Source organism: Actinosynnema sp. NPDC050801 (assembly GCF_040673975.1).
Classification (GTDB): Bacteria; Actinomycetota; Actinomycetes; order Mycobacteriales; family Pseudonocardiaceae; genus Actinosynnema.
This window is the reverse complement of record NZ_JBFAQZ010000032.1, coordinates 1-55,802: the sequence shown is the minus strand read 5'-3', so window position 1 is coordinate 55,802 and position 55,802 is coordinate 1. Positions and strand designations below refer to the sequence as shown.

Below are 55,802 nucleotides of genomic sequence, written 5' to 3'. Positions count from 1 at the left end.
GAAGTTCAGCGACGTGAAGCCGAGCAGCGACGCCCGCAAGGTGCTCGACCAGCTGGCCGAGTGGGCGGTGCAGCAGCCCGAGCAGCAGGGCGGCCAGGCCGCCGAGGGCTCCACGCCGCTGTCGCTCAACGCCGACAACCTGAAGGCCGCCCGCGACATCGAGTGCTGACCCGCAACCGCGCGAGTCGAACGCCCGGCGCCCGCGTGTCGAACGTTCAGGACCCTCGAATTCCACGTTCGGGACGTTCGGTTCAGGGGTCCTGGAGGTTCGACTCGCGGGACGCGAAGGTTCGACTCGCGGGGTCTGGAGGTTCGACTCGCCGGTCAGACCTTGGCGAAGCCGGCTTCCAGCAGGGCGGTGAACAGGGCGTCGGCGATGCCGGGGGCGGCGGCGAAGGTGGCGTCCGCGCCCAGTTCCGGAGCTTCACCCGGTAGGTGGACGACCGCGCCCGCCTCGCCCGCCAGCAGCGCCCCGGCCGCCCAGTCCCACCGGCCGAGGGTGTGCTCGGCGTAGGCGTCCAGCCGGCCCGCGGCGACGGCGCACAGGTCCAGCGACGCGGCACCGGCCCGCCGCATGTCCCGGACCTTGGTCGCCAGGCCCGCCCACGCGTCGGCCTGCCGCTGCCGCCGCTCCGGCCGGTAGGCGAAGCCGTAACCCAAAAGGGACAAGTCCAATCGGGTGGCGTCGGAAACCCGGAGCCGCCGCCCGTCCAGCCACGCCCCACCGCCGCGCGCCGCCGTCCACACCCGGCCGCTGACGGGTTCCACCACCGCGCCCGCCACCGACGCACCGTCGACCTGCGCGGCCACCGACACGGCGTAGTGCGGGATGCCGTACAGGTAGTTCACCGTGCCGTCGATCGGGTCGACGACCCAGGTCAGGCCCTCGACGGCGGCACTGCCGCCCTCTTCCTCCCCGATCACCGGCTCACCGGGCCGCAACTCGGCGAGCCGTCGCCGGACCAGCTGTTCGGACGCGCGGTCGGCCGCGGTGACCACGTCGGTGGTGCTGCTCTTGGTGTCGACATCGGTCACGGCGGCTTCGCGCATGGTCACGGCCAACTCGCCGGCCTCTTGGGCCACGAGCACGGCGACGTCCACCAATGTGCGCGGATCGAAACGCAACTGTTCCTCCTGCGTCACTCTCACGGGACTATCGGAGAACTGCAGGCTAATGTCTGCGGCCACGGTTACTGAATCGAGTAGGAAGGGCCACGGGGATGGGCATGACCCGCGGGTTCGGCGTGGACATCGGCGGTTCCGGCATCAAGGGCGGGCTCGTGGACCTCGAAGCGGGGGCGCTGGACGGTGAGCGCCTGCGCATCACCACACCCACGCCGTCGACGCCGGACGCGGTCGCCGACGTGGTCGCCGAGATCGTCGAGAAGTTCAACTGGGACGGTCCCGTGGGCGTCACCCTGCCGTGTGTGGTGAAGCACGGCGTCGCGCACTCCGCGGCCAACGTGGACAAGGCGTGGATCGGCACGGACGCCGCCGCCCTGTTCGCCGAGCGCCTCGGCAGGCCGACCGACCAGGTCGTCGTGCTCAACGACGCCGACGCCGCCGGCATCGCCGAGATGCGGTTCGGTTCCGGTGTCGACCGGGACGGCTTGGTGGTGCTGCTCACGTTCGGCACCGGCATCGGCAGCGCCCTGTTCCTGGACGGCAAGCTCGTGCCCAACACCGAGTTCGGCCACCTGGAGGTCGACGGTCACGACGCGGAGAAGCGCGCGGCGGCCTCGGTGAAGGAGGACAAGGGTCTGACCTGGGCCGAGTGGACGCCTCGCGTGTCGCGGTACATCAACGTGCTGGAGAACCTCATCTGGCCGGACCTGGTCATCGCGGGCGGCGGTGTCAGCAAGAAGGCGGAGAAGTGGCTCCCGCTGCTGGAGGTGCGCACCGAGGTGGTGGCCGCCGCGCTGAAGAACGACGCGGGCATCGTCGGGGCGGCCGTGGCCGCCGCGCAAGGTCTCCGGCACTGATTTACGCAGCGTTCCACCTGCGAGAACGCGTGCCGGACCACCTCGGATGACGCCGTGGCGCAACGGCACGCGATTCTCGTCGTTACAATGGAACGGTGCCCCGCTGACGAACGATCCGGCGGGGGATCCCCCGTACTCAGGCGACCGAGGTTCGCGCCCTTCGGTCGGCCTTGATCGACAGTCGCGAAAGGGCGTACGTGGCAGCCGCGAAGACTACTCAGGCAGCTCAGGCTGACGCCGAGGAGACGCCCAAGGCCACCTCGGCGAGGAAGGCCCCGGCGAAGAAGCCGGCGGCGAAGACCGCCGCGGCGGGTAAGACGGCCACGCGGGCGCCGCGCAAGACGGCCGCCAAGGCCGCCGCTGCCGCGCCTGGCAAGGTGAAGAAGGACGGCGAGGAGCCCGAAGACCTCGAGGGCGCCCCAGACGCCGAAGACCTCGTCGACGACGTCGAGCTGATCGACGAGCCGGTCGAGGAGGAGCCCGCCGAGGAGGAGGCCAAGCCCGGCGAGGGCGACTTCGTCTGGGACGAGGAGGAGTCGGAGGCCCTGCGGCAGGCCCGCAAGGACGCCGAGCTCACCGCCTCGGCCGACTCGGTCCGCGCCTACCTCAAGCAGATCGGCAAGGTCGCCCTGCTCAACGCGGAGGAGGAGGTCGAACTCGCCAAGCGCATCGAGGCCGGCCTCTACGCCGCCGAGCGGGTGCGCCGCGCCGAGGACGAGCAGGAGAAGCTGACCCCGCAGATGCGCCGCGACCTGCGGTGGATCGTGCGGGACGGCGAGCGGGCCAAGAACCACCTGTTGGAGGCGAACCTCCGCCTGGTGGTGTCGCTGGCCAAGCGCTACACCGGTCGTGGCATGGCGTTCCTGGACCTGATCCAGGAGGGCAACCTCGGTCTGATCCGCGCGGTGGAGAAGTTCGACTACACCAAGGGCTACAAGTTCTCCACGTACGCGACGTGGTGGATCCGCCAGGCGATCACCCGCGCGATGGCCGACCAGGCCCGCACCATCCGCATCCCGGTGCACATGGTCGAGGTCATCAACAAGCTGGGTCGCATCCAGCGCGAACTGCTCCAGGACCTGGGCCGCGAGCCCACCCCGGAGGAGTTGGCCAAGGAGATGGACATCACCCCGGAGAAGGTGCTGGAGATCCAGCAGTACGCCCGGGAGCCCATCTCGCTGGACCAGACGATCGGCGACGAGGGCGACAGCCAGCTCGGTGACTTCATCGAGGACTCCGAGGCCGTGGTGGCGGTGGACGCGGTGTCGTTCACGCTGCTGCAGGACCAGCTGCAGTCGGTGCTGGCCACGTTGTCCGAGCGCGAGGCGGGTGTGGTGCGGCTGCGGTTCGGCCTCACCGACGGCCAGCCGCGCACGCTGGACGAGATCGGCCAGGTCTACGGCGTGACGCGCGAGCGGATCCGGCAGATCGAGTCGAAGACGATGTCGAAGCTCCGGCACCCGTCGCGGTCGCAGGTGCTGCGCGACTACCTGGACTGATACCCGGCCCGAAGATCACTCTGAGCAAGGCCCCTCGGCCGTTCGGTCGAGGGGCCTTGCTCTTTTCACTCGCTTCATCACCCGTTCGGACGCTGCACGCACTCACGCTCCGTGCTGTTCTGGACTGGGCGCAGCCGCCGGGGGGCGGCACAGGGGAACGCGCCGACCCAGGGGGAAGCAACCATGAGTGAACGTCGCACTGAAGCACGCCTCTCGCGCCTGGCCTCGGCCGACGCGCTGGACCGGCAGCCGTGGCCGGAGCACGTCAACAACGGCGAGGAGGGCGACTACCCGCACGTCGCCAACTACAGCAAGGGCCTGCCGCACGACGAGGTCGGCGAGGTGCGCCCCGAGGCCTACAACACGCTGCTGAGGGCCCTGGCCACCGGTCGGTCGGAGGACTTCGAGCGCGTCCCGCTCGGCGGGAGCGTCAAGCTCACCAACCCGCAGGCCGGGCTGGCGTTCGACCTGGAGGGCCCGGACCCGCAGTCGTTGGCGGTGCCGCCCGCGCCGCGCATCGACAGCCCGCGCAACTCCGCCGAAGCGGTCGAGCTCTACTGGATGGCGTTGACCAGGGACGTGCCGTTCACCGCGTACGGCGAGCACCCGGTGATCGCGCAGGCGGCGGCCGAGCTGTCGAGGTTGAGCGACTACCGGGCGCCGAAGGTCGACGGCCGGGTCACGCCCGGCACGATCTTCCGCGGCAGCACGCGTGGTGACCTGCGCGGACCGTTCCTGTCGCAGTTCCTGCTGCGCGACATCCAGTACGGCACGCTGCGCATCCCGCAGCTGCACGACACGGTGCGACCGGGCCGTGACTTCCTGACCGACTTCGACGCGTGGCGGGTGGTGCAGTCGGGCGCGACGGTGAAGCCCGTCAAACGCGACCAGGTCAACCGCCGGTACCTGCGCACGGCCCGTGACCTCGCCAACTACGTGCACTTCGACGCGTTGTACGAGGCGTACCTCAACGCGGCGCTGATCCTGCTGGACCTGGGCGCGCCGGTCGACGCGGGCAACCCGTACCGGCACTCGGCCAACCAGTTCGGGTTCGGCACCTACGGCGGGCCGCACCTGCTGTCGCTGGTGACCGAGGTGGCGACGAGGGCGTTGAAGGCGGTCTGGTTCCAGAAGTGGTTCGTGCACCGCAGGCTGCGGCCGGAGGCGTTCGGCGGTCGGGTCCACGCGCACCTGTCCGGTCTGCGGGACTACGACATGATCGACCGCGAGGTGCTGGACTCGGAGGCGGTCAAGCTCGCCTACGAGAAGCACGGCTCCTACCTGCTGCCGCAGGCGTTCCCGGAGGGCTCGCCGACGCACCCGTCGTACGGCTCGGGTCACGCCACCGTCGCGGGCGCGTGCGTCACGGTGCTGAAGGCGTGGTTCGACGAGTCGTGGGCGCTGCCGGACCCGGTGGTGCCCAACGCCGACGGCACCGCCCTCGTGCCCCACACCGGTGGCGACGTGCTCACCGTGGGCGGGGAGTTGGACAAGGTGGCGGCGAACATCGCGACCGGCCGGAACATGGCGGGCGTGCACTGGCGGTCCGACTTCACCGAGTCCGTGCTGCTGGGCGAGGCGGTCGGGATCGGGGTGCTGCGCGACCACGTCCGGGTCAACCACGAGGACGCGTCGTTCGGCCTGACCCGGTTCGACGGGCGTCGGCTGACGATCTGAACGGGCCGTCGAACGGTTCGTGAACCGGACGGATCACGTCCGGATGGTGGAACCGGGGGCCGTGTTCGCTCTGGGCTGACCAAAGTGTTACCGATCACAGCGGCCGTTGCCCGGAACCCACCTTCTGGAGCAACGACCGTGCGTCGAACGCCGTATTCGCAGGTAGGGAAACCGTTGCGGCGACAGCGGAACGTGAGCACGGGCGGATCGATCGGTGGGAATTCCCTGGTTCCGACCACCCGGGCGCCGGGTAAATGACGAGTGACGCGGGTCGCCACGATCCAGGGAACACTGACTTACGCCCGTGCGTCTGCAAGAGTAGAAGCAGCGAACACGGCGCACCCGCCAGATGCGAGGTGGTCGCAGCTAGGTGTGAGGGCACCGATCCCCGGTGCCGGGACGGAGGGAGATTTCCATGACTACGACGCTCACCCGCCCCGCGTTGACCGCTGCCGACCGCTGCGACCGCTGCGGGGCTGCTGCCCAGGTTCGCGCCGTGCTCCCCTCCGGGGGCGAGTTGCTGTTCTGCGGGCACCACGCCCGTGAGCACAGCACCAAGCTGCGTGAGCTCGCTGCCGAGTTGCAGCAGGGCTGAACACCACGAGTCCCGGCAAGGGGCTCGTAGCACCCTAGCCGTCCGGGGCGGGGATCCGAGAGGATCCCCGCCCCCCTCATATTGCGGCCCCCTTCCCGCCGCCTCGGCGATACTCGACGTGACGGAAGGGGTGCTGGTGATCGAGTCGGTGGATCTCGTGGTGGCGGCGTTGGCTGCGGGCGCGACGGCGGGTGTGACGGACACCGCTTCGACCGCGGTGAAGGACGCGTACCAGGGTCTGAAGTCGCTGACGCGGCGCGCGTTGCGCCGTGGTGGGGTCGAGGAAGAGCCGACCGATCCCGAGCAGCTCAAGGCGGCTCTGACCGCCGCGGACGCCGGGGCCGACGCCGAGCTGGTCGCGGCGGCACGCCGGGTGTTGGAGTTGGCGGACCCCGAAGGCGCGGCCAAGTACCGCGTCGACGTGCACGACAACCAAGGCGTGCAGATCGGCGACGGCAACACGATGACGTTGAACTTCGGCAAGTAGCTCCGCCGTGGAGGTCCACGACAACTTCGGTGTGCAGGTGGGTGACGGGAACACCCAGCACATCCACCTGCCCCCGGCGCCACCGGTGGCGTGGCCCGTGCGGGTCGGGGTGCTGCCGCCCGTCGCGGACCGGTACCAGCACCGCCAGGTCGAGGCGGAGCTGGTCGGGAAGTCCGCGGTGCTGTCCGGTTTGGGCGGTGTGGGCAAGTCCCAGGTGGCGGCACTGCACGCGCACACCGTGTGGCGGGACGCGTCGGTCGACCTCGTGATCTGGATCAGCGCGGTGACGCGAGCCGCGGTGGTCAGCGGCTACGCCGATGCGGCCGACCGGGTGCTGCGCAATCCCGGGAGCAGCTCGGAGGACTCGGCGGCGGCCTTCCGGTCGTGGCTCGGCTCCACCGACCGAACGTGGCTGATCGTCCTGGACGACGTGCAGGACCCCGCGGACCTCAGGGGTCTGTGGCCCCCGACCACCGCGGCGGGCCGGGTCGTGGTGACGACGCGCCGACGTGACGCCGCGCTGTTCCGCGACGATCGCCGGTTGGTCGAGGTCGGTGTGTTCACCGAGGCGGAGTCCCTGGCGTACCTGACCGCGAAGCTGCCCACCCACGAACAGCTCCGGGAGCTGGCCGAAGACCTGGGCCACCTACCGCTGGCGTTGGCACAGGCAGCGGCGTTCATCGCGGACAAGCCGCTGCTCACCACCGCCGACTACCGCAAGCGCTTGGCAGACCGCCGGCGGACGCTGGCCCAGGTGATGCCGGCGGAGGAGGAGCTGCCCGACGAGCACCGGGACACCGTCGCGGCGACTTGGTCCCTGTCGATCGAGCGCGCCGACAGCCTTCGCCCGCACGGTCTCGCCCGGCCGTTGTTGGAGATCGTCAGCCTCCTCGACCCGGCGGGCACCCCCGTCCCGGTGTTCACGCGGCTCAACGTGCTGGTGCACCTGGAGGTGGACGCCGAGGCCGTCGGCGACGCACTGGCCTGCCTGCACCGGCTCAGCCTCGTCACCCTCGACGCCGAGGCGGTCCGGGCGCACGCACTGCTGCAACGTGCCGTCCGCGACACCATCGAGCCGGAGCGGCTCACTCCCCTGGCGCACCTCGCGGCGGACGCGCTCCTGCTGGCCTGGCCCGCGCACGAGACCGACAGCGCACTGGCCGGCGCGCTTCGATCCGCCGCGAACGCCCTGCACGCCCACACGACACCGGCCCTCTGGACTCCCAGGGCACACGCCGTCCTCTTCCACGCCGGGAAATCGCTCGGTGAGGCGGGCTTGATGGGCGACGCCGTCGACCACTTCCGCGATTTGTGGCAACAGGCGGAGTTCCACTTCGGGCCCGACCACGCCGACAGCCTCCACGCCCGCCACGAAGTGGCCTTCTGGAGCGGGAGGGCAGGGCGTTACGCCGACGCCATCACCGAGTACGAGAGCCTGGTCCGGGACACCACTCGCAACCTGGGCCCCGACCACCCGGTCACCCTGATCGTCCGGAGCAACCTCGCCACCCGGCGGGCGGAGGCGGGCGACCCGGCGGGCGCGATCACGGAACTCGAACGATTGCTCGCCGCCCAGCTCCGCGTCCTGGGGCCGGACCACCCGGACACCCTGGCCGCGCGGACGAACCTCGCCGGCTGGCGGGCGGTGGCAGGCGACCACGTGGGCGCGATCGCCGAGCTGGAGGGGGTACTCGCGGACCACCTCCGCGCGGTCGGGCGTGATCACCCGAACACCCTTGCCGCCCGCCACAACCTCGCCGGCTGGCGCGGCAAGGCGGGCGATCACGTCCGAGCCGTCGCCGAACTCGAACAGGTGGCGCTCGACCGCCGCCGCGTCCTGGGCCCGGATCACCCCGACACCCTGTTCACCCGCTACGTGCTGGCCTACGACCGCGCGGAGCTCGGCGAGACCCCCGTTGCCCTGACCGAACTGCGCGCCGTGCTCGCCGACCAGCTCCGGGTCCTGGGGCCGGACCACCCGGACGTCGCGCTCACGCGCATGAGCCTGCGGAGACTGTCAGATGTCGCCGAGGACGGGCTCGAAGGCGAGTTCGGCGGCGCCGATGAGCTTGGCGTCACGGCCGAGGGGCGACGAGACGATCCTGGTCCCGCCGACGGCACGTGACACCAGCGACCGCTTCTGCACGGTGCGCCGCAGCTGCTCCACCAACGACTCCGGCAGCGCGGTGAACAGGTCGCCCAGCACCACCAGTTCCGGCCCGAGCATGTTGACCACCGTGATCAGCCCCATGGCCAGCCACTCGGTGAACTCGCCCAGCCGGTGCGCCACGCTGTCCGGCGAACCCGCCAACGACCGCAGCTCCGCCACCACCGTGCCGCGCGGCGAGTCCTCGGGGATCGCCAGGGCACGGCACAGCGCCGCCTCCCCCACCTCGGTCTCCCAGCAGCCCTGGCAGCCGCAGTAGCAGCGCCGGCCGCCGGGGCGCACGACCATGTGCCCGAGCTCCCCCACGTAACCACCGGTGCCGCGCAGCGGTTGGCCGCTGGAGATCACGCCGCCGCCGATGCCGACGTCGGCGGAGATGTAGACCATGTCCGACGAGTCGCGGGCGGCGCCGCGCACGTGTTCGGCCAACGCGCCCAGCTCGGCGTCGTTGCCGACCTGGACGGGGACCTTCAGCACCGACGACAGCCGTTCACCCAGCGACACGTCGGTCCAGTGCAGGTTCGGCGCCTCGTGCACCAGGCCGTCGGAGCGGCGGACCACGCCCGGCACGGACACGCCGACACCGACCGCCTGCACGTCCAGCTCGTCGGCCAGGAGCTTGGCCGAGTCGGCGACGTGCGTGATCACCTCGCCGGGGTCGCGGGACCGGTGGTGCAGGTTCCACGAGTCCCGGCCGAGGATGTCGCCGCCCAGGCCCACCATGGCCATCGCCACCTGCTCGACGCGGATGTCGATGGCCATCACGACGGCCGCGTGCGGCTGCGGCAGCACCAGCAGCGACGGGCGGCCGGCGCCGGAGCGCTGCGCCGGCACCCGTTCGGCCACCACGCCGGACTCGGCCAGGCCGTCCACCAGGGCTTTGATCGTGCTGCGGTTGAGGCCCAGCTCAGCCGCCAGCGAGGCCCTGGTGGAGGGCCCGTCCACGTGCAGTCGGCGCAGCAGCGCCGTTCTGTTGTGTCTTCTTACCTCGTCGGGTCGGGCTCCCGCGGTCGGTGTGCTCACGTCAGCGCGCGGCGGTGGCCGCCCGGCGGCGGGACAGCGCGTCGACGCTCGCGGCGAGCAGCAGGACCAGGCCGGTGACGATGAACACGACCGCGGCGGGCTGGTCGAGCAGGCCCATGCCGTTCTGGATGATCGCGAGCACCGCGCCACCGATGACCGCGTCGCGCAGCTTGCCCTTGCCGCCGAACAGCGACGTGCCGCCGATCACGGCGGCACCGACCGCCATCAGCAGCGTGTTGCCGCCGCCGGCGTTCGGGTCGACCGAGCCGACCTTCGACGAGTAGACGATCGCGCCGACGGCCGCCAGCGAGGAGGCGATCACGAACACGCTCATCCGGATCTGGGCGACGTTGATACCGGCCCGGCGGGCGGCTTCCTGGTTGCCGCCGACGGCGTAGACGTGCCGGCCGTAGCGGGTGCGCTCCAGCACGAACGTGCCGATGACCAGCAGGACGAGCACGATCGGCACCACGAACGGCACACCGGTGATCTCCACGAGGTCGCTCTTGGAGCGGTTGAGCGTCAGGGCGTAGGTGGCCACCGCGCCCAGCAGCAGGACGATGCCGACCTTGGCCAGCACGATCGGGGTGGGCGACGCGACGAGGCCGCGGCGCAGCCTGCTGAAGTGGCGGCCGAGCACGACCGCCGCGTAGCCGCCGGCGGCGATGACGAACAGCGCCCACGAACCCGCGGTGCTCAGGTTGCCGTTGGCGACGTTGAACAGCACGTCGTCGCGCAGGCCGAGCGTGCCGCCCTCACCGATGAACTGGAGGATGACGCCGCCCCAGGCCAGGAACAGTGCGAGGGTCACGACGAACGACGGGATGCCGACGCGGGCCACGAGGAAGCCGGTGATGCAGCCGATCGCGGTGCCGACGCAGACGGCCAGCAGCATCTCGATCCACGGGTTGGCCGGCACGCCGACCAGGGCGATGATCAGCGCCACCGCCGACAAGGCGGTGCCCGCCCAGATCCGCATCACCGCGGCCAGCACGGCGGCCAGCGCCAGCAGGCCGCAGAAGAGGTAGAAGACGGTGTCGCCCATGCCGCCGAGCAGGTTGCCGCCGTTGATCAGGTGCAGCGCCATCACCGAGGCGGTGACGCCGGACGCGGTGCCGGCGGACAGGTCGATCTCGCCCAGGAGCAGGACGAACACCAGGCCCATCGCGATGATCACGACGCTCGCGCCCTGCGCGAGCAGGTTGGCGATGTTGCCCAGCGTCAGGAACGTGTCGGCCAGCGAGCTGAACACGATGAGCAGCACGACGACGCCGAGCAGCGCGGGCAGGGAGCCCAGTTCGCCGCCACGCAGCCGGGCGGCGTAGTCGCGCACCGCCTCGCCGGTGGACTGGGATGTGGTGTCGATGCCGAAGTCGGAGATCGCCGCGCCCTGGGGTGCGTCGGGGGCGGTCTCGCTCGTGGTGTTGGACATGCTGCGTTCCTCGTCGTGGGGAGCTTTGCGCGGCGGCATCAGATGGTCGCGGTTTCGGGTCGGGCGATGCCCAGGTCCCCGGAGCGGCCGGCGGTGATCAGCTCGACCACCTGGCCGTGGGTGACGTCCTTGGTGTTGACCTCGGCCGCCATCCGGCCCAGGTACAGGCAGGCGATGCGGTCCGCGACCTCGAACACGTCGTTCATGTTGTGGCTGATCAGCACGACGCCCAGGCCCTGCTCGGCGAGCCTGCGCACCAGGTCGAGCACCTGGCGGGTCTGCGCGACGCCCAGCGCCGCGGTCGGCTCGTCCAGCAGCACGACCTTGCTGTTCCACAGCACGGCCTTGGCGATCGCCACGGTCTGCCGCTGGCCGCCGGACAGCGACGCGACCTGCGTGCGCACCGACTTGACCGTGCGCACCGACAGCGAGGTCAGCGTCTTGCGGGCGGCCTGCTCCATGTCCGCCTCGTCGAGCATGCCGAGCTTGCCGCGTTCCCGGCCCAGGAACATGTTCTGCACGATGTCGAGGTTGTCGCACAGCGCGAGGTCCTGGTAGACGACCTCGATGCCCAGGTGCGCGGCGTCACGCGGGCCGTGGATGTGCACTTCCTCGCCGTCGAACAGGACCTGACCGGAATCGGTCGGGTGGATGCCCGCGATGCACTTGACCAACGTCGACTTGCCCGCGCCGTTGTCACCGACGAGTGCGGTGACCTGGCCCGGGTGCACGTCGAAGTCGATGTCGTGCAGGACGTGCACGGGACCGAAACTCTTGTTGATGCCGCGCAGTTCGAGGATCGGCTCGCTCACTGGAAATTCCTCCGTCTAACCCGTCTGAAGGGTCTAACCCGTTCTCAGGTGTTCGCCCACGCAACGGTGGGCACGCCGGAGCGGGGTGCGTCTCCCACACCCCGCCCCGGCGCGAGCCTTGACCTACTTGATGCCGAGCTCGGTGCAGACGGCGGCCAGGTCGGCGACGCAGACGTCCGCCGCCTTGACGAAGCCGGCGTCCACGACGACCTTGACCTTGTCCTTGGTGATCAGCTGCGCGGGCAGCAGGACCGACTTGACGTCGCGGTTGCCGGTGGTGTCCTTGGTGACGCCGGTCGCCATCTTGTCGGCGGCGGCCGTGTCGCCCTTGGCCAGCGCGGAGGCCAGCTTGGCGGTGGCCTCGGCCTGCTCGTTGATCGGCTTGAACACGGTCATGAACTGGTCGCCGCGCAGGATGGCCTGGAGGCCCTCCGGGGTGGCGTCCTGGCCGGTGACCGGGACCTTGCCGTTCAGGCCGTACTTCTTCAGCACGGTGATGATCGCGCCCGCGAGGCCGTCGTTGGCGGCGACGACGCCGTCCACCTTCTGGCCGTTGCCGGTCAGGATCTGCTCGAACGTGGTGCCGCCGACCTGGTTGTCCCACTTGTCGATCGGCTTGGACTGGACGAGCTTCAGGTCGCCGGCCTCGTACTTGGGCTTGAGGACCTTCTGCTGGCCGTTGTAGAACAGCGTCGCGTTGTTGTCCGTCGGCGCGCCCTCGATCTCGATGATCTCGGCCGGCTTCTTGCCCGCCGCCAGCGCGGCGAGGCCCTCGACGAGGCCCTGGCCCTGCAGCTCGCCGACCTTCTCGTTGTCGAACGAGACGTAGTACTTCGAGCTGCCGCCCAGGTTCAGCCGGTCGTAGTCGATGACCGGGATGCCCTGCGCCTCGGCCTTCTTGGCGACCGTCGCGCCGATCTCGCTGTTCGGCGTGGCGATGATCAGCACCTTGACCCCGGCGTTGATCATGCCGTCGGCGAGCGTGGAGAACTTCTGCACGTCGCCCTGGGCGTTCTGGATGTCGGCCTGGAGGCCCTCGGCTTCGAGCGCCTTCTTCAGGAGCGGCTTGTCGAAGCCCTCCCAGCGCGCGGAGCTGGCGGTCTCGGGGAGGATGACGCCGACCTTCGCGCCGCCCGAGCCGCTGTTCGTGTTGGTGTCCGAGGCGGGTGTGTTGCCGCCGGACGTGTTCGCGCCACATGCCGTCATGGCCACGGCGAGGCCGGTGCCGAGGGCGATGAGAGCGAGGCTCTTGCTGCGCATTCGCCATCCCTTTCACGCAGAAGCGTAAATGTTGTGGCGCACAACGTATGCCGGGACAGGCGGTGACCGGAAGCACACTTGACCGGTAAAGTAGGCACGATGCGCTAACGACGCGGTAACCGAACAGACACCTGACTACTCCCATTGCAGTAGTCAGTCACATCAGGTCACAACAAAGGTCACCACGAACGCAGAGTAGCGATCCGTTCCTCGAGCTGCTCGATGCTCGCCATCGCGGTCGGCGGGCCGCCGCAGTACTCGCGCAGCTGGTTGTGGATCTTGCCGTGCGGCTTCTTGGTGCGGTGGTGGTGCATGGCCACCAGCGTGTTGAGCTCCTTGCGCAGCTGCGCGAGCCGTTCCTGCACGCTCGCCGAGCGCGTCGGCGCCGGTGGCGGGGGTGCGGCGACCGGGCGCTTGCTGGCCTCGACCAGCTGCTTCTCCTGCCGCTGCCGCAGGAGGGCGCGCACCTGGTCCGGTTCGAGCAGGCCGGGCAGGCCCAGGTACTCCTGCTCCTCGTCGCTGCCCGCGAACGCCGCCGTGCCGAACGACGAGCCGTCGTAGATCACCTGGTCGAGCTCGGCGGAGGCGCCCAGCGCGGTGAACGCCTTCTCCTCCTCGCCCGGCTCGTCGGAGACCTGGTTGGCCTGGGCCAGCAGCTCGTCGTCCCAGCCGTCCTTCTCCCGGTGCGGCTTGCCCAGCACGTGGTCGCGCTGCTGCTCCAGCTCGCTGGCCAGCCCGAGCAGCACCGGCACGCTGGGCAGGAACACGCTGGCCGTCTCGCCCCTGGCGCGGGCCCGCACGAACCGGCCGACGGCCTGGGCGAAGAACAGGGGCGTCGAGGCGCTGGTGGCGTACACGCCGACGGCCAGCCGCGGCACGTCCACGCCCTCCGACACCATCCGGACCGCGATCAGCCAGCGGTCGGTCGACGCGGCGAACTCGGCGATGCGACCGGAGGCCTTCGGGTCGTCGGACAGCACGAGGGTCGCGTCGTGGCCGGTGTGGCGCTTGAGGATCTCGGCGTAGGCCTTGGCCACGGTCTGGTCGGTGGCGATCACCAGGCCGCCCGCGTCCGGCATGCCGCCCTGGCGCAGCTGCGTCAGGCGCATGTCGGCGGCCTTGAGCACCGACGGCATCCACTCGCCGGTCGGGTCCAGCGCCACCCGCCACGCCCGCGCGGTCTGCTCCTGGGTCAGCGGCTCGCCCAGCCGGGCGGAGAACTCCTCGCCCGCGCTCGTGCGCCACTGCGCCTCGCCCGAGTACGCCAGGAAGATCACCGGCCGGACCACGCCGTCGCGCAACGCGTCGGAGTAACCGTAGGAGTGGTCCGAACGGCTGCGCTGCACCCCGTCGGGCCCCGGCTCGTAGCTGACGAACGGGATCGGCGAGTCGTCCGATCGGAACGGCGTGCCGGTCAGGCACAGCCGCCGCACGGCGGGCGTGAACGCCTCGCGGATCGCGTCACCCCACGACTTCGCGTCGCCGCCGTGGTGGATCTCGTCGAGCAGCACCAGCGTCTTGCGGTTCTCGGTGCGCACCCGGTGCAGCGTCGGGTGGGCGGCGACCTGGGCGTACGTGAGCGCGACGCCGTGGTAGTCGCGGGAGGTCACCGCCATGGTGTTGCGGAAGTTCGAGTCGATCGCGATGCCCGCCTCGGCCGCCGCCTGTGCCCACTGGTGCTTGAGGTGCTCGGTGGGGGTGACGATCGTGACGGCCTCGATCGTGCGGTCGGCCAGCAGTTCCGCCGCGACGCGCAGGCCGAACGTCGTCTTGCCCGCGCCGGGCGTGGCCACGGCCAGGAAGTCCTTGGGCTTCGCCGCCAGGTACTTCGTCAGCGCGCGGCGCTGCCAGGCGCGGAGGGGTCGGGTCGTGGCGACTTGCGGTTGCGACAACCTCGAACCCCTTCTGCGCTGATCAGCGGCGGTGCCGCGGAGGTGCGGCGGTGGTGTCGCGGTGGCGGACACGCAAATGCCCTCGGTGCGGGTGACCGTCGAGGGCATCGACAGCCTACCCGCTGCACCCGGGGCGCACGGTCTCCGATGCCGCGAAATCACCCGCCATGCACCATGCTTGATGTTGCGATGGGTTCGCCGAGGGACGACACAGCACGCAGCGCGGGTCGCAAGGGCCCCCTGCGCCTCTTGGCGCGCACGTTGTCCAAGGCCTGGGAAGGCAGCATCTTCTCCGAGGCGGCCGAGGCGGCGTTCTGGCAGATCCTGTCGTTCCCCCCGTTGCTGCTGGGGTTGCTGGGCAGCCTCGGTTACCTCGGTGACTGGTTCGGGCCGGAGGTCGTGAGCTCGGTCAAGGACCGGATCATCTCGACCTGCCGCACGATCTTCAGCCAGGACGTGGTCAACGACGTGATCGTGCCCACCGTCGACCAGATCCTGACCACCGGCAAGGGCGAGATCGTCTCGGTCGGGTTCCTGATCTCGCTGTGGGCCGGGTCGTCGGCGATGTCGTCGTTCGTCGACGCGATCACCGCGGCGCACGACCAGTACGGGGTGCGCAACGAGGTGTGGCAGCGGATCTTCGCGCTGCTGCTCTACATGGCGAGCCTGGTGCTGCTGATCGTCGGCCTGCCGGTGCTGGCGCTGGGGCCGGAACTGCTGACGCAGATCTTCCCGACGTCGTGGCAACCGACGATCGGGTTCTGGCTCAACGCGTTCTACTACCCGGGCATCGGGGTGCTGCTGGTGGTGGCGTTGACCTCGCTGTACAAGCTGTCGCTGCCCAACAAGCTGCCGTGGCACCGGCTCGTGCCGGGTGCCGTGCTGGCGATGGCGGTGTTCCTGCTGTCGTCCATCGGCCTGCGCCTGTACATCCAGTGGATCACGACCACCGGGTACACCTACGGGGCGTTGGCGACGCCGATCGCGTTCCTGCTGTTCGCCTACCTGATCGGGTTGGCGATCACGCTGGGTGCCTACTTCAACAGCGCGTTGCAGGAGATGTGGCCGGCGAAGATGACGCGTCGGCAGCGGCGGCGGTGGCAGCGGCTGGAGATCGAGCGCGCCGCCGAGCGGATCAGGTCGGACGAGGGCAAGCAGGCGTGGCAGGAGCAGGGACCGCCGCCGGACACCGAGCACACCGCGCCGTCACCCGCCGACACGAACCACACCGTGCCGTTGCCGGTGGAGCGGCGGGTCGAGCGGTCGGCGGACAGCGCCGAGGAGCGGGGCACTCGCGAGTCGCACGGCACCTGAGCGTTCGCGTGGTCCGAGCGTCGAGACCGGGGCGTCCGGCCGCCGGGGGCGAAGACCCATTCGGGTACAGCCGCTTCCTCGTCGCCTACTTCACCGCGGGATCCACCCTGGTGCCGGTCTTCGGCGCGAGCCCGTGAGGGCACGGGTCGGGCCCCGGCGGGTCGGTGCCGGGGCCTTCCTGGCGGTCGGACCTACTCGCCGCCGCCCTTGGGCAGGCCTTCGTAGATCTTCTTGCAGTCCGGACAGACGGGGGAGCCTGGCTTGGGCGACTTCGTCACCGGGAACACCTCACCGCACAGCGCCACCACGTGCGTGCCCATCACCGCGCTCTCCGCGATCTTGGCCTTGCGCACGTAGTGGAACATCTTCGGGGTGTCGTCCCCGGTGTGGTCCGTGCCTTCCGGCCGGGTCTCCACCTCGGGCAGAGTCTGCGTGCTCACGCGGACAGCGTACCTGGGATGATGGCCCCTCGTGAGCACGCCGAGCGTCACCGAAGAGGTCCGATCCGCCCTGGCCGAGAACCGGCCGGTGGTCGCGTTGGAGAGCACGATCCTGTCCCACGGGCTACCGCCCGGCCGCAACCGCGAGGTCGCCGAACGGCTCGAAGGCGTGGTGCGCGCCGCGGGCGCGGTGCCGGCCACGATCGCCGTGCTCGGCGGCGTGCCCAAGATCGGGTTGACCCCCGCCGAGCTCGACCACGTCTGCGACCCGGCCAACGACCTGGTGAAGCTGTCGCGACGGGACCTGGGCGCGGCGTACGCGCTCAAGCGTGATGGCGCGACGACCGTGGCCAGCACGGCCGCGCTGGCGCACGCGGCGGGGATCGGGGTGTTCGCCACCGGTGGCCTGGGCGGTGTGCACCGGGGCGCGCGGGAGACCTGGGACGTGTCCGCCGACCTGGACGTGCTGGCCACCACGCCGGTGCTGGTGGTGTGCTCAGGCGTGAAGTCGATCCTCGACATGGGCGCGACGCTGGAGCTGCTGGAGACCCGTTCGGTGCCGGTGCTCGGCTTCGGCACGGACCGCTTCCCCGCGTTCTACCGGCGCGAGTCGGAGTTCGGCGTGCCGTGGCGGGTGGATTCGGCCGCCGAGGCCGCGGCCGTGGTGGCGGCGCACCGCGGGGTGCCCGGTTCGGCGGGCGTGCTGCTGGCCAACCCGATCCCGGTCGACTTCGAGATGGACGCCGACCTGCACGACTGACTGCTGGCGGAGGGCTTGGACCTGCTGCGCGAGCGGGACGTGCACGGCAAGGAGGTCACGCCCGTGCTGCTGGAGCACTTCCACACCGCCAGCGGCGGGGTGAGCCTGGACGCGAACGAGGCGCTGGTCGTGTCGAACGCCTCGCTGGCGGCGGCGGTGGCCGTGGAGCTGGCGGCGTGACCGAGCTCCTGAGGCCACCGACGGGGCACGGCACAGGCGTCGTGGTCGTCGGCGACGCCGGGCTGGACGTGGTGGCCCGGCACGCCGGACCGATCGTGCACGGCGGCGACTCGCGCGCGGCGGTGACCATCGAGCCCGGTGGCGCGGGCGCGAACACGGCGGCGTGGCTGGCCGCGTGCGGCGCGTCGCCGGTGCTGGTGGCACGGGTCGGCGCGGACTCGGCGGGGCGGCAGGTGCACGCCGAGCTGACGTCGGCCGGGGTGCGGTGTGCGTTCGCCGTGGACACCGGCGCGGCGACGTGCTGCGTGGTGGTGCTGGTGGACGAGACCGGTCAGCGCAGCATGTTGCCCGACCGGGGCGCGAACGCCCGGTTCTCCCCCGCCGACCTCGACCCGGGGTTGCTGCGCGACGCCTCGCACCTGCACCTGTCCGGGTACGTGCTGCTGGACCCGTCGTCGCGGCCGGCCGGGTTGGCGGTGCTGCGCGCGGCCCGCGAGGCGGGTCTGACCACGTCGGTCGACCCGCAGTCGTCGGCGTTGATCTACGACGGGTTCCTGGACGACGTGCGCGGGGTCGACGTGCTGCTGCCCAACGCCGAGGAGCTGGTGGCGCTCACCGGGTCCGCGGTGCCCGCGTCGGCCGCCGAGCTGCTGGACGTGGTGGGCGCGGTGGCGTTGACCTCGGGCGCGGCCGGCGCGAGCTGGGTCGACCGGGAGGGCGTGGTGTCGGTGCCCGCCGAGGACGTCGAGTGCGTGGACTCGACCGGCGCGGGTGACGCGTTCGACGCCGGGTTGCTGGCGGCGTGGCTGTCCGGGGCGTCGCGGCGGGACGCGCTGCTCGGTGGTGTGCGCGCGGCGGCGCGGGCGGTGTCGGCCGTGGGCGCCCAGCCGTCGCGGCGGGGTCAGCCCTCGATGACGTGATGCGGGCGCGCCTCGATGGCGCGGTGCTCCTTGACCATGCGGCTGGGCTTCTCCGCCTTGCGGGGCGGCCGGTCGTTCGCGATCAGCACGGCCATCCACGGCAGCGGCACGGAGAGCACGATCAGCGCCAGGGCCAGCCACCAGGTCTGGTAGAAGACCATCGCCAGGATGAGGCACGGGATGCGGGCGCCCATCATGATCGCGTACTTGCGCTTGCGCGCGGCGTGCTGCTCCTCGTACGAGAGAGCCGCCTCGGTGATGAGCACCGGTGTGCCGTCGCGCTCAGGACTGACCATGCACCCATAGTCCCACCGCCCGACCCGGAACGGCACCTCCCGGTCTGCCAATTCACAACCGCCGCGCCCCGGCGGCGGCGACCGTAGGATCCGGCTGTGGTGGCCCTTGATCGGCTCGTGGACGTGCTCGGCAGCCTCGGCACGCACCTGAGCTGCGCGCCCAGGGGCCGGGATGTCGAACTGCGCGGTGTGGCGCTGAACGATCCGGCGGAGCACACGACCGCCGCACCGGACGACGTGCTGCTCGGGTTGGGCGTGCCGTCACCGGCGGCGGCGGCGCGGTTGGTCGGTTCGACCGCCGCGGCGGCGGTCGTGCTGCACGGGTCGCCGCCGTTGGACGAACGGGTGCACGCGGCGGCGAAGCGGTCCGGGGCGGCGGTGCTGCTGGTGGATCCCTCGGTGCCGTGGGGCCAGTTGGCGAACGTCGCGCAGACCCTGGTGCTCGGCGGGCAGGGGTCGGGTGACCTGTTCGCGGTCGCCGACGCGATCGCGGCGGTGGTCGGCGGGCCGGTGACGATCGAGGACCAGCAGTCGCGCGTGCTCGCCTACTCCTACCGGCAGCAGGGCGTCGACCCGGTGCGGGTGCAGACCATCCTGGGCCGGCGGGTGCCGGAGGAGGCCTGGCGGGCGCTGGACGACTACGGCGTGTTCACCCACCTGGCGAGGTCCGACGAGCCGCTGTTCGTGCCGAAGCTGACCGACCAGCTCGGCGGCCGGCTGGTGGCGGCGGTGCGGGCCGGGCGCGAGCTGCTCGGGTCGGTGTGGGTCGAGGTGGACGACCCGGTCGACGCGGTGCGCGAGGCCGCCCTGGTGGACGGTGCGCGGACGGCGGCGCTGCACCTGTTGCGGGCGCGGGCGTCGGCGGATTTGGAGCGCCAGGCCGAGGCGGACCTGGTGATCGAGGCGCTGGAGTCCGGGCTCCCGGCGAACCTGGCCAGGCTCGGCCTGCCGTCGACCGACCTGCGGGTGATCGCCGTGCAGGCGCACGCGGGTGAGGGCGAGCACGGGGCCGCGCTGCTCGCGTTCTCCCGCGCGACGGCGGGTTTCGGCTGGTCACGGCCGGGCCGTTCGGCGTTGTTCGGGAATGTGATCTACACCGTGCTGCCGTGCGGCGAGGACCCGTCCGCGGCGGTGGAGTGGGTGCGGGCGCTGGAGCGCGAGCTGCCGTCGGAGGCCGTCGTGCCGGCCGGGGTCGGTGGTCGGGCGGACGCCGCGTCGCTGTCCGCGTCCCGCAGCGAGGCCGACGAGTGCCTGGCGCTGTCGGGCGGCGAGCCCGTGGTGTACGACCAGGCGTGGGCGCGGGTGCTGCTGCGCCGGTTGGCCGGGGTGGCGGAAGCGGGGCGGTTGCCGTCGCGCGGACCGGTGGCGGACCTGGTGCGGCACGACGCCGAGCACGGGACGCAGTACGCGATGACGTTGCGGGCGTGGTTGGCGGCCCAGGGTGACGCGCGGGAGGCCGCACGGGCGCTGTCGGTGCACCCGAACACGTTGCGGTACCGGATGCAGCGGATGGCCGCGGTGACGTCGTTGCCGTTGGGCGACCCGGAGCAGCGGCTGGCGATGGCGATCGCGTTGGCGATCAACCCGTCCGGCTCGTGAGCCCTCCGAGCAGCAGGTCCAGGCCGAACGCGAACCGCTCGGCGGCGGTCTCGGCGGTGAACAGGTGGCCGGTGGCCTGCATGTTCGCGAACGCGTCCGGTGGCATCGAGTCCAGGTACTCCCCCATCTGCCTGCCGCGCGCCGCCACCTCGGTCGGGTCGACCGCGCGCCAGGCGCTGCCCTCGTAGGCGAACGCCTTGGTGTAGAGGCTGAGCGCGTCGGCGGCGTAGGCGGCGTGGGTGAGCGACAGGCCGCCCGCGCGCAGGAGGCTGAGCAGCGCTTCACCGTGCCGCAGGGCGTTCGGGCCGATCGGGATCATGACCTGCCAGGCGACCTTGGCGATGCCCGGGTAGGCCTGCATGGCGGCGACCTGGGCGCGCAGCAGCTCCCTGATCTGGTCCCGCCAGCGGTCGGGGTCGGGCGCGGGCAGCGGCACCTCCTCCAGCACCTGGTCCAGCATCAGCTCGACCAGCTCGTCCTTGGTGGCGACGTGCGCGTAGAGCGAGGCGGGACCCGTGCCGAGGGCTTGGGCGACCCGCCGCATGCTCACCGCGTCGAGGCCTTCCCGGAGCAGGACGTCCAGCCCGGTCCGGACGACCAGCTCGCGGGACAGGCGCGGCTTGACCACCGGCTTGGCGGGTGGCGTGCGCCAGGGCGGGTCCTGCGAACTCATGCGAACACCGTACTTGACGCGAACACCGTTCGTGGGGAACATCGTTCGTGTGACGAACACCGTTCGTTCGGAAGGGAAGAGAATGAGCGACAGAGGTGTGCCGACGGACGTGCCGTCATGAGGGATCCGCTGGTGGAGGTGAGCGCGACCGTGGCGGCGTCACCGGACTCCGTGCTGGCCCGGGTCGTGCAGGTGGTCCACGACGCCGGCGGCGGCTGGATCGAGGTGGACCGGGCGCGCCGGACCGTGGCCGTGCAGGGCGGCTGGTGGTACCGGGGCGAGTACGAGGTGGAGGCGGTGGGCGGCGGCGCCCGGCTGACCCACCGGGTGCGCAACGTCGCGGCCCGCGGTCGCTGGGCGGTACCGCTGGCCAACCGCCTGTTCATCGGCTTCCGCGCGCGGACCGAGCGGAACTTCGCGGCCCTGGTCACGACCCTGAGCTGACGACTACCTCGTGCTCGTGCGCACGGTGACGGCCCACGCCGCCGCACCGACCGGTGCACGGTCACCCAGCGCGATCAGGGCACACGTCCGCCCCTGTTCCAGCAACGACTGGGTGACCGTGGTGAGCCCTTCACGCCGGGCGTCCGGGCCGTCGTCCCAACCGGAGACCGCGACGTCCTCCGGCACGCGGAGCCCGCGACGGCGGGCGGCGTCGAGGACGGCGAACGCCAGCTGATCGCTCATGGCGACCACCGCATCGGTGTCGCACGAGTCCACGAGCACGTCCGCCATGGCCGCCGCTTCGGCGCGGTCGTTGCGGGCCACGACGGCCACCGGCAGGCGATCCGGGTCGCGGCCCGCCTCACGGCAGTGGTCGTGGACGCCGAGGAGGCGTTCGCGGGTGACCGGGAACGCCACCCGGTCGGGGTCCGGCCCGATTTCCAGCCGGGCCCTGCGATCGCGGTCGAACGGGAAGCTGAGCACGGTCGGGCGGCGAGCGCCCGGGAAGGTCCGCGCGGCCAGCTCGCGGGCGGAGGCGCGGTTGTCGATGCCCACCACCCGGGCGCCCGCGGTCGCCGGGCCGCCGTGGACCGCCACGGGTTTGCCCAGCCCGGTCACCACGTCGAGCACGGGGTCGGAGTCGACCGTGGTCCAGACGATGTAGCCGTCGACGGACGCCGAGCGCACGCGGTCGACGTCCTGCTCCTCGCCGGTGGTCGGGATGAGGTTCAACCCGATCCCCCGCTCCCGGCAGACCTCGGCGACACCGGTCAGGAACCGACGGGCCTGGGGGTCCTCGAACGCGTACGCGAGGTGCTCGCCGAGCACGACGCCGATCGCGTCGTTGTGCCGGCGGCGCAGGGACCGCGCGGTCGGGTCCGGCCCCCGGTAGCCCAGCTCGGCGGCGACCTCCCGGACCCGGCGCAGCGTGTCCGGCGCGACCCGGTCCGGCTGGTTGTAGCAGTACGACACCGTCATCGGCGAGACGCCGCTGCGGCGCGCCACCTCCGCCATGGTGACGCGCGGTGATCCGGCGCTGGACATGGGCGCAGCCTATCTGTGTATCGTTACACAATGCGCGGTGGACGGACCGGAGTGGCCCTGGCGGCGCTCAGCTCAGCCTGCTTCACGTCGGTGACCTCGGAGAACCTGCCCGTGGCGCTGCTGCCCCAGCTCGCGTCGGGCCTCGACGTGCCCGAATCGGCCATCGGCCTGCTGATGACCGGGTACGCGGTCGTCGTCGCGGTCACGGTGGTGCCCCTGGTCACCGCGACGGCGCGGGTGGACCGCCGCACGACCGCCCTGGTCACGGTGGCCGCGATCGCGGTGTCCAACCTGCTGCTGGCCGTCGCCCCGGACTACCGCGTCGCGGTGGTCGCGCGGCTGGTCTCCGCCCTGGGCCACGGGGTGTTCTGGTCGGTCGTCGCGGCGATGGCGGCGCGACTGCTCGGGCCCGACCGGGCCGGTCGCGCCACCGCGGTGGTGTTCGCCGGGAACTCGCTGGCCTTCCTCCTCGGCCTCCCGCTCGGCTCGTGGCTCGGCGCGACGATCGGCTGGCGACCGACCATCCTGGCGGTGGCCGGTGTGGCGGCGCTCGCGGCGGCGCTGATCCGCGTCACGGTGGACCCGATGCCCGCGCGGCGGTCGACGGCCCCGATGTCGGAGGTGCGGCAGGTCGTGACCGACCGGTCGCTGGTCCTGGTCAACCTGGCCACGGTGGTCGTGGTGACGGGCCACTTCGCCGCGTTCACCTACATCACCGCGATCATCGCCGACCACGTCGGCCTCACCGGGTCCGCGACGTCCGGCCTGCTGCTCGCCCACGGCGCGGCGGGGCTGCTCGGCCTGGTCCTGATCGGCCGGCACGTCGACCGGCGGCCCCGGAGCACCGCCCTGGTCGTCACCGCCGGCCTCGCCGCCTGCATGGTGGTGCTGCTGGTCTCCGGCTCGCCATTCCTCGCGGGCGCCGCCGTCGTGCTGTGGGCCGTTCCCGCCGGCGGGATCGGCGTGGTGCTGCAAGCCGCGGTCCTGCGTGCGTCCGACCGGCCGGACCTCGCGTCGGCGGTCTACATCGTCGCCTTCCAGGTCGGCATCGCCCTGGGCGCCTGGGTCGGGGGCGTCTTCCTCGACCGCGGCGCCCTGCCGCTCGCGGTGGCCACCGCCGCGACGTGCGGCCTCGCCGCCGCCATCGTCGTGCGCCGGTCCGCCGCGTTCCGGCCCGCACCGGTCGGCTGAGGTCCTCGGTGGGGCTGCTCAGGCGCGTGCGGGCGGGGCGCGAGACCATGACCGCGTGCTCCCTGATCTTTCTGCCGACCTGACCGCACGCCTGCGCGAGGCGTTCCGGGCCGCCGACTACGACGCGGACGGGGTGGTCGACGTGCTCGGGCCGCAGGCCCACGCCGCCCTCGGCCGCGGCGAGCCCGAAGCCGCCCGGCGGGCCACCCTGGACGCGGGCGCGCTCGGCACCCTGGTCCGCCTGTTCCTGCTCGGCGACACCGAGCCCGAGGCCGCCGTCCGGGCGGCGCTGCCCGACGTCGACCTGGACACCGCGGTCAAGGCCGAGGTGTTGCGCGGTGACGGCGACGGGCTGCGGGCCGGCCTGGACATCCGCCCCTACGGCGACGACGAGGGCTCCTGGTGGGTGATCGCCGACCAGGACGCCGACCAGCGCGGCGGACCCGTACCGGCCGACCACGTGCTGGGTGTCGGCCACGCGTCCATCAGCCTGGCCCGCGCCACGTCGCGCCGCCAGGTCGACACGCTGCTCGACCTCGGCACCGGCTGCGGCGTGCAAGCCCTGCACGCGAGCCGCCACGCGCGGCGGATCACCGCCACCGACCTGTCCGAGCGCGCGTTGGCCCTGGCCGCGGGCACGTTCCGGATCAACGAGGTCGACGTCGAGCTGCGCCAGGGCGAGTGGTTCGGCCCCCTGCGCGGCCGGCGGTTCGACCAGGTCGTGTGCAACCCGCCGTTCGTGGTGGGCCCGCCCCGGATCGACTACACCTACCGCGACTCCGGCCTGGCCGGCGACGACGCGAGCGCCCTGGTCGTGCGCCAGATGCCGTCCTTCCTCAACGAGGGCGGCGTGGGCCAGCTGCTGGCCTCCTGGCTGCACCGCAGGGGCGAGGACTGGGCCGACCGGGTCTCGGCCTGGCTGCCGCGCGGCGGCGTGGACGCCTGGTTCGTGCAGCGCGACGTCGCCGACCCCGCCCTGTACGTCGGCACGTGGCTGCGTGACGCGGGCGTCGACCCGCGCGGCGCCGAGGGCCGGGCCAAGGCGTCGGCCTGGCTGGACTGGTTCGCCGAGAACGACGTCGAGGGCATCGGGTTCGGCTTCGTCACGCTGCGCCGAACGGACGCCGAGCACGCCGAGGTCGTGTGCGAAGACCTCCGCCACGCCTTCGACGACCCGCTGGGCCCGGAGTCCGCCGCCTGGCTGGACCGGGTCGCCTGGCTGCGCGCCACCGACAACGCCACGCTGCTGGGCACCCGCTTCACCGTGCCGGAGACCGTGCTGCTGGAAGAGGTCTCCGCGCCGACCGAGGACGGCTGGGAGTCGGTCGTGCGCCGCCTGCACCGCACCGACGGCCCCGGCTGGCAGCACGAGCTGGACGAGACCGCGTCGAGGCTGCTGGCGGGCTTCCGGGGCGCGTTGCCGCTGGAAGACTTGGTCACGCTGCTCGCCTACGCGCACGACCTGGACGCCGACGCGCTCGCCGCGTCCGCCCTGCCGGTGGTCCGCGAGCTGGTCCGCCACGGCATGGTGGTGCCCGCGTGAGAGCGGTCGTGGCGCGCGTCACGGAGGCGTCGGTCACCGTGGACGACGAGGTCGTGGGCGCGATCGACGAACCCGGCCTCCTGGTGCTGCTGGGCATCCACGTCGACGATGACGCCGACAAGGCGCACGTGATGGCCCGGAAGCTGCACGAGCTGCGCGTCCTGCGGGACGAGGAGTCGTGCGCCACGACCGGCGCACCCCTGCTCGTTGTGAGCCAATTCACACTCTACGGCGAGACGAGGAAGGGTCGGCGGCCGTCGTGGACCGCCGCCGCCCGGCCGGAGCACGCCGAGCCGTTGGTCGAGGAGGTCGTGTCGGAACTGCGCCGCAAGGGCGCACGGGTACAAACCGGACGGTTCGGCGCGATGATGTCCGTGCGGAGTGCGAACGACGGCCCGTTCACCGTGTTGGTGGAACTCTAGATCCTTCTCAGGCAATCCTCAGGATTCGCGGCGCAACCGCTGTGACCGCAGTGACGTCTTCAGGTCGTGGGAAGCGGGAACCATTTCGGCCCGGTTCGCGTTTCCCCCAGTGTCAGACACCGAAAGGTGTGCCGCGCAACGCAGCGCGGAGTGCGCGACACGACCGCACTGCCAGCCCGCGACACAAGGGGGAGGGAGCTCCATGACCGTCCCGAAGCTCCTCGACCGTCAGGTCGGGAACGAGACGACCAGCACGAGCGCCGAGTTGGACCTCGACGCCCAGGGACCGGCCGCAGACCTGGTTCGGGTGTACCTGAACGGGATCGGCAAGACAGCGCTGCTGACCGCGGCCGACGAAGTGGAACTCGCCAAGCGGATCGAGGCGGGGGTCTTCGCGCAGCACAAGCTGGAGACGCATCCGGACCTGCCGGATGAGCGCCAACGGGAACTGCGCGCGTTGATCCGCGATGGTCACGTGGCAAAGAACCACCTTCTCGAAGCGAATCTGCGCTTGGTCGTTTCGCTGGCGAAGCGATACACCGGACGCGGAATGCCGCTGCTCGATCTGATCCAGGAGGGGAACCTGGGCTTGATCCGCGCGGTGGAGAAGTTCGACTACACCAAGGGCTTCAAGTTCTCGACCTACGCGACCTGGTGGATCCGCCAGGCGATCACGCGGGGAATGGCGGACCAGGGTCGCACGATCCGGCTGCCCGTCCACCTCGTGGAGCAGGTCAACAAGCTCGCCCGGATCAAGCGCGACCTGCACCAGCAGTTGGGCCGCGAGGCGACCAACGACGAGTTGGCCAAGGAGTCCGGCCTGTCGCCGGAGAAGGTGGTCGACCTGCTCGACCACGCCCGCGACCCGGTGAGCCTGGACATGCCGGTCGGCACCGAGGAGGACGCCCCGCTGGGCGACTTCATCGAGGACTCCGACGCCACCGACGCGGAGAGCGCGGTCATCTCCGGCCTGTTGCAGGACGACCTGCGCCGGGTGCTGGCCACGTTGGACCCGCGCGAGCAGTCGGTGATCCGGCTGCGCTACGGCCTGGAGGACGGCCAGCCGCGCACGCTGGACCAGATCGGCAAGCAGTTCGGCCTGTCGCGGGAGCGGGTGCGGCAGATCGAGCGCGAGGTCATGTCGAAGCTGCGGCAGGGCGAGCGGGCGGCCAAGCTGCGGGCCTACGCGAGCTGACGCGATCTCCCGCGGCTGATGCGATTCAGCGGGGAGTCACCGTCACGCGGTATTGACTTGTGACGCTGGTCACGGCACGGTCGTGCGATACACGAGCCAAGCGACACCTCCGCCCCATTTCGCGGAGGTTGTCGCATGCTGAGGAAGGTCGGGGCGGTCGGGGGCCGGCCCGGCCTTCCGCATTTCCACGGCACTCCAGGTGCCCAGAGCTCCAGGTGAGCGAGCGCTCCAGGTGAGCGAGCAGAGCCCAGGTGCTCAGAGCTCCAGGTACTCCGCGAGCTTCCCGCGGAAGAACCGCACGTGCCCTTCGTGCTCCGCGCCGCTGTAACCGCGCGGCACGCCCTCCACGATCATCACCATGCACAGGTACGCGCTGTAGAGCGCGATCCGGGTCTCCTCGGCCTCGGTGAAGCCCGAGATGCCGTAACCGGTCTTGAAGTCGTCGTCCAGGTCGGTGAAGGACGCCACGGTCGCGATCTCCGCCAATGGGTCGCCGAACACCGCCCGTTCCGGGTCGATGATCCCCTCGATCCGCAGGCCCGCCTCCCGGCTGCCGGTGAGGAAGATGTTCGCGTCCCACAGGTCGAAGTGCACCAGCACCGGCTCGGTGACCTCGTCCAGCAGGTGCGCCCGGGCCTGCACGGCGGGCCGCACGTCGGGCAGCTCCACGCCGAACCGGTCCGCGTCGGCCAGCACCGCGTCCACCATCGCCGTGAACGCCTCGCGCCACGTCGCCGCGTTCGGCCCCTGCGCGTAGCCGAACACCTCACCCCGGATGGTGTGCAGCTCACGGGTGATCGCGCCCAGCTCACGCCGCAGCGCGCCGTGCTCGGCGTCGCTCAGCCGGGACCGCGCCGACCTCCACGACTCGCCGTTCAGCGCCGCCATCAGCAGCAGGCCGTCCTCGTGCAGCAGCACTTCCGGCACCGGCAGGCCGCGCGCCGCCATCAGCTCGAACGCCAACGCCTCCGTGCGCATCAGGTCCTGCTCGTAGGTGAGCAGCGGCACGTCCGGCGGCGGCGCGACCTTCAGCACGACCTCGCGGCCGTCGGTCGCGGTGAGCCGGTAGGCGGTGTTGAACATGCCCTCGGTCAGCTCGACGTGCGAGGCGAGGGGCACCCCGAGCACGCGGCGGACCAGGGCGTCGAGTTCGGCTTCGGGGAGCCGGCGCTTGGTGAGGCTGTCGAACACGACGCGAATCACATCACGCCGCGGGGACGCGGCGGCGGGATCGGTATAAGTTCGGCGGAACCCGAAGCGCGCAAGGGAGCCCGCGACGTGACTCCGCCGAACCTCTTGGCACCTCAGTTCCAGTACACCGACGTCCTGCCGTTGGCCAAGGACAACCACACCGACTACCGGCTGGTCACGCCGGACGGTGTGTCGGTCGTCGAGGCGGCCGGCCGGACGTTCCTCCAGGTCGAGCCCGCGGCGCTGACGCTGCTGGCCAAGGAGGCCATCCGGGACATCCAGCACCTGCTGCGGCCCTCGCACCTGGCCCAGCTGCGCGCGATCGTGGACGACCCCGAGGCCAGCGGCAACGACCGGTTCGTCGCGATGGACCTGCTGCGCAACGCGTGCATCTCCGCGGGCGGCGTGCTGCCCATGTGCCAGGACACCGGCACCGCGATCGTGATGGGCAAGCGCACCGAGTCCGTGCTGACCGGCGGAACCGACGAGGAAGCGCTGTCGCGCGGCATCTTCGAGGCCTACCAGGAGTTGAACCTCCGGTACTCGCAGATGGCGCCGACGACGTTCTGGGACGAGAAGAACACCGGCACCAACCTGCCCGCGCAGATCGACCTGTTCACCGCGCCGGGCGTGGAGCCGAAGTACGAGTTCCTGTTCATGGCCAAGGGCGGCGGCTCGGCCAACAAGACGTTCCTGTACCAGGAGACCAAGGCGCTGCTGAACCCCTCGCGGCTGGCCAAGTTCCTGGACGAGAAGCTGCGCTCGCTCGGCACGGCCGCGTGCCCGCCGTACCACCTCGCCGTGGTCGTCGGCGGCCTGTCGGCCGAGCAGAACCTGAAGGTCGCCAAGCTCGCCTCGGCCCGCTACCTCGACGGCCTGCCCACCGAGGGCTCGGCGCTCGGGCACGCGTTCCGGGACGTCGACCTGGAGCAGCAGGTGCTGGAGCTGACCCGCAACTTCGGCATCGGCGCGCAGTTCGGCGGCAAGTACTTCTGCCACGACGTGCGCGTGATCCGGCTCCCCCGGCACGGCGCGTCCTGCCCCGTCGGCATCGCGGTGTCGTGCTCGGCGGACCGGCAGGCCAAGGCGAAGATCACCCCCGAGGGCATCTTCCTGGAGCAGCTGGAACGCGACCCGGCGCACTTCCTGCCCGACGTGACCGGCGAGGACCTGTCCGACGAGGTCGTGAAGATCGACCTCACCCGGCCCATGGCGGAGATCCGCGCGACGCTGTCGGCGTTGCCGGTGAAGACGCGGGTGTCGTTGACCGGTCCGCTAGTGGTGGCGCGGGACATCGCGCACGCGAAGATCAAGGAACGGCTGGACGCGGGCGAGCCGATGCCGCAGTACCTGAAGGACCACCCGGTGTACTACGCCGGGCCGGCCAAGACGCCCGAGGGGTACGCCTCCGGGTCGTTCGGGCCGACCACGGCCGGGCGGATGGACTCCTACGTCGAGCAGTTCCAAGCGGCCGGCGGGTCGTTGGTGATGCTGGCCAAGGGCAACCGGTCCAAGCAGGTGACGTCCGCGTGCGCGACGCACGGCGGGTTCTACCTGGGGTCGATCGGCGGTCCGGCGGCGCGGCTGGCCCAGGACTGCATCCGCAAGGTCGACGTGCTGGAGTACGCCGAGCTGGGCATGGAAGCGGTCTGGAAGATCGAGGTGGAGGACTTCCCGGCGTTCGTCGTGGTGGACGACAAGGGCAACGACTTCTTCGCCGAGACCTCCGCCCCGACCCTCCAGATCTCGTTCCGCAGGTAGCCCTACAGGTCGAAGACGCCGAGCTTGGCGCCGCGCGTGAAGAAGTCCCACTCGCTGAAGGTGAAGCGCTGTGGGGCTTCTTCGGGCCGGTTGCTGTTGCGGACGAGCACTTCCTCGGCCGTGCGCATGACCTCGACGCAGTTGTCGCCGCCGCCGCTGAACTTGGTCCACTCGCCTGGCTTCAGGGTCATGTGGTCTCCTCGGTGATCCGGGTCAGGAGTTCGCGGCTTTCCTCCACTCCCAACGCCTTCGCCCGGGTGTAGTCGAACCAGCGGCTCGTCTTCTCCAGTTGGTCGAGCCCGTCCACGAACTGAGCGCCGTACGGGGTGTCGACGCTGACCAGCGATGGCAGCTTCTCGGGCAGCCGGAACAAGGTCAGCGTAGTGCCGGTCAACGCGTGCGCCCCGGCGTCCTGCGGCATCACCTGCACCACGACGTTCTCCGACTCGGTCATCGCGAGCACGTGCTTGAGCTGGTCGCGCATGACCTCCGGGCCGCCGACATTGGCCCGGAACGCCGGCTCCGCGATCACCGCCCACAACCGCAGCGGTGGTTCGCGGTCGGTCAGCAGCGCCTTGCGCTCCATCCGCAGCTGGAGGTTCTTCTCCAGCACCTCCCCACCGAGGCCGATACCGGCCATCAGCGCGCGGGCGTACTCCTCGGTCTGGAGCACGGCCGGGACCAGCTCGAACGACGAGTACAGGGCTTCGGTGGCGATGGCCTCCACGTCGAGGATGCGGCGCAGCCAGGGCTGGATGGTGCCGCCGATCTTGCTCTTCGGCCTGCGGCGGTGCGCGTCGGAGTTGAGGGCGAACAGGTCCTCGCGGGTCGCCTCGTCGGCTCCGTAGAGGTCGAGGAGCTTCTCCAGCTCGGCCTGCTTGACGCCGCTGATCGCGTTCTCGATGTTGCTGATCTTGGTCATGGTGCAGCGCAGCACCTCGCCCACGCGCTCGCGGGGCACGCCGGCCTCTTCGCGCATGCGGCGCAGCGTGGTGCCGATCTGGATGCGGGCGGCACTGCGGTGTGGGCTGGTCATCGTTCTCCTCGATCATCACCCGATCGGGACTTGTCGGCATCCTGTACGTACGAGATAGTAGTCCCGAGTGCGGAGAGTGTACAACCAGAGGCGGGGAGTGACGACATGGGGTCGCGGTTCCATCAGCTGAGCTTGATCGAGACGAGTGGGAGCGGGGTGTACTTCCGGCAGATCGCGCGGGCGCCCGTGGCCGATGACGAGGACTTGCACGGCTGGATGGTGGGGATGCTGGCGGCCCACCGGTGCAACCTCGGACTCTACGTCGCCGAGACGGGCACCATCGTGGCCGACGAGGACCAGGTCGACGCCGACCTGTGGCTGGCGTGGGACGGGGTGGCCGCCTTCTCGACCACCGAGTAATCGTTCGCGTCCGGCGCGGCCCTGTAGGACCTTTGCCGCATGACGTTCGATGAACTGGTGGCCGAGGGCGCGGCCGTGCCGGTCGAGGGGTGGGACTTCTCCTGGTTCGAGGGCCGGGCGACGGAGGGGCGGCCGTCGTGGGGCTACTCGAAGCTGCTGGCCGCCCGCATGGCACGGGCGCAGGCGGCGCTCGACGTCCAGACCGGTGGCGGTGAGGTCCTGGCGGAGATCGCGCAGGCACCGCCCGTCCTGGTCGCGACCGAGTCGTGGCGGCCGAACCTGGAGATCGCCCGCCGCAACCTCGCACCGCTGGGCGCGAAGGTGGTCCGGGCCGAGGACGACGGACCGCTGCCGTTCCCGGATGAGTCGTTCGACCTGGTGGTGAGCAGGCACCCGGTCGTCACCCGCTGGGACGAGGTGGGCCGGGTGCTGCGGCCGGGCGGCACCTACCTGTCGCAGCAAGTGGGCGCGGGGACGTTGCGGGAGATCACGGACTTCATGATGGGACCGCAGCCCGTCAGTGACGAGCGCAGTACCGAGCGCGCGGTGGCCGGGCTGGAGGCGGCCGGGCTGACGGTCGTGGACCTGCGGTCGGAGTCGTTGCGGGTGGAGTTCTTCGACGTCGGCGCGGTCGTGCACTTCCTGCGCAAGGTGGTGTGGGCGGTGCCCGACTTCACCGTCGAGGCGTACCGGGACCGGTTGGTCGCGATGCACGAGCACATCGGGCGGGAGGGGTCGTTCCGGACGAGTTCGGAGCGCTTCCTGGTCGAGGCCCGCAAGGACGGTCAGCCGCGGGTGTAGATCACGCCCAGCTTGTCGACCTCGCTGCCGGAACGGCCGGTGAAGCCCGCGATGTGCCAGCCCGCGGGTGCGGTGAACGTGACCGCGTCGCCGGTGGGGGTGCCCGCCGAGATCGTGCGGCCGAGGTTGGTGGTGATGCGGACCGAGAAGATCCGGGTGCGGCCGTCGCGTTGGCCCTGGCTGAGCGTGGCCGCCGTGAGGTGTTCACCGGGCTGGAGGGTGAGCGCGGTCGGGGTGCCGCCGGTGCCGCCGTGGCTTCGAGCGGTTCCGTCGGTGAGCGTGATGCCGACGCGGTCCAGGCGCGCCCCGCCGCTCAGGGTCACCTCGCGCACGGCGGTTCCGGGTCGGATGGCGTCGACGTCGGTGAACGGGGTGCCGTGCGGGCCGCCGAACTGGTCGCTCATGCGCAGGTGGTCGGCGAGCCGCCAGTCGAAGCCGACCGCGTGCGGGTAGTGGTCGGACAGCGGTTCGCCGTCGGCGTCGAGGAAGGCCGAGTGGTCGTTGCGGTAGGTGGTGGCGGTGAGGTCGACGAAGGCGTTGTCGCGGTAGAAGACCTTGTCGACGACTTCACACGTACTGGTGACGTTCTGCGGGTCGCACACCAGCGCCGGTGCGCCGGCGGCGGGTTCGGCGCCGCCCCGGATCAGCTCCACCCAGGCGTCGGTGAGGCCGTTCGGGTGAACCAGGTCGCGGATGTTGTCGCCGGTGCGGGTGTAGCGGGTGTTCGTGTCGCCCATGATGATCACGGCCTGGCCGGCGGAGGTGCGGGTGACGTACTGCGACAGCTGGGTGATGTTCGCGCGGCGGGCGGCCAGGTCGGCGTCCGTGCTGCCGGCGTTGGCGTGGACGTTGTAGAGGTCCACGTGGACGCCCTGGGCCAGGCGGATGCGGGCGAACGTGAAGCCCTTGGGCGTCAGGCAGTCGGTGCCGTTGCACCGGTCCCACTTCACCCGCGCGAAGTCGCTGTACGGGTAGGCCGAGAGGGTGTTGAGGCCGTCGCCGAACGGCACCCCACCGCTGGTGGGGGTGCGGTGCGGGTGGTTGTCGGCCGCGTAGAGGGCGGCGTGGTAGTTGAAGTCCTCTTGGACGTTGACCACGGCGTAGTCGCGGATGCGGGCGCCGATGACCGGGGTGTTCTTCGCCGGGTCCGACGACGACAGCGGTTCGGGCAGCCCGGCGACGTTGTAGGTCAGCACGGAGAACTGCCCGCCGGCGTCGGCGGCGAACGCTGCCGGTGCGGCGGAAACCGATGCGATCGGTGCGGCCGACGCGGTGACGCCCGCGACCGCGAGCACGATGCCGAGGAGTCGTCTCACGCCACCGAAGTGTGGCGATCCGGGCTCGCGCCCGGAACCCATTACGCGAATGTTTTTCAGGTGTTCACCCGGTCAGCCCACCTGTCGTCCAGGCCCACCGGCCCCGTCCTCCGGTCACGCCGTGTCCTCGCGGACCTCCAGGACGATCCGGCGTGCGCCGAGGGGCGCGTCGAGGGTGACGTTGATCGGCACCGAGCGCAGCTCCTGCGTGCACATGATGCCGCTGGGCGGCGGGTAGTAGGTCGTGACGAGGGTGATCGACACCTGGTCGCCGGACTGCGCGGTGACCTCGGCGCTCGCGGTCTTGCAACCTCCCGCCATGCCGACGACCTGCACCGTTCGGCCGTCCGAGGACGTCCACGCCTGCGGCGTGTAGGTGTCGGGAAGCGTGCCGCGGTCGACCTGGGCCGGCGGCACCTCGGTCGGCCCGCCCGCCAGCGGCGCGGCGCTGGTCTGCGGCGGCGGGGCGGTCGGTTGGGTGCCGCCAGGGGATGACAACGTTGTCGGAGCAGCTGACGAGGCTGTTGTCGTGGTCGCGGGGGCGTTGTTCGACGACTGGTCGTGCAGGCCGTTGCGAGCGGTGCCGGTGCATCCTGCGAGCGCGAGCAGGGCGACGACGACGGCGACCTTGACGTTCCTCATAGCTGGAGGACGGTACTCGGGCCGGTGAGGTTGCAGGGGCGATGCCCGGCCGACCGGGGGCAGGCCGACCGGGCACCTGGGGGGAGGTCTGCTTCCGGTGCGCTACTTCTGGTCCTGGCGGGCGGCCAGGACGACCTTGCGGTCGCCGAGCGGCGCGTCGAGCTTCGCGGTCAGCGGCGGGTAGCGGATGTCCATCGTGCAGACCGGCTGGTCGAGCGGCGTGGTCTCGACCAGCACCACCTTCACGACCTGGGCGTTCTGCTCCGCGACCTCGACGCTCGCCTTGCCGCAGCCGGCTTCCTGGGCGATGACGCCGAGCACGGTGCCGTCACCCTCGGTCCAGGTGGTGGTGGGGTTGCCGTCGGGGATGGCGCTCGCGTCGATCCTGTCCTTCGGCACCTCCTTGCCGCCGGGCGGCACGGGGCTGTCGAACTCCGGGTCTTCGCTGGGTGAGGTGGTCGGCGCGGCCGACGTGGTCAGCGTCGGCCCACCGTCGCCCGGACCGACGGGCGTGGACGTCGCGCAGGCGGCGAGCACGACCAGCAGCACACCCGCGCCGATAACGGTTCCAAGGCTTCTCATGTGAACAGGACGGACCAACCCACCCCCGCGGTTGCCCACCCTTCTTCACAGTTACCCGTTCAGCTGACCCGCGAGTCGAACACTCAGAACCCGCGAGTCGAACCGCCAGGACCCGCGAGTCGAACCGTCAGGACCCCTGAGTTCAACGCTCAGCACATGGGACGGCTGACGTGAGCGTTGAACTCGGGGTACCTGAACGTTCGACTCGCGGGCGCTGGGCGTTCGACTCGCGCGTTGCGGGGTTAGGAGGGGAGGGATTGCTTGATGGCCTTGATGGCGTGGCGGAGGGCGGTGAGGCGGGAGGCGGAGGCCAGGCCCGCGTGGTAGAGGTGGAACTCGCGGACGCCGGCCTCGGCGTAGGCCAGCCACTCCTCCAGCAACGCCTCGCCGTCCGCCGGCTTCGGCGGCAGGGCCAGCACGTACGCGGCCGTGCGCACGTCGGCCTCGGCACGCAAGGCGCGGATCGCGGGCACGGAGGCGTCCACACCCGGCCAGCACGTGAGGGTCAGCACGTCGACGTCGGCGTCGACTCCCCCGGCCACCGTGGCGAACGGTCCGGTCCCCCACGGGTCGGCCGTCGCGTGCATGGCGATGCGCGTGGACGGCGACGTCGACCGGATCAGCCCGACGAGCTCACGCCGCAACGAGCGGGTGAGGCCGGTGCGGACCTCGCGCACGTGGGCAGCCTGCTCGCCCAGGGCCTCCTCCACGCTCGTGACACCGTTGTCGACGCCCGCACGCACCAGCGCGCGCAAGCCGTCGACGTCGTCATACCGCCGAACGCACCCCGCGCAGAAGCACAGCGACACCAGCTTCTGCTGCACGGCGGACCAGTCCGCGCCGTCGGTCTTCTCGTGGTGCCCGCCGTGGAAGAACCCGAGCGGCCCGCACGCCTCCAGCACGATCCCGTCCGGCCGCCCCAGCTCCAGCACCTCGGACACCAGCGTCCGGGTGTACTCGACCACGTCGTCGTTCGACGGGCACAGCGCGTACGGGTACACGTCGCCGAAAGCGTTCCGCACCGCCACGTCCGGGTGAGCATCGCCCAGCCGGCTGCTGTGCGTCAGCACGGTCCACGCGTACACCGGCAACCCGGCGGCGCGCAGCGACTCGGCCGCCGTGCTGTAGGAGTCGTGGTCCACCCAGGACGGTGCCGCGGGCGCCAACCGCTTGCCCCGCCACACCTCCTCCCGCACCGGCAGGTAGAACGCCGCGTGCCGCGCGTCCACCATCCGACGCGTCGGGTGGAACGGCGTCGCGGCTCGCACCGTGTGGTACGACGCGGCCAGGGCCACCGCGTCGACGCCCAACGACGCGACCCGTTCGACAGCGGACGGGTCGCCTACGACGTCCCAGGGGTACAAGTGCGCAACGGTGGTCACCACCGGGGGCGCTTCCTCTCGTAAGACGGATCGTGCTTCTGCATGTAACCGGTGTCGTCGCGCTGCACGAGCCCGCACGTCCGGTAGTTCTCCGCGAGCCGTGCCAGCGCGTCGCGGTCGAGCTCCACACCCAGACCCGGCGTGGTCGGCACCGGCAACGCGCCGTCGACGAACGTGAACGGTGTGGTGATCACGTCGTCTGGAACGTTCCATGGATAGTGCGTGTCGCACGCGTAGTTGAGGTTCGGCGTGGACGCGGCGAGGTGCGTCATCGCGGCCAGGCTGATGCCCAGGTGCGAGTTGGAGTGCATGGACAGGCCGATGCCGAACGTCCGGCAGATCCCGGCCAGCTCCTTGGACCGCGACAGCCCGCCCCAGTAGTGGTGATCGGACAGGATGACCTGCACCGCGCCCACCTCGACCGACCGGGCGATGTGCTCGAACGCGATCACGCACATGTTCGTCGCCAGCGGCATCGGCGCACGTGCCGCGACCAGCGCCATCCCGTCGATGTCCGGCGCCGGGTCCTCCAGGTACTCGACCACGCCGTCGAGCTCCTCGGCGACCTTCAGCGACGTCTCCGGCGTCCACGCCGCGTTGGGGTCCAGCCGCAGCGGGTGGTCGGGGAACGCCTCGCGCAGCGCGCGGATCGCCTCGATCTCCTGCTCGGGCGGGTAGACGCCGCCCTTGAGCTTGATCGAGCCGAACCCGTGCCGCTCCACCAGCAGTCGCGCCTGCGCCACGATGCCCGCCGGGTCGAGCGCCTCGCCGAACTCGTCCGGTTCGGCGCCGGGGTGCCCGGCCCACTTGTAGAACAGGTAAGCGCTGTAGGGCACCGCGGACCGCACCGCGCCGCCAAGCAGGTCGCTCACCGGGCGGCCGAGGGCCTTGCCGCGGATGTCCCAGGTCGCCACCTCGAACGGCGAGAACACCCGGTCCACTGTGGACTCGACGGTGAGCGGCCCGGTCAGCCCGTGCCGGTCGGACCCGGCCTCGCCGCCCAGCGCCGCCGCGATCCGGGCGTGCATCTCGTTCAACGAGTGCACGTCCAGACCCACGAGCGCGGGCGCCGCCGTGCGCATCCGGTTGAGGTGGCCGATGTCGCCGTAGCTCTCGCCGAGCCCGGAGATCCCCTCGTCGGTGTGCACCTCCACGATGGTGCGCAGCGCCCACGGCTCGTGCACGCCGACCGAGTTCAGCAGCGGCGGGTCGCGGAAGGCGACGGGCGTGATGACGATGTCGGTGATCTTCATGCGGCCAGGCTCCGTCCCGCCGCGACGATCTTCTCCAGCTCCGCCACGTGCTCGGGCGTCGGGTCGAGCAGCGGCGGGCGGACGCCGCCGACGTCGAGCCCGGTGGCCCGCACCGCGGCCTTGACCAGCGACACCGCGTAACCGGGCACCTTGTCGCGCAACTCGACCAGTGGCTTGTAGAACTCCATCAGGTAGCGGTTGACCAGGGCGTCGTCGCCGCTGTGCACGGCGTTGTAGAAGCCGAGCGAGATCTCCGGCGCGAAGCAGAACACCGCCGAGGAGTACAGGTCGACGCCGATGCCCCGGTACGCGGGCACGGTCAGCTCCGCGGTCGGCAGGCCGTTGAAGAACTGGAACGGCTTGTCGACCGCCGAGCGCACCGCGAGCACGATGCGGTGCAGCAGGTCGATGTCGCCGAGCCCGTCCTTGAACCCGACCACGGTCGGCAGCGACGCGACCTCCACCGCCGTCTCCGGCGTGAACACCGCGTTGTTGCGCTGGTAGACGATCAGCGGCAGGTCGGACGCGCCCGCCACCTCCGTCACGTACCGCACCAACCCCTTGGCCGGGTTGGTGACCAGGTACGGCGGCAGCAGCAGCAAGCCGTCCGCACCGACCTTCGCGGCCGCCCGGGCGATCCGCTGGGTCGTCGGCAGCGGGCCACCCGCGCCCGAGAACACCGGCACCCGCCCGGCGGTCGCCTCGACCGCCACGGCCACCGCCCGTTCGACCTCCGACGGCTCCAACGCGTGGAACTCGCCGGTGCCGCAGGCGATGAACACGCCGCCCGCGCCCGCCGCCACCCCGCGCTCGACGTGCTCGGCCAGCACGTCCTCCGCGAGCACGCCGTGCGCGTCGAACGGCGTCACCGGGAAGAACAGCACCCCATCCAGTTGCATACCCAGACCTTCATCCCTTGATCGCTCCGGTGGTGAATCCCACGCAGGAAGGACTTGTGCGGCGAACCGTGCGATCCGCCGAGCGCGGGTCGGCACGGGGAGCGGTGGATCCGGGGGAAGATCCTCGAACTCCCCGCGCCTCGCGCGGTCGCCGCCCCGTCCCGACCAGCGGGGCGTGGACGGCTGGGTGACCACGGATTTCCTTGTGCGCCAACGCACAGGCGGCGAACGCGTCGACGACAAGGTGAGTGGAGCGGCAGGGCACCATCGGCGCTGATGAGCGAGTCCCCACCGACGTGGCACCGGTTCCGGTGCCGATCCGTGGGGCGATCCCGCCGTTGGGATCGCCCCACGGGGTGGGTAGCGACGGCACCGCCGCCACTGGCCGTCGCTCCCACGTCTAGGGCGGTGTCGACCGGTGTCACCGGGCCACCCTGGGTGACCGGGCGGTCCAAGTCCAGGACTTGCGCAACCCCGGCCGTGCGATGGATTTCACCGGTTCGGCGGATGCCGCCGTTCCGGCGGGGTCGGGCTCGGCGAGGAGTCGGTCGCCGGGAGACTGGGTGCGCGGCTCGGCGGGCCTCGCCGCGCGGCGCGTCGGGCCCGGGGACGGCGTGCCGCGGCGCGGCCGGTGCGCGAATCCGCCGGACGGTCGGTACTCGCAGGTCGGGTGCGTGACGGTACCCGCAACGGTCGCTACAGCGACGGCCGTGGCGCACCGGCGGGAGAGTGTCATGGACGGTGACTCCTGTTCACACCGTACTGTTCATATATGTGAAGCGGGGTCGTACTTGTGAACGTGTTGGCCGGACTGTAAGAATCGGCGCAGCGACGTGTCAAGTGCGTGTTGCCGGAACGTTTCCCGTGGAGGACTTGGTGACTGGACCCGCGTCACCCGCTCGGCCGAACGCGGTCAAGTCGGCCGATCGGACTGTGGAACTGCTCGAAGTGCTGTCGGCGTCGGACCGCCCGCTGACCCTGACCGAACTGCACCGCGAGCTGAGCTACCCGAAGTCGAGCCTCTACATGCTGCTGCAGACGCTCGTCGCCCGGGGATGGGTGGAGCTCGACCCCACCCGCGGCACGTACGGCATCGGCGTGCGCGCCCTGCTCGTCGGCACGTCGTACCTCGACCACGATCCGGTGGTGCAGGTCGCCATCCGGGTGATGGAGCAGGTGCGCCGGGAGATCAACGAGACGGTCCACCTGGCCCGCCTCGACGGCGCGGACGTGGTGTACCTGGCCAGCCGCGAGTCCGAGCACCACCTGCGCGTGGTGTCCCGCGTCGGTCGCCGGCTGCCCGCGCACTCCACGTCCCTGGGCAAGGCGCTGCTGGCCGCGCGCACGCCGGCGGAGGTGGACGCGATACTGCCCACCCGGCTGACGCCGCTGACCCCGAACACGATCATCGAACGCCCGGCGCTGCACGCCCAGCTCGCCGGCTTCCGCGCCGTCGGGTACGCGCACGAGCGCGAGGAGAACACGCCCGGTCTGGGCTGCTTCGCCGTCGCCCTGCCCTACCGCAACCCGGTGCTCGACGCGATGAGCTGCTCGGTGCCGCTGGGCCGGCTCGACCCCGACCACGAGCGGCAGGTCGTCGAGGCACTGCTGCACGCGGCACGCACGATCACCGAGCTGCTGCGCCAGTTCGGCCGCTGATTCCCGTCCCGAATCCGAAAGGGCTCGACGTGACCGCACGAATCCTCATCACCGGCGCCGCCGGCATAGTCGGCACGCTCATGCGCACCCGCCTGGCCGCGCCGGACCGGACCCTGCGCCTGCTCGACATCGCGCCGCTGCCGCCCGCCGCCGACGGTGAGCGGGTCGAGCTGGTCACGGCGTCGGTCACCGACCAGGCCGCGATGGACGAGGCGTGCGCGGGCGTCGACGCGGTGATCCACCTCGGCGGGCACAGCCTGGAGCGGCCGTGGGCGGAGATCCTGGACGTCAACATCAACGGCACGCACGTAGTGCTGGAGGCGGCGCGCCGGGCCGGGGTGTCGCGGGTCGTGCTGGCCAGCTCCAACCACGCGGTCGGGTACTACGAGCGCGCGTCCGGCGAGGCGGGCGACTACCTGTTCCCGCAGCCCGACACGTACTACGGCGTGAGCAAGGTGGCGTTGGAGGCGTTGGGCAGCCTGTACGCGTCGCGGTACGGCCTGGACGTGGTCGCGGTGCGGATCGGCTCGTGCTTCGAGAAGCCGCGTGACGCGCGGATGCTGTCGACGTGGCTGTCGCCGGACGACGGCGCGCGGCTGTTCGAGGCGTGCCTGTCGGCGCCGTCGCCGGGTTTCCGGGTGATCTGGGGAGTCTCGGACAACACGCGCCGGTGGTTCTCGTTGGCCGAGGCGGAGGCGTTGGGCTACAAGTCGGAGGACGACTCCGAGGTGTTCGCGGACGAGGTGCTGGCCGCGGGCTCACCGGAACCCGGATCGCCGGCCGTGACGTACCTGGGTGGCGTGTGGTGCACGCCCGAGTTCGACACCGCGGTGAAGGAGGCCGGCCGATGAGCGACGGCGTGCAGGGGTTCGACCCGCGTACCGGCGAGCCGGTCGGCGAGGCGGTGCCGGAGACGTCGGACGTCGAGGTCGACGCGATCGCGCGGGCGGGCGCCGCGGCGTTCCCGTCGTGGTCGTCGCTGCCCGCCGTCGAGCGGGCCTCGGTGCTCGACGCCGTGGCCGACGCGCTGGACGCGTCGACCTCGGAGTTGGTGGAGATCGCGGACGCGGAGACCGCGCTCGGCGTGCCGCGGCTGACCACGGAGTTGAAGCGGACCACGAACCAGCTGCGGCTGTTCGGCGGGGTGTTGCGCGAGGGCAGCTACGTCGAGGCGACGTTGGACTCGGCGAACCCGGACATCATCCCGCCGCGGCCCGTGCTGCGGCGGATGCTGCGTCCACTCGGGACGGTCGGGGTGTTCGCGGCGTCGAACTTCCCGTTCGCGTTCTCGGTGGCGGGCGGCGACACGGCGTCCGCGCTGGCCTCGGGCTGCACGGTGGTCGTGAAGTCGCACCCGTCGCACCCCGGCACGTCGCGCGAGACCGCACGGGTCGTGCAGTCGGTCGTCCCGGCGGGCGTTTTCGGCATCGTGCACGGCCAGGCGGCCGGTGTGGCGCTGGTCAAGCACCCCGAGATCAAGGCGGTCGGGTTCACCGGCTCGACCGCGGGCGGTCGGGCCCTGTTCGACCTGGCCTCCGCCCGACCCGAGCCGATCCCGTTCTACGGCGAGCTGGGCAGCGTGAACCCGACCGTGGTGCTGCCCGGGGCGGCCGCCGCACGGCCCGAGGGGTTCGCGGCGGAGTTCGTCGGCTCGCTCACGCTCGGCGTGGGCCAGTTCTGCACCAACCCCGGCCTGCTGTTCGCGCCGGAAGCCCTGGTGCCGGCGCTGGCCGACGCCGTGTCGACGTCCGTGGGCGGTCCGATGCTCAACGAGCGCATGGGCGACTCGTACCGTTCGGGCACCGATGGTCTGGCCGCGTCCGGGCTGGTCGAGCTGGTCGCGTCGGGCACCGCGCCCACCGAGGGCTGGAGCGTCGAACCGCGCCTGTTCCGGGTGCCGCTGGCGACGTTCGAGGAGAACCTGGAGAAGCTGACCGAGGAGCACTTCGGGCCGGCGGCGGTCGTGGTGACCTACCGCGACGTGGCGGAGTTGGAGACGGTCCTCCCCCGCCTGCCCGGGACGCTCACCGGCACCGTGCACGCCGCCGAGGGCGAGCACCCGGAGGCGGGGCGGGTCGCGGAGGCGTTGCGGCCGGTCGTCGGGCGGCTGATCTTCAACGGTTGGCCGACCGGTGTCGCGGTGGCGTGGGGCATGCACCACGGCGGCCCGTGGCCGGCCACGACGAACCCGCTGCACACGTCGGTCGGTGCGACTTCGATCCGGCGGTGGGTGGCGCCGGTGACCTACCAGTCCTGGCCGGACGCCTTGTTGCCCGCCGAACTGCGCGAGGGCAACCCGTTGGGCATCCCGCGCCGGGTGGACGGCGTGCTCGGCATCCACTGAGGCCCGTGCGGGTGGGAGGTGGCGTCGGCCGGACCCGGCCTGGCGCCACCTCCCACTCCCGGCCGGTGACAGCGGGTCCGTCCGGCCCGGAGATGGTCGGGTGCGGCCGGCCCGGAGACGGCCGGGTGCGGCCGGCCGGGAGACGGTCGAGTGCAGTCGAGGACCGCCGGGTGCGGTCGAGGACGGTCGGGTGCGGTCGAGGACGGTCGTCATCGCGGCCGAGCTGTGGTCGAGCCGCACTCACCCCCGCGCAACCCGCCCGCCCACCGCGCCGTAGCCCGATTGCATACAGAATGTTGTATGAGGTCGCCGTCCAGCTCGTCTGATGGGCGGATGCGTGGCCGCCTACAGAGCCTGTCACTCGTCCCGGTGAGCGGACCGTTTTTTGTATACGAAAATCTGTATGTTGAATCCGGCATCACCGACACCTGCCCGAGGAGGCGACCGTGAGCCGGCCCAGCTCGCCGCTGATCGGCGCGGGGAACAACCGCCGTGCGGCCCGCGACTCGTTGAGCGGCGCCGTAGCCCGCAAGGTCGAGCGGCCCGCACCGTTGCGCCAAGCCGTCTACGAGGCCCTGCTCGACCTGATCGTGAACCGTGCCCTCAAGCCCGGTCAGCACTTGGTCGAGAACGAGCTGGCCGAGCACCTGGGCGTGAGCCGCCAGCCGGTGCGCGAGGCGTTGCAGCGCCTGCAAACCGAGGGGTGGGTCGACCTGCGCCCGGCGCAGGGCGCGTTCGTGCACACCCCCACCGACGAAGAGGCCGACCAGCTCCTCGGCGTGCGCAACGTCCTGGAGACCTACTCCGCCAGGCTCGCCGCCGAGCACGCCACCGAAGAGGACGTCGAGCAGCTGCGGAAGTTGCAGAACGAGGGCGTCGCCGCGCTCAAGGCCAAGGACGTGGAACGGGTCGTCGCCGCGAACGCCGCGCTGCACGCGTTCATCACGCAGCTGTCCGGCAACACCGTGCTGGCCGAGATGATCACCACGGTCGACCGCCGCGTCCGCTGGTACTACGCGCCGCTCGCGCTGATCCGGGGCCAGGACGCCTGGACCGAGCACGCCGACATCATCGACGCCATCACCCTGGGCGAGCCGCAGGAGGCCGCCAGGCTGATGAACCAGCACACCGAGCGCACCCGCACCGCCTACCGCGAACACCGGGACGCCACCCAGTCGAAGTAGGTCATGCGGTAGGTCACGCGGTTGGGGTGTGCGCGGCCGACCACCTCCGCGCCTCACCTGACCAAGCCGTCGTCGGGTACGCCGCCGGCTCCACCACCCCATGCCGAGCGGAACGGCCCGGCTGTCGCGGGGACTGCTCAGCCGGACCTGACCGCGGTCACCACCGTTCGACGAGCGGCTCGTCGTGCTCTCCCCGCCGCCACTGCTCGGTGACGCGGCCGAGCCGGGCCGGTGATGCCACACCGCGCACGGACGCGACCTTGCCGTCCCGGACCTCCAGGACCGCCATGCCGACCACCCGGTCCTCGAACACGGCCAGTACCGCCGGCGAGCCGTTGACCATCCCGGCGTGGATCGAGGGCGAGCCGCCGACCAGCTTCCGCTTCGCCGCAGTCGGCTTGAACGCGGCTCGCGCGGCGGCGGCGAACTGCTCCGGATCGGTGTAGCGCAGCAGCTTCTCGGTCAACCCCGCACCGTCGGTGATCGCGGTCGCGTCGTCGGTCAGCAACGCCACCAGCCGTTCGGTGTGGCCCGAGGAGGCGGCGTCGAGGAACGCCTTGACGATCCGCCGCGCGGTGGCGCGGTCGACCTCAGCGGTGGTGCGCCCGGCGGCGATGTGGCGCCGGGCGCGGTGGGCGTGCTGCTGGCTCGCGGACTCGGTGATGTCGAGGATCCCGGCGATCTCGGCGTGGCTGTAGGAGAACGCCTCCCGCAGGACGTAGACGGCGCGCTCGACCGGTGTGAGCCGTTCCATCAGCGTCAGCACCGCCAGCGTCACCGATTCGCGCTGCTCGACGGTGTCCGCCGGACCCAGCATCGGGTCGCCGTCGAGCAGCGGTTCGGGTAGCCAGGCGCCGACCGCGCGTTCACGCCGCGCCTTGGCGGAGCGGAGGCGGTCGAGGGACAGGTTGGTGACCACCTTGGTCAGCCACGCCTCGGGCACCTCGATGTGGTCCCGATCGGCCGCCTGCCAGCGCAGGAACGCGTCCTGCACGGCGTCCTCGGCGTCGGCGGCCGAGCCGAGCAGGCGGTACGCCAACGAGGCCAACCGGTCCCGGCTGGCCTCGAAGCGCTCAACGGTCGCGCTGTCCATGAGCGCCACGCTAGGCGGTGACCGCCTCGGCGGGACGGTCGGCCGTCGCCGTCGCCGCGGCCGGCGCGGTCGCTTCGGTCGCCGCGCGGAGCTTGCGGGTCGGCATGCCGTAGGTCGGGTGGCCCACGCCGAAGGCGGCGCCCCGGAGGATGGCCGCCTTGAGACGTGCGGCCGGACGTCCGCGCAGGGCCCAGGACTTCGGCCTCACGTCGCGGCCGACCGCCTGGAAGATCGCGTCCCGCCGACCGAGGCTGATGTGGTTGCCGACGTAGACCAGCGAGGTCTTCGCGATCTTGCGGCCGGTCAGGTCACCGATGATCGAGGCCACCGCCTGCATGCCGGTGAAGCCGGCCGAAGCGCACGACATCGGCAGCGGTCGGCCGTTCTCGCCGATGGCGTGGACGCTGTCGCCCGCGGCGTAGACGTCGGGGTGCGAGACCGACCGCATCATGCGGTCGACCCGGATCTGGCCGTTGGCCTCGACGTCGAGGCCACTGGCGGCGGCGATCGGGTGGGCCGCGAAACCCGCCGCCCAGACCGTCACGTCGGCGGCGAAACCGGTGCCGTCCTCGGCGAAGGCGCCCGTCGCCTCGACGCGGTCGACGGTGGTGTGCTCGTGGACCGCGATGCCGAACCGGTCGAAGGCCCGCAGCAGGTGGCGGCGGGCCTTCGCGCCCAGCCATCCGCCCAGTTCGCCGGTCGTGACGAGGCTGACCCGCAGCCCCGGCCGGGACTCGGCGATCTCGGTGGCGACCTCGATCGCGGTCAGGTTGCCGCCGACGACCAGCACCGTCCCGTGCCCGCCCAGCTCGTCCAGCCGACGGCGCAGGCGCAGCGCCGACGGCCGTCCGGCGACGTGGAAGGCGTGCTCGGCCACGCCCGGCACGCCGTGGTCGGCGACGGTGCTGCCCAGCGCGTAGAGGAGGGTGTCGTAGTCGAGCCGGTCGGCGCCCTCGCCGTCGGTGACGGTGACGGTCCGGTGCTCGACGTCGACCTCCGTGACGTGCGCCAGGCGCAGGCGGATGCCGGTGCCCGCGAACATCTCCGCCAACCCGCGGGGGCGCAGGTCACGACCGGCGGCGACCTGGTGCAGGCGCAACCGCTCGACGAAGTCGGGTTCGGCGTTGACGACGGTGATCTCGAAGTCGTCGGGGTGCAGGCGGCGGACGAGGTTTCCAGCGGCGTGGGCCCCGGCGTACCCGGCTCCGAGGACGATGACGCGGTGCGGCATGTTCGTGCTCCTGTCTGGTTCGCTCCGCCTCTGAACGAGACGGCGAGCCGATCCCTGACAGACTTCGACTATGACGTGGATCACCGCGGGCGTCGGCAGTGCCCGGTGGAACCGCGACCGGTCCGGCCGCGATGTCAGTTCGCAGTCAGGTCGACGGTGGTGGTGGCGCCCGCGGTGACGTCCACCGCGACGGGGTGCCACTGAAGACCTCCGTTGGTCGGGGTGAACGCGATGCGGACGGATTGGGCCCCGAGCCCGGTGGCGGTGTACTGGTTCGTGCTCTTCACGCAGGCTGCGGGGCGGCCCAGTCGCCGGTCTTGGCGGTCGGCGGCGTTGCCGGACCACTGCCAGGCGTAGCGGCCGGAGCGGTCCGGGAACTGGACCGGCCAGTCGTAGGGCCCAGGCCGCCGATCGCGTAGGCGCCGCTGCCGCAGGTGCAGTTCGGCTCGTAGGGGTTGACCGACCACGGGGCGGCCGGGTGACGGTGACGCAGACGCCAGACACCTCCGCGCCGGTCGCGGCGTCGGTGACCGTGCCGCTGATGGTGCCCGCCAGGTCCAGTCGGACGGTCACCGACGTGGTCTCGCCGGAACGGACGGTGTGCCAGGCCGCCTGGTCCACGTCGCCCGTACCGCCGTCCGGGCCCACCCACTGGCTGCTGTGCACGCCGTCCACCGGCTTGGCGAAGAGCTTGGTGCGGCCCGTGAAGCGCATGCCCCGGCGCAGCCGTCCGGCGGAGTCGGCGCAGTTGTCCGGGTATTGCGGGACGGAACCGCGGTCATCCTCGTCCACCTCGGCGACGCACGTGCTGGGCACGGGCTGGTCGGTCACCGCGTCCACGAACGTCCGGTCCAGCACCGCCTCGCGGTCCATCGCGATGGAGGCGGTGGTCGTCTGCTCCGCGACGACGTCCTGGTCGACGGAACCGTAGAGGTAGCCCGCGGGCGGAGTGGCGGTCACGTGCCAACGCCCCACGCGCGCCGGGCCGAGTTCCACCCTGCCGCCGGAGTCGGCGCAGCCGCTGACCAAGTGCGGCCCGCTCGCCGACACGCACACGCCCGGCATCGGCGCACCGGTCGCGGAGTCGGCGAGCGTGATCTCCAGGCTGCCGACCGGCAGCGCCACCTCGTCGACCGCGGTCTCCTCCCGGCCACGACCGTGATCTGCTGCGCAGACCGCGAATCGTGCTTCCCCGGCCACCACTGCCCGGTGAACGACGGCCACTGGTAGCGCAGCTCGTACTGACCGGCGGGCACGGCGGCGAGCCGGTGCCGGCCCTCGGCGTCGGTCACCACCGAGTCCCGGCCGTTGCCGTGCTGGTCGGTCAGGTCGACACGGGCCTGCGCGACGGATGCGCCGGTGGCGCGCAGGAAACTTCCCGCCACCGAACCGGCCTCCGCCGCCCCGGCCGTCGGCGTCACCACACCGGCGACCACCAGCGCGGCCACGAGCACGCGCGAAAATCCCAGGACGGACGTGGGCCCTCCCCTGCTCCACGATCCAGTGACCACCACGGACCAGCAGGGCACGCGCACGTCGTGGGACATGCGTGATTACGCCGATCGCACGCTCGCGCTCCTGCGGAGTGCGGATCTCTGCCTCACACGACGCGGCGACGGCCCGCGTAGACGTTCACCGACGTGCCGCGCAGGAGACCGACCGGGTCATGCCCACCTCGGCGACCAGGCTCACGGCTGGCGACGACGGCGCCGGCACGGCGGCCGGCAGCGGGGATCCGGCCATCGCCACCTCCTGCACCAGCTCCAACGACGCCCGGCCGCCGACCATCAGTACCGCGCTGGCGAGCGGCCGACCCCGGTTCCTCGGCGCCCAGCCCACCTCGTCGACCACGCGAACAGGCCCGCCCGTGAGGTCGAAGACCCGTTGTGCGGCAGGAAGTTCGTCCGGCAACGCGGCCCGGGTCTCCGCGTCGCAGCCGTCGGTGGTCGTGACCACGCAGTACCGGATCGTGGTCACGTACCCGGCGGCGCGCACCACGCCACCGCTCGCCGACAACCCGGTCGCCAGGCGTCGACCACGCTGTCCACCACCCGGACCGCCCGACGCCTGCTCACAAACGTCTCATGTGGACTCCTCGTCTCTGGCCGTCCCTTGGCGCAGCCCGTAGCCACGTCCCTGGACTCACTGGATCCGGTGGCGATGGCGGCGGCCACGCTGGTCGGTTCCGGAGTCCGGTCGAGGTGACCGACACCCACGACCGCCGGGCGCCGGTCACCAAGGCCGTCTCCGCGCGCCGGCCCACCGACCGGTCTCGACGGCGCGGAGCGGCTGGACCGGACCCGAGTACTCATTCGATGCTGGTAACTCCTCTCATCCGATCTCGGGGACGGTCCTGGGGTTCACGGGGTGGCCAGGGCTTCCGTCGGGGACAGGCGGCTGGCGCGAACGGCCGGGTAGAGGCCCGCCAAGGCGCCGATCACGGCGGTCGCGGCCATGCCTCCCAGGGTGGCCCAGGCCGGGACCAGGGCCGGCCACTGTTGGTAGGTGGAGTAGGCCGTCGTCACGAGGACGCCCAGGACAGCTCCGGCGGCGCCGCCCAGGGCGGACAGGAGCAGTGATTCGGTCAGGAACTGGGCGCGGATCTGAGCCCTGGTGGCGCCCAGGGATCTTCGGAGGCCGATCTCGGCCCGGCGTTCCAGGACCGAGATGACCATGGTGTTGGCCACGCCCACGCCGCCCACCAGCAGCGCTACGGCGCCCAGACCCAGCAGGAGGGCGTTGAGGGTTTCGTCGGTGGCTTGTTTGGCCGCCAGGACGTCCGAGGGGCGGGACACCTCCACTTCGTCGGGGTGTTCGGGATTGGCGGTCGCGGCCAGGTTGGCCTGGACGCTGTGCACGGCCTCCTCCCTGGACCTGGCGTAGACCGTGGTCGGGTAGCCGTCGAACCCCAGCTCCTGGCCGGCCACCGGCCAGCCGACCAGGGCCGCGGTGTCGAGTTCGGGCGCGAGGGGTGTGGGGTGCAGGACGCCCACCACGGTGAACCACTCGCCGCCCAGGTGGACGGGTTCGTTCGGCGCGGCGACGCCGAGGCGCTCGGCGGCTTTGTGGCCCAGGACCACGGCCGGGTACCGGGCGGTGGCCTCGTTGAGGAAGACGCCCTTCGCGACCGTCGCGCCGACGGTGTCCAGGAGGTCCGTCCTGGTGGCCAGGACGGCTATGCCGCCGGACTCCGTCTCGGGGATGTGGTCGTTGCGGTAGACGTGGGCGTCGACCACCCTGCCGGTCGCGGTGGTGGACAGGACCGGTTCCATCCGGCCGATCATGCCCACCGACTCGCTCGGCAGGTGCGTCTGCTCGCCGAACAGGGTCTGGCCCGGGCCGACGGTCAGCAGGTTCGTGCCGAGCGCGGCGAGGCGGCGGTCGAGGTCGGCCCGGCTGGACGTCGAGATTCCCACGACCGAGATCATCGCGGCGATGCCGATGGCGATGCCCAGCGCGGACAGCACGACCCGCGTCGGCCGGGCACGGAGGCCCGCGCCGCCTACGCGAAGGACGTCGGCCGGGCTGAGGCGAGCCGGTCGCAGGTCAGCCATCACCCACCACCCGACCGTCGCGCACGTCCACCCGGCGCGGCAGGGTCGCGGCCACCTCCTGGTCGTGCGTGATGACCAGGACCGTGGTGCCCGAGGCGTTCAGGGACCGCAGCAGCCGCAACACGCCCTCACCGGACTTCGAGTCGAGGTTCCCGGTGGGCTCGTCGGCGAGCAGCAACGCCGGCCGCCCCACCACGGCACGGGCGATCGCCACGCGTTGTCGCTCGCCACCGGACAGCTCGTGCGGCCGGTGGGTCAGCCGGTGCCCGAGACCGACCGACTCCAGCGCCGCCACGGCACGTCGGCGGCGTTTCCCCAGGCCGACGCCCGTGTAGAGCAGGCCGTCGGCGACGTTGTCCACAGTGGACACGCCAGCGGTCAGGTGGAACTGCTGGAACACGAACCCGATGACGCCCGCCCGCAACGCCGACAGCGCCCGGTCCGACAGGTCGCCCACCGCGTGCCCCTCGATGCGCACCTCGCCGTGCGAAGGCCGGTCGAGGGTGCCGATGAGGTTGAGCAACGTCGACTTGCCGGACCCGGACGGGCCCACGATGCCCACGAGCTCACCGCGCTCGACGGTGAGCGACACGTCCCGCAGGGCGACCACCCCCTGGTACTCCCGACCCACCTCGTGCAACCGCACCACCGGCGTCATCGCGGCACCCCGACCTCGACGCCCTCGGCGATGCCCTCGCCGACGACCTCCACCCGACCGGCGGCGAACAGCCCCGTCTCCACCGGCACGTACCGGGTCGCACCGCCCTCGACCACCTGGACGCCGTACTCGCCCTCACCGAGTGACACCAGGGCGCCCACCGGCACCGCCAGCACGCCCTCCTTGCGCTCCGACACGAGCAGGACGTCCACTGGGGCCGAGTCGAGGCGCCCCAGCGCCGCCTGGTCGGCCACCGAGACCACCACCTCGACCGTGGTGGTCGGGCTCGCGCCCGGCTGGGCCGGACCGGCGGTAGCCACGGTGCCCACCGACTCGACCCTGCCCTCGACCGACTTGCCGTCCGGCAGGGCCACGGTCGCCGGCACGCCCTCGGCCACCAGGTGCTGCTTGCCCACCTCCAGCGGCACGACCACCACTCGGGTCGTGCCCGTGTAGGTGAGCACCGGCCCGGTCGCCCGACCACCCGGCTGCGCCTTGAGCTCCGCCACCCGAACCTCACCACCGGCGACCACGACGTCCGTCGGCTGCACCACGCCCGTCTGCGGCACGCCCAGCGCCTGCTGCCACGCGCGCACCGCCGTGGCCGTGGCCGCGGTGTAGGACTCGTCCGCGGTGAACCCGCCGTAACCGAGCGCCAGCAGGTTCTCCTCCAACTGGAGGACGTCCCGGCCGGTGACCCCGGCGGACAGCGACCGGTACGCCGGTGTGGCGCCGAACAGCAGCGGAACGGGCCGGTCGTCCACCTCGTACACCGCCTGCCCGCGGCCGACGACCGCGCCGGGCTCGGGCAGCCAGGTGACGGTGCCCTGCGCGCCGACGGGCACGGCGGTGGCCGCGCCGTGGCTCAACGAACCGGCGACCCGCTCGGTGCGGGTCAGCGTCGTCGTCACCACCTCCGCCGTGGCGGGCGGCAGGTTCGCCGCGCTCGCGGGCGCCGGGTCCGCGCCGCCGAGCCTGACCGCGGCGACACCGCCCGCGCCGAGCACGACCAGCACGCCCGCTCCCCAGGCGACTCGCGCACGGCCTCTCATCGGCCCAGCACCGGGAGCTTGTCCCGACAAGCATCGAGCGCCGCCCGGAACGCGGGGCTGTCGCGGTCGACCTTCCCGAGCCCGCTCATCTTGCCGCCGTTCGGGTCGGGGTCGGGCACGTCGACCCCGTTGTCCCGCATGCACCGGGTGAACTCCCGCAACCGGTCGAGCTGCTCCGGGTCCAACTTGGACAGATCACCACCGCCCGGCAGGAGCTCCCGGCACGCCTCCCTGGCCCGCTCGAAGTCCGGGTCGGTGCGGTCCACCTTCCCGAAGCCACCCGGTTTGCCGCCGGGCTCCGGGTCCGGCACGTCCACTCCGTTGTCGCGCATGCACCGCGCGAACTCCCGCAACCGGTCCTCCTGGCTCATCGCCGCGCTCGACGACGGCGGCGCCGACGGCGCGGCGCCGACCGTGCCGCACCCGGTCAGCGCCAGCGCCAACAACACCGGCACGATGCTGAATCGCATGTCCCCTCCTCCATCGGTGGGGCCAGTCGACCAGCGGGGCCATAACCAGCGCGTAACCACGACCGCTTATGCGGAGGTTATGGTGCCCGGCGCACCATGGACCGCATGCGCATCCTCGTGGTCGAAGACGAAACGACGCTGGCGGCGACCATCGCCGAGTGGTTGCGCCGCGAAGCGTTCGCCGTCGACGTGGTGCACGACGGCGACTCCGCGCTGGAGCGCCTGTCGGTCAACGACTACGACGTGCTCGTGCTCGACCGGGACATACCGCGCGTGCACGGCGACGACGTGTGCCGCCGGGTCGCCGACTCGGGCGCCGAGACGCGGATCCTCATGCTCACCGCCGCCGCAGCGGTGCGCGACCGGGTGGAGGGGCTGGCCCTCGGCGCGGACGACTACCTGCCCAAGCCGTTCGCGTTCGTGGAGCTGTCCGCACGGGTGCACGCGCTGCTGCGCAGGGTCCGGCCGCCGAACCCGCCCGTGCTCGAACGGGCGGACCTCCGGCTCGACCCGGCCCGCCGCCAAGTCACCCGGGCGGGTGAATTCATCCCGTTGGCCAACAGAGAGTTCGGGCTGCTCACGGAACTGCTCCGCGCGCAGGGCGCCGTCGTGACCTCCGAACACCTGCTGGAGAAGGTGTGGGACGAGCACATCGACCCGTTCACCAACGCGGTGCGGGTGACCATGGTGAAGCTGCGCCGCAAGCTCGGTGAGCCGCCGCTGATCGAGACCGTGCCCGGTGTGGGATACCGGATCCCGTGATCGGCCGGTGGAGCATCCGCGGCAGGCTGACCGCGCTCTACGGCGGGTTGTTCCTGCTCGCCGGTGCCGTCCTGCTCGCGGTCACCTACCTGCTGGTGTGGCAGAGCCTCAACGGCAGGCTCCAGCCGCTCACCGACGTGGTGAGCCTGCGCGAGTTGCGCGAGGCCTCCTCCGACGACCTGATCACGGCGGTCCGCACCGCCCAGACCCGCTACCGCGACGAGGTGCTGGACTCCCTGCTCACCCGAGGAGGCCTCGCATTGCTGTGCGTGGCCCTGATCGCGGTGGCGTTCGGGTGGCTGCTGGCACGCGGCGCGTTGCAGCCGGTGCACCGCATCACCGAGACCGCACGCCGGATCGCGCAGGGCCACGGCCTGCACGAGCGGATACCGCCGACCGGTCCCGGCGGCGAGGTGGCCGAGCTGGCCGAGACGTTCAACGCGATGCTCGACCGGCTGGACCGCGCGTTCGACGGCCAACGCCGGTTCGTCGCCGACGCGTCCCACGAGATGCGCACCCCGCTCGCGGTGAAACGGGCGCTCATCGAGGTCTCGATCACCCGACCGGGTGCCTCCGCGGACGCCAAGCAGCTGGGCGCCGAGCTGCTGGAGGTCAACGCCCGCCACGAACGGCTCATCGACGGGTTGCTCACGTTGGCCGACAGCGAGAACGAGCTCACCGAGCGCACCGCCACCTCGGTCTCCGACATCGCCGAGCACGTGCTGTGGCAGTCGAGGGCCGTCGCCGAACGGGCCGGCGTCGACCTGCACCACGAGTTGGCGCCGTGCGAGGTCGTCGGCGACCCGGTGCTGCTGGAGCGCCTGGTGCGCAACCTGGTGGACAACGCCATCAGGCACAACCGCCGGGACGGGTGGGTCGACGTGAGCGCCGGACCAGGGGCCCTGGTGGTGGCGAACACCGGTCCGAAGATCGAGCCCTACGAGGTGGAAGGGCTGTTCCGACCGTTCCGCCGGCTCGACCGGGTCGCCACCACCACGGGCGATCGAGGCCTGGGTCTGGGGCTGTCGATCGTCCGGGCCATCGCCACCGCCCACGGTGCGACGGTGACCGCGACACCGGGGGCGGACGGCGGCTTGGCTGTTGCGGTCAGGTTTGTCGGAGGGACGTGAGGAACGCCCGGAATGGACGGTCCGCAAAGGTCAATCTCGATCCAGGTCGTTTACTGTCCCTGACGCTGGTCGTGCTCCGTCCCACGGCCAGCTCGACGCAGTTGTTCCCCGCGCCGGAGTAGGTGCTCTTACGCCACGTTCTGTCGTTTCTCATGTGTCCTTCACCGCGGTTGCCAGTTTTCTGATCAACGAAGCCGACTCCTTGGGCGACAGGGCGACCTCGCTCACGATTTCCTCGAAGTGCAACAGGTACTTCTGCACGTCGGCGCGATTGTCCACCCACTTGCCACCACCCGCGTACTCCAGGTACACGGCCGAAGGATCACTGTCCTCGAAGCGGAGAGCGGTCGCACCACCACCCGACATGGTTCCGTGAGCACCGGCGCCGAACGGAACCACTTGTATGGTGATGTTGTCCTGCTTCCCCTTGTCGAGCAAATGCGACAACTGCTCGCGCATGACGGAAGGCCCGCCGACCATCCGGTGCAGTGCCGCTTCGTCGATCACCGCGTGCAGGAGCAACCCGGGCAGTCGGCGCTGCCGGTTCGCCAGTGCCGCGGTCACCTGTTCCACCGAGACCGACGCATCCATGAACCGCTGACCCGCGAGCCTGATCGCCACGGCGTAGGCGGGCGTCTGGAGCAGACCCGGGATGACGATCATCTCGATGGTGCGCACCTCGGTGGCGTCGGCCTCCTGCCGGGCGTAGGTGCGCGCTTCGGGCGTGTACGCCGCGGCGTACACCAAACGGGTGCCATCCTGCTTCGCGTCCTCCCACAACGCTTCCGCCTCACGCCGTTCGGTATCGGTCGCCCCGTAGAGCCCGAGCAGCGCGCCCAGCTCGGTCCAACTCGGACTGATGTAACCGTTCTCCATCCGCGACAGCGTCGACTGCGTCTTCCGCGTCAGCGCGTGGTAGTCGATCTCGGTCTTGCCCGCTCGCTTGCGCAAGGCGTTCAGGAACTGCCCCAGCTTGCGCTTGCGTCGGGTTTGGACGGCTGCCATGCGGATCTCTCCTCGCTGGAAAAGAACTGCGAACACCCTAGTCCGGTTCCGCGTTCTGCCCAGTTTCACTCGATCGAGCGCTTACAAGGTGCATATACACCCCTATTACCGCACCTGGCCGGCCTTCCACCCGCCCAGGGACCGGCGAGCTCGCCCGCCGCCCGCCGTTGGCTGCGCCGCCGGTGTCCCAAGCCGTACGACGTGCCCGACGACCTGGACGGGTGATCAGCGCGGACCGAAGTTCGGCCACATGTACATCTCTCAGGTCCGACAGCGCAACGTCAAGGGGGTTCCGCGGCACCGCGATGTGGATCTCATGCTCACCGCGCCCGGCGGACCGCGGTGAGGACGGCTGAACACGGACCGCCGGCACCCGCCACCCGGGGCGTTGGCGCCGGCCGGCAGCGGTCCCGCGCTGGCCCGCAACCGGTGCCCCGGTTCGGGAACCGGGCCGCCGCGGCCGACGGAGGTGCGATCGGGTTCGCCCGGGACCTGGTGGTGGATCGACCCGACCCGGCCCGGAGGATCCGCCGACGCCGACGACCGGAGCGCGACGGCGATACCGCCCGAACGGCGCAGCGGCCGGTGACGCCGGTCGAGTCCGGCGTTTGACCTTGGAGTGCGCTCCAAGGTCTACCGTCGAGTCATGCGTGTTGCTGAACTGGCCGACGCGGTGGGAATCCGCCCGGACACGGTCCGGTACTACGAGCGCGCGGGGCTGCTGAACCCACCGCCCCGCACCGCCGCCGGCTACCGGGTCTACCAGGAGGACGCGGTCGAGCGGATCAGGTTCGTGCGGGGCTGCCAGCGCCTGGGGCTGAAGCTGCGCGAGATCGCCGACCTGCTGGCCGTGCGCGACACCGGCGTGTGCCCGTGCGAACCCGCCGAAGAGCTGCTCCACCGCCACATCACCGAACTCGACGCGGAGGTCGCCCGACTGTCGGCGCTGCGCGACGAGCTGACCGCGATGGTGCGCGAGCTGCCCACCGGGCGCTGCCCGGACATCGAGCCGGGCACGTGGTGCCCACCAGAGCCGACGACCCGAACCAGGACAGGAGGTGACCGATGATGAACAGCGAGTGCGAGTGCGACTGCGGCACGGGCTGCTGCTGAGTTGAACGAGGTCGGCGAGGCGCCCGCCGACCCCACCCGACCGGTTCCGGCGCGTCCGGGACCCTACCGTCCACAGTGGCTACGCGAAGAGTTTTCAAGCCCGTGACGTCCACCGGGACCGGAAGTCTGTGAAATCCGCCTGAAATTGTCGGACACCCGGTCCATCATGGCCCGCATGGCAGACGCAATCGTGGCCGAAGGACTGGTCAAGCGCTACGGGAAGGTGGTCGCCCTCGACGGCCTCGACCTCGTGGTGCCGGAAGGGACCGTCATGGGCCTGCTCGGGCCGAACGGCGCGGGCAAGACCACAACGGTGCGCGTGCTCACCACACTGCTTGAGCACGACGAGGGCAAGGCGACCGTCACCGGGTTGGACGTGGTCGCCGATGCCAAGGAGCTGCGTCGTCGGATCGGGTTGTCCGGTCAGTACGCGGCGGTGGACGAGAACCTGACGGGGTTCGAGAACCTGGACATGGT

57 protein-coding genes and 2 pseudogenes (1 of these 59 running past the window's edge) are annotated in these 55,802 nt (G+C 71.5%); 29 read left to right on the top strand and 30 right to left on the bottom strand.

Annotated elements, in window-relative coordinates; translation table 11 throughout:
- Positions 1–169, top strand: partial view of an envelope integrity protein Cei gene (cei, locus tag AB0K14_RS37770; RefSeq protein WP_360460138.1) — the 3' end only. The gene continues 551 nt to the left of window position 1, outside the view; 169 of the gene's 720 nt are visible here — the last part of the coding sequence; its start codon lies beyond the left edge, outside the window; the stop codon is at positions 167–169.
- A 155-nt stretch (positions 170–324) separates the two neighbouring features.
- Here cei and AB0K14_RS37765 read toward each other — a convergent pair whose 3' ends face one another.
- A complete protein-coding gene (locus AB0K14_RS37765) occupies positions 325–1,125 on the bottom strand; it encodes an inositol monophosphatase family protein (protein ID WP_360460136.1) in 801 nt (266 codons plus the stop codon).
- A gap of 95 nt (positions 1,126–1,220) precedes the next feature.
- Between AB0K14_RS37765 and ppgK the strand changes: the two genes are divergently transcribed.
- The 6 genes from ppgK (at position 1,221) to AB0K14_RS37735 (ending at position 8,365) form a co-directional block, all read left to right on the top strand.
- Complete coding sequence (ppgK, locus tag AB0K14_RS37760) at positions 1,221–1,982, top strand: polyphosphate--glucose phosphotransferase (protein ID WP_360460134.1); 762 nt, start codon at positions 1,221–1,223, stop codon at positions 1,980–1,982.
- 197 nt (positions 1,983–2,179) lie between these two features.
- Positions 2,180–3,481 carry an RNA polymerase sigma factor gene (locus AB0K14_RS37755; protein WP_073895301.1) on the top strand — a complete coding sequence of 434 codons (1,302 nt, stop codon included), beginning with the start codon at positions 2,180–2,182 and terminating at the stop codon, positions 3,479–3,481.
- A gap of 183 nt (positions 3,482–3,664) precedes the next feature.
- Positions 3,665–5,158: a vanadium-dependent haloperoxidase gene (locus AB0K14_RS37750; RefSeq protein WP_360460131.1), complete on the top strand. Its 1,494-nt coding sequence runs from the start codon at positions 3,665–3,667 to the stop codon at positions 5,156–5,158.
- Positions 5,159–5,573: 415 nt separating this feature from the next.
- Positions 5,574–5,753 carry a hypothetical protein gene (locus tag AB0K14_RS37745; protein ID WP_015800348.1) on the top strand — a complete coding sequence of 60 codons (180 nt, stop codon included), beginning with the start codon at positions 5,574–5,576 and terminating at the stop codon, positions 5,751–5,753.
- 118 nt (positions 5,754–5,871) lie between these two features.
- Positions 5,872–6,240, top strand: a complete 369-nt coding sequence (locus AB0K14_RS37740) for a hypothetical protein (protein ID WP_360460129.1) — start codon at positions 5,872–5,874, stop codon at positions 6,238–6,240.
- 7 nt (positions 6,241–6,247) lie between these two features.
- Positions 6,248–8,365 carry a tetratricopeptide repeat protein gene (locus AB0K14_RS37735; RefSeq protein WP_360460127.1) on the top strand — a complete coding sequence of 706 codons (2,118 nt, stop codon included), beginning with the start codon at positions 6,248–6,250 and terminating at the stop codon, positions 8,363–8,365.
- Here AB0K14_RS37735 and AB0K14_RS37730 read toward each other — a convergent pair.
- The 5 genes from AB0K14_RS37730 to AB0K14_RS37710 form a co-directional block, all read right to left on the bottom strand.
- Positions 8,258–9,430: an ROK family protein gene (locus AB0K14_RS37730; protein ID WP_360460126.1), complete on the bottom strand. Its 1,173-nt coding sequence runs from the start codon at positions 9,428–9,430 to the stop codon at positions 8,258–8,260. The two genes, AB0K14_RS37735 and AB0K14_RS37730, sit on opposite strands and share 108 nt — an antisense overlap.
- A gap of 1 nt (position 9,431) precedes the next feature.
- The gene (locus AB0K14_RS37725; RefSeq protein WP_360460124.1) at positions 9,432–10,862 is read right to left on the bottom strand and encodes an ABC transporter permease; all 1,431 of its coding nucleotides are present in this window, start codon (positions 10,860–10,862) and stop codon (positions 9,432–9,434) included.
- A 38-nt stretch (positions 10,863–10,900) separates the two neighbouring features.
- Entirely contained in the window at positions 10,901–11,674 is a 774-nt protein-coding gene (locus AB0K14_RS37720; RefSeq protein ID WP_360460122.1) for an ATP-binding cassette domain-containing protein, read from the bottom strand.
- 123 nt (positions 11,675–11,797) lie between these two features.
- Positions 11,798–12,934: a substrate-binding domain-containing protein gene (locus AB0K14_RS37715; protein ID WP_360460120.1), complete on the bottom strand. Its 1,137-nt coding sequence runs from the start codon at positions 12,932–12,934 to the stop codon at positions 11,798–11,800.
- 179 nt (positions 12,935–13,113) lie between these two features.
- Positions 13,114–14,826 carry a DEAD/DEAH box helicase gene (locus tag AB0K14_RS37710; RefSeq protein ID WP_360460118.1) on the bottom strand — a complete coding sequence of 571 codons (1,713 nt, stop codon included), beginning with the start codon at positions 14,824–14,826 and terminating at the stop codon, positions 13,114–13,116.
- 189 nt (positions 14,827–15,015) lie between these two features.
- Here AB0K14_RS37710 and AB0K14_RS37705 point away from each other — a divergent pair, with 189 nt between their 5' ends.
- Positions 15,016–16,140, top strand: coding sequence for a YihY/virulence factor BrkB family protein (locus tag AB0K14_RS37705; RefSeq protein ID WP_360460116.1), 1,125 nt, complete (start codon positions 15,016–15,018; stop codon positions 16,138–16,140).
- Positions 16,141–16,331: 191 nt separating this feature from the next.
- On the opposite strand, the gene AB0K14_RS37700 is transcribed toward AB0K14_RS37705, so the two are convergent.
- Entirely contained in the window at positions 16,332–16,580 is a 249-nt protein-coding gene (locus tag AB0K14_RS37700; protein WP_033437086.1) for a DUF3039 domain-containing protein, read from the bottom strand.
- A gap of 31 nt (positions 16,581–16,611) precedes the next feature.
- Between AB0K14_RS37700 and AB0K14_RS37695 the strand changes: the two are divergent.
- Together AB0K14_RS37695 and AB0K14_RS37690 are read left to right on the top strand one after the other, a co-directional pair.
- Positions 16,612–17,520 (top strand): annotated as a pseudogene (locus AB0K14_RS37695) (pseudouridine-5'-phosphate glycosidase).
- A complete protein-coding gene (locus AB0K14_RS37690; protein WP_360460115.1) occupies positions 17,517–18,440 on the top strand; it encodes a PfkB family carbohydrate kinase in 924 nt (307 codons plus the stop codon). Before AB0K14_RS37695 ends, AB0K14_RS37690 begins: the two are co-directional and overlap by 4 nt.
- Here AB0K14_RS37690 and AB0K14_RS37685 read toward each other — a convergent pair.
- On the bottom strand, positions 18,422–18,736 hold the full coding sequence (locus AB0K14_RS37685; RefSeq protein WP_360460113.1) for a DUF3099 domain-containing protein: 315 nt from the start codon (positions 18,734–18,736) through the stop codon (positions 18,422–18,424). The genes AB0K14_RS37690 and AB0K14_RS37685 overlap by 19 nt on opposite strands.
- A 96-nt stretch (positions 18,737–18,832) precedes the next feature.
- Here AB0K14_RS37685 and AB0K14_RS37680 point away from each other — a divergent pair, with 96 nt between their 5' ends.
- Complete coding sequence (locus AB0K14_RS37680; protein ID WP_360460111.1) at positions 18,833–20,335, top strand: helix-turn-helix domain-containing protein; 1,503 nt, start codon at positions 18,833–18,835, stop codon at positions 20,333–20,335.
- Here the strand turns inward: AB0K14_RS37680 and AB0K14_RS37675 are convergent.
- Positions 20,316–21,008: a TetR/AcrR family transcriptional regulator gene (locus AB0K14_RS37675; protein ID WP_360460109.1), complete on the bottom strand. Its 693-nt coding sequence runs from the start codon at positions 21,006–21,008 to the stop codon at positions 20,316–20,318. The genes AB0K14_RS37680 and AB0K14_RS37675 overlap by 20 nt on opposite strands.
- 117 nt (positions 21,009–21,125) lie before the next feature.
- On the opposite strand from AB0K14_RS37675, the gene AB0K14_RS37670 reads away from it, so the two are divergent.
- Positions 21,126–21,452 carry a hypothetical protein gene (locus tag AB0K14_RS37670; RefSeq protein ID WP_360460107.1) on the top strand — a complete coding sequence of 109 codons (327 nt, stop codon included), beginning with the start codon at positions 21,126–21,128 and terminating at the stop codon, positions 21,450–21,452.
- 3 nt (positions 21,453–21,455) lie between these two features.
- On the opposite strand, the gene AB0K14_RS37665 is transcribed toward AB0K14_RS37670, so the two are convergent.
- A complete protein-coding gene (locus tag AB0K14_RS37665; protein WP_360460105.1) occupies positions 21,456–22,496 on the bottom strand; it encodes a LacI family DNA-binding transcriptional regulator in 1,041 nt (346 codons plus the stop codon).
- 30 nt (positions 22,497–22,526) lie between these two features.
- Here AB0K14_RS37665 and AB0K14_RS37660 point away from each other — a divergent pair, with 30 nt between their 5' ends.
- The 4 genes from AB0K14_RS37660 to AB0K14_RS37645 all read left to right on the top strand — a co-directional run bounded on the left by AB0K14_RS37660 (position 22,527) and on the right by AB0K14_RS37645 (position 26,847).
- Positions 22,527–23,687 (top strand): MFS transporter, encoded by a 1,161-nt coding sequence (locus AB0K14_RS37660; protein ID WP_360460103.1) that lies wholly within the window; start codon positions 22,527–22,529, stop codon positions 23,685–23,687.
- A gap of 55 nt (positions 23,688–23,742) precedes the next feature.
- Positions 23,743–25,230, top strand: coding sequence for a methyltransferase (locus AB0K14_RS37655; RefSeq protein ID WP_360460102.1), 1,488 nt, complete (start codon positions 23,743–23,745; stop codon positions 25,228–25,230).
- Positions 25,227–25,652 carry a D-aminoacyl-tRNA deacylase gene (dtd, locus tag AB0K14_RS37650; RefSeq protein WP_360460101.1) on the top strand — a complete coding sequence of 142 codons (426 nt, stop codon included), beginning with the start codon at positions 25,227–25,229 and terminating at the stop codon, positions 25,650–25,652. Before AB0K14_RS37655 ends, dtd begins: the two co-directional genes overlap by 4 nt.
- A 202-nt stretch (positions 25,653–25,854) precedes the next feature.
- The gene (locus AB0K14_RS37645) at positions 25,855–26,847 is read left to right on the top strand and encodes a sigma-70 family RNA polymerase sigma factor (protein WP_360460100.1); all 993 of its coding nucleotides are present in this window, start codon (positions 25,855–25,857) and stop codon (positions 26,845–26,847) included.
- A 255-nt stretch (positions 26,848–27,102) separates the two neighbouring features.
- Here the strand turns inward: AB0K14_RS37645 and AB0K14_RS37640 are convergent, their stop codons facing one another.
- Positions 27,103–28,038 carry an aminoglycoside phosphotransferase family protein gene (locus AB0K14_RS37640; protein WP_360460099.1) on the bottom strand — a complete coding sequence of 312 codons (936 nt, stop codon included), beginning with the start codon at positions 28,036–28,038 and terminating at the stop codon, positions 27,103–27,105.
- Between the two features lie 105 nt (positions 28,039–28,143).
- Between AB0K14_RS37640 and AB0K14_RS37635 the strand changes: the two genes are divergently transcribed.
- Positions 28,144–29,799 (top strand): fumarate hydratase, encoded by a 1,656-nt coding sequence (locus tag AB0K14_RS37635; RefSeq protein WP_360460164.1) that lies wholly within the window; start codon positions 28,144–28,146, stop codon positions 29,797–29,799.
- A 2-nt stretch (positions 29,800–29,801) separates the two neighbouring features.
- Here the strand turns inward: AB0K14_RS37635 and AB0K14_RS37630 are convergent, their stop codons facing one another.
- Positions 29,802–29,990: a DUF397 domain-containing protein gene (locus tag AB0K14_RS37630; protein ID WP_360460097.1), complete on the bottom strand. Its 189-nt coding sequence runs from the start codon at positions 29,988–29,990 to the stop codon at positions 29,802–29,804.
- Positions 29,987–30,835: a helix-turn-helix transcriptional regulator gene (locus tag AB0K14_RS37625; RefSeq protein ID WP_360460095.1), complete on the bottom strand. Its 849-nt coding sequence runs from the start codon at positions 30,833–30,835 to the stop codon at positions 29,987–29,989. The genes AB0K14_RS37630 and AB0K14_RS37625 overlap by 4 nt, the downstream gene beginning before the upstream one ends.
- A 132-nt stretch (positions 30,836–30,967) precedes the next feature.
- Here AB0K14_RS37625 and AB0K14_RS37620 point away from each other — a divergent pair, with 132 nt between their 5' ends.
- Entirely contained in the window at positions 30,968–31,195 is a 228-nt protein-coding gene (locus AB0K14_RS37620; RefSeq protein WP_364340233.1) for a hypothetical protein, read from the top strand.
- A 39-nt stretch (positions 31,196–31,234) separates the two neighbouring features.
- Positions 31,235–31,996: a methyltransferase domain-containing protein gene (locus AB0K14_RS37615; protein ID WP_360460092.1), complete on the top strand. Its 762-nt coding sequence runs from the start codon at positions 31,235–31,237 to the stop codon at positions 31,994–31,996.
- Here the strand turns inward: AB0K14_RS37615 and AB0K14_RS37610 are convergent.
- The 6 genes from AB0K14_RS37610 to AB0K14_RS37585 all read right to left on the bottom strand — a co-directional run bounded on the left by AB0K14_RS37610 (position 31,981) and on the right by AB0K14_RS37585 (position 38,070).
- Entirely contained in the window at positions 31,981–33,312 is a 1,332-nt protein-coding gene (locus tag AB0K14_RS37610; RefSeq protein ID WP_360460090.1) for a jacalin-like lectin, read from the bottom strand. The genes AB0K14_RS37615 and AB0K14_RS37610 overlap by 16 nt on opposite strands.
- 114 nt (positions 33,313–33,426) lie before the next feature.
- The gene (locus tag AB0K14_RS37605) at positions 33,427–33,954 is read right to left on the bottom strand and encodes a hypothetical protein (RefSeq protein ID WP_360460088.1); all 528 of its coding nucleotides are present in this window, start codon (positions 33,952–33,954) and stop codon (positions 33,427–33,429) included.
- A 102-nt stretch (positions 33,955–34,056) separates the two neighbouring features.
- Positions 34,057–34,536 carry a hypothetical protein gene (locus AB0K14_RS37600; protein ID WP_360460086.1) on the bottom strand — a complete coding sequence of 160 codons (480 nt, stop codon included), beginning with the start codon at positions 34,534–34,536 and terminating at the stop codon, positions 34,057–34,059.
- Between the two features lie 242 nt (positions 34,537–34,778).
- Positions 34,779–35,921 (bottom strand): hypothetical protein, encoded by a 1,143-nt coding sequence (locus AB0K14_RS37595; RefSeq protein WP_360460084.1) that lies wholly within the window; start codon positions 35,919–35,921, stop codon positions 34,779–34,781.
- A complete protein-coding gene (locus AB0K14_RS37590; RefSeq protein WP_360460082.1) occupies positions 35,915–37,171 on the bottom strand; it encodes a glucarate dehydratase family protein in 1,257 nt (418 codons plus the stop codon). The genes AB0K14_RS37595 and AB0K14_RS37590 overlap by 7 nt, the downstream gene beginning before the upstream one ends.
- Entirely contained in the window at positions 37,168–38,070 is a 903-nt protein-coding gene (locus AB0K14_RS37585; RefSeq protein WP_360460080.1) for a 5-dehydro-4-deoxyglucarate dehydratase, read from the bottom strand. The genes AB0K14_RS37590 and AB0K14_RS37585 overlap by 4 nt, the downstream gene beginning before the upstream one ends.
- Positions 38,071–38,946: 876 nt before the next feature.
- Between AB0K14_RS37585 and AB0K14_RS37580 the strand changes: the two genes are divergently transcribed.
- The 4 genes from AB0K14_RS37580 to AB0K14_RS37565 all read left to right on the top strand — a co-directional run bounded on the left by AB0K14_RS37580 (position 38,947) and on the right by AB0K14_RS37565 (position 43,257).
- Positions 38,947–39,729 (top strand): IclR family transcriptional regulator, encoded by a 783-nt coding sequence (locus tag AB0K14_RS37580; RefSeq protein WP_360460078.1) that lies wholly within the window; start codon positions 38,947–38,949, stop codon positions 39,727–39,729.
- Between the two features lie 29 nt (positions 39,730–39,758).
- Complete coding sequence (locus AB0K14_RS37575; RefSeq protein ID WP_360460076.1) at positions 39,759–40,580, top strand: NAD(P)-dependent oxidoreductase; 822 nt, start codon at positions 39,759–39,761, stop codon at positions 40,578–40,580.
- Complete coding sequence (locus AB0K14_RS37570; protein WP_360460074.1) at positions 40,577–42,073, top strand: aldehyde dehydrogenase (NADP(+)); 1,497 nt, start codon at positions 40,577–40,579, stop codon at positions 42,071–42,073. The genes AB0K14_RS37575 and AB0K14_RS37570 overlap by 4 nt, the downstream gene beginning before the upstream one ends.
- 446 nt (positions 42,074–42,519) lie before the next feature.
- Positions 42,520–43,257 carry a GntR family transcriptional regulator gene (locus AB0K14_RS37565; protein WP_360460072.1) on the top strand — a complete coding sequence of 246 codons (738 nt, stop codon included), beginning with the start codon at positions 42,520–42,522 and terminating at the stop codon, positions 43,255–43,257.
- A 157-nt stretch (positions 43,258–43,414) separates the two neighbouring features.
- On the opposite strand, the gene AB0K14_RS37560 is transcribed toward AB0K14_RS37565, so the two are convergent.
- The 3 genes from AB0K14_RS37560 to AB0K14_RS37550 form a co-directional block, all read right to left on the bottom strand.
- Positions 43,415–44,350 carry a sigma-70 family RNA polymerase sigma factor gene (locus tag AB0K14_RS37560; protein WP_360460070.1) on the bottom strand — a complete coding sequence of 312 codons (936 nt, stop codon included), beginning with the start codon at positions 44,348–44,350 and terminating at the stop codon, positions 43,415–43,417.
- A 10-nt stretch (positions 44,351–44,360) separates the two neighbouring features.
- Positions 44,361–45,581, bottom strand: a complete 1,221-nt coding sequence (locus AB0K14_RS37555) for an FAD-dependent oxidoreductase (RefSeq protein WP_360460068.1) — start codon at positions 45,579–45,581, stop codon at positions 44,361–44,363.
- 134 nt (positions 45,582–45,715) lie between these two features.
- The gene (locus AB0K14_RS37550) at positions 45,716–46,048 is read right to left on the bottom strand and encodes a hypothetical protein (protein WP_360460066.1); all 333 of its coding nucleotides are present in this window, start codon (positions 46,046–46,048) and stop codon (positions 45,716–45,718) included.
- A gap of 17 nt (positions 46,049–46,065) precedes the next feature.
- Between AB0K14_RS37550 and AB0K14_RS37545 the strand changes: the two genes are divergently transcribed.
- Both AB0K14_RS37545 and AB0K14_RS37540 read left to right on the top strand, forming a co-directional pair.
- Positions 46,066–46,512: a hypothetical protein gene (locus AB0K14_RS37545; protein ID WP_360460064.1), complete on the top strand. Its 447-nt coding sequence runs from the start codon at positions 46,066–46,068 to the stop codon at positions 46,510–46,512.
- An 18-nt stretch (positions 46,513–46,530) separates the two neighbouring features.
- Positions 46,531–46,743, top strand: coding sequence for a hypothetical protein (locus tag AB0K14_RS37540; RefSeq protein ID WP_360460166.1), 213 nt, complete (start codon positions 46,531–46,533; stop codon positions 46,741–46,743).
- A 49-nt stretch (positions 46,744–46,792) separates the two neighbouring features.
- On the opposite strand, the pseudogene AB0K14_RS37535 reads toward AB0K14_RS37540, so the two are convergent.
- The 6 genes and pseudogenes from AB0K14_RS37535 to AB0K14_RS37510 all read right to left on the bottom strand — a co-directional run.
- Positions 46,793–47,128: pseudogene (locus AB0K14_RS37535) on the bottom strand (carboxypeptidase-like regulatory domain-containing protein); the annotation flags it as partial.
- Between the two features lie 85 nt (positions 47,129–47,213).
- The gene (locus AB0K14_RS37530) at positions 47,214–47,576 is read right to left on the bottom strand and encodes a formate dehydrogenase accessory sulfurtransferase FdhD (protein ID WP_360460062.1); all 363 of its coding nucleotides are present in this window, start codon (positions 47,574–47,576) and stop codon (positions 47,214–47,216) included.
- Positions 47,577–47,941: 365 nt separating this feature from the next.
- Positions 47,942–49,135 carry an ABC transporter permease gene (locus AB0K14_RS37525; protein WP_360460060.1) on the bottom strand — a complete coding sequence of 398 codons (1,194 nt, stop codon included), beginning with the start codon at positions 49,133–49,135 and terminating at the stop codon, positions 47,942–47,944.
- Positions 49,128–49,793 (bottom strand): ABC transporter ATP-binding protein, encoded by a 666-nt coding sequence (locus AB0K14_RS37520; RefSeq protein WP_360460058.1) that lies wholly within the window; start codon positions 49,791–49,793, stop codon positions 49,128–49,130. Before AB0K14_RS37520 ends, AB0K14_RS37525 begins: the two co-directional genes overlap by 8 nt.
- A complete protein-coding gene (locus AB0K14_RS37515) occupies positions 49,790–50,809 on the bottom strand; it encodes a peptidoglycan-binding domain-containing protein (protein ID WP_360460056.1) in 1,020 nt (339 codons plus the stop codon). The genes AB0K14_RS37520 and AB0K14_RS37515 overlap by 4 nt, the downstream gene beginning before the upstream one ends.
- A 32-nt stretch (positions 50,810–50,841) precedes the next feature.
- On the bottom strand, positions 50,842–51,315 hold the full coding sequence (locus tag AB0K14_RS37510; protein WP_360460054.1) for a hypothetical protein: 474 nt from the start codon (positions 51,313–51,315) through the stop codon (positions 50,842–50,844).
- A 105-nt stretch (positions 51,316–51,420) separates the two neighbouring features.
- Between AB0K14_RS37510 and AB0K14_RS37505 the strand changes: the two genes are divergently transcribed.
- Both AB0K14_RS37505 and AB0K14_RS37500 read left to right on the top strand, forming a co-directional pair.
- Entirely contained in the window at positions 51,421–52,077 is a 657-nt protein-coding gene (locus tag AB0K14_RS37505) for a response regulator transcription factor (RefSeq protein WP_360460052.1), read from the top strand.
- Positions 52,074–53,207: an ATP-binding protein gene (locus AB0K14_RS37500; RefSeq protein WP_360460050.1), complete on the top strand. Its 1,134-nt coding sequence runs from the start codon at positions 52,074–52,076 to the stop codon at positions 53,205–53,207. The genes AB0K14_RS37505 and AB0K14_RS37500 overlap by 4 nt, the downstream gene beginning before the upstream one ends.
- Here AB0K14_RS37500 and AB0K14_RS37495 read toward each other — a convergent pair.
- Both AB0K14_RS37495 and AB0K14_RS37490 read right to left on the bottom strand, forming a co-directional pair.
- The gene (locus AB0K14_RS37495) at positions 53,185–53,361 is read right to left on the bottom strand and encodes a DUF397 domain-containing protein (protein ID WP_360460048.1); all 177 of its coding nucleotides are present in this window, start codon (positions 53,359–53,361) and stop codon (positions 53,185–53,187) included. The genes AB0K14_RS37500 and AB0K14_RS37495 overlap by 23 nt on opposite strands.
- A complete protein-coding gene (locus AB0K14_RS37490; protein WP_360460045.1) occupies positions 53,358–54,212 on the bottom strand; it encodes a helix-turn-helix transcriptional regulator in 855 nt (284 codons plus the stop codon). Before AB0K14_RS37490 ends, AB0K14_RS37495 begins: the two co-directional genes overlap by 4 nt.
- Positions 54,213–54,858: 646 nt before the next feature.
- On the opposite strand from AB0K14_RS37490, the gene AB0K14_RS37485 reads away from it, so the two are divergent.
- The gene (locus AB0K14_RS37485; RefSeq protein ID WP_360460044.1) at positions 54,859–55,281 is read left to right on the top strand and encodes a heavy metal-responsive transcriptional regulator; all 423 of its coding nucleotides are present in this window, start codon (positions 54,859–54,861) and stop codon (positions 55,279–55,281) included.
- 219 nt (positions 55,282–55,500) lie between these two features.
- On the top strand, positions 55,501–55,802 hold a 302-nt coding region (locus AB0K14_RS37480), incomplete at its 3' end, for an ATP-binding cassette domain-containing protein (RefSeq protein ID WP_360460042.1).

Bases quoted from the DNA above. Each gene is read 5' to 3' on its own strand.
- AB0K14_RS37705 (WP_360460116.1), top strand. From the start codon at position 15,016: ATGGGTTCGCCGAGGGACGACACAGCACGCAGCGCGGGTCGCAAGGGC.
- AB0K14_RS37675 (WP_360460109.1), bottom strand. From the start codon at position 21,008: ATGAGTTCGCAGGACCCGCCCTGGCGCACGCCACCCGCCAAGCCGGTG.
- AB0K14_RS37495 (WP_360460048.1), bottom strand. From the start codon at position 53,361: ATGAGAAACGACAGAACGTGGCGTAAGAGCACCTACTCCGGCGCGGGG.
- AB0K14_RS37745 (WP_015800348.1), top strand. From the start codon at position 5,574: ATGACTACGACGCTCACCCGCCCCGCGTTGACCGCTGCCGACCGCTGC.
- AB0K14_RS37605 (WP_360460088.1), bottom strand. From the start codon at position 33,954: ATGAGGAACGTCAAGGTCGCCGTCGTCGTCGCCCTGCTCGCGCTCGCA.
- AB0K14_RS37715 (WP_360460120.1), bottom strand. From the start codon at position 12,934: ATGCGCAGCAAGAGCCTCGCTCTCATCGCCCTCGGCACCGGCCTCGCC.
- AB0K14_RS37520 (WP_360460058.1), bottom strand. From the start codon at position 49,793: ATGACGCCGGTGGTGCGGTTGCACGAGGTGGGTCGGGAGTACCAGGGG.
- AB0K14_RS37670 (WP_360460107.1), top strand. From the start codon at position 21,126: ATGAGGGATCCGCTGGTGGAGGTGAGCGCGACCGTGGCGGCGTCACCG.
- AB0K14_RS37505 (WP_360460052.1), top strand. From the start codon at position 51,421: ATGCGCATCCTCGTGGTCGAAGACGAAACGACGCTGGCGGCGACCATC.
- AB0K14_RS37645 (WP_360460100.1), top strand. From the start codon at position 25,855: ATGACCGTCCCGAAGCTCCTCGACCGTCAGGTCGGGAACGAGACGACC.
- AB0K14_RS37685 (WP_360460113.1), bottom strand. From the start codon at position 18,736: ATGGTCAGTCCTGAGCGCGACGGCACACCGGTGCTCATCACCGAGGCG.
- AB0K14_RS37585 (WP_360460080.1), bottom strand. From the start codon at position 38,070: ATGCAACTGGATGGGGTGCTGTTCTTCCCGGTGACGCCGTTCGACGCG.
- AB0K14_RS37485 (WP_360460044.1), top strand. From the start codon at position 54,859: ATGCGTGTTGCTGAACTGGCCGACGCGGTGGGAATCCGCCCGGACACG.
- AB0K14_RS37510 (WP_360460054.1), bottom strand. From the start codon at position 51,315: ATGCGATTCAGCATCGTGCCGGTGTTGTTGGCGCTGGCGCTGACCGGG.
- AB0K14_RS37660 (WP_360460103.1), top strand. From the start codon at position 22,527: ATGCGCGGTGGACGGACCGGAGTGGCCCTGGCGGCGCTCAGCTCAGCC.
- AB0K14_RS37590 (WP_360460082.1), bottom strand. From the start codon at position 37,171: ATGAAGATCACCGACATCGTCATCACGCCCGTCGCCTTCCGCGACCCG.
- AB0K14_RS37665 (WP_360460105.1), bottom strand. From the start codon at position 22,496: ATGTCCAGCGCCGGATCACCGCGCGTCACCATGGCGGAGGTGGCGCGC.
- ppgK (WP_360460134.1), top strand. From the start codon at position 1,221: ATGGGCATGACCCGCGGGTTCGGCGTGGACATCGGCGGTTCCGGCATC.
- AB0K14_RS37625 (WP_360460095.1), bottom strand. From the start codon at position 30,835: ATGACCAGCCCACACCGCAGTGCCGCCCGCATCCAGATCGGCACCACG.
- AB0K14_RS37725 (WP_360460124.1), bottom strand. From the start codon at position 10,862: ATGTCCAACACCACGAGCGAGACCGCCCCCGACGCACCCCAGGGCGCG.
- AB0K14_RS37525 (WP_360460060.1), bottom strand. From the start codon at position 49,135: ATGGCTGACCTGCGACCGGCTCGCCTCAGCCCGGCCGACGTCCTTCGC.
- AB0K14_RS37630 (WP_360460097.1), bottom strand. From the start codon at position 29,990: ATGACCCTGAAGCCAGGCGAGTGGACCAAGTTCAGCGGCGGCGGCGAC.
- AB0K14_RS37750 (WP_360460131.1), top strand. From the start codon at position 3,665: ATGAGTGAACGTCGCACTGAAGCACGCCTCTCGCGCCTGGCCTCGGCC.
- AB0K14_RS37570 (WP_360460074.1), top strand. From the start codon at position 40,577: ATGAGCGACGGCGTGCAGGGGTTCGACCCGCGTACCGGCGAGCCGGTC.
- AB0K14_RS37490 (WP_360460045.1), bottom strand. From the start codon at position 54,212: ATGGCAGCCGTCCAAACCCGACGCAAGCGCAAGCTGGGGCAGTTCCTG.
- AB0K14_RS37600 (WP_360460086.1), bottom strand. From the start codon at position 34,536: ATGAGAAGCCTTGGAACCGTTATCGGCGCGGGTGTGCTGCTGGTCGTG.
- AB0K14_RS37615 (WP_360460092.1), top strand. From the start codon at position 31,235: ATGACGTTCGATGAACTGGTGGCCGAGGGCGCGGCCGTGCCGGTCGAG.
- AB0K14_RS37560 (WP_360460070.1), bottom strand. From the start codon at position 44,350: ATGGACAGCGCGACCGTTGAGCGCTTCGAGGCCAGCCGGGACCGGTTG.
- AB0K14_RS37555 (WP_360460068.1), bottom strand. From the start codon at position 45,581: ATGCCGCACCGCGTCATCGTCCTCGGAGCCGGGTACGCCGGGGCCCAC.